Source organism: Leifsonia xyli subsp. cynodontis DSM 46306 (assembly GCF_000470775.1).
GTDB classification, from domain to species: domain Bacteria; phylum Actinomycetota; class Actinomycetes; order Actinomycetales; family Microbacteriaceae; genus Leifsonia; species Leifsonia cynodontis.
Window position 1 is genome coordinate 1,084,512 of record NC_022438.1, and the last position, 57,671, is coordinate 1,142,182.

The following is a 57,671-nucleotide window of genomic DNA, read 5'->3' on the forward strand; positions in this document are numbered from 1 at the left end:
TACGCGGCCGTGCCGTTCGCGGCGATCGGGCCGCTCGGGGACACCCTCCAGAACGAGTTCTCCGCGGTCGCGGCGCCGGTGGAGAACTCGACGGTCACCGGGGAGCCGCCGATGGCGACACCGTCGATCCGGCCGGAGACGGTGGCCTTTCCCGCGGCCGTGGAGGTCACGGTGATCCGGGCGATGCCGTCCGGTCCCGTGGTGGCCGTCGTCGCCGACGGGGTGGCCCGGGCGGAGACCGCGAAGTCGACGTTCACCCCGGAGACCGGGTTGCCGTTCGTGTCCGTCACGGTCGCGGTGACGGTCTGCGGGGTGGTTCCGTCGGCGGGGACGGCTCCCGCGGTGGCCGTCAGGGTCGAGGCGCCCGGATCGACGGCTCCGGCGGCGAAGAGCACCGTTCCGGCCCCGGGGACGGCAGCGCCGCCGATCGTGGCGCTGACGGTCTTGTCTCCGGCGGTGGTCGCCGTGATCGAGATGGAGGCGACGCCCGCGCCGTCGCTCACGACGATTCCGGACCCGCTCGCTCCGGTGACCGAGAAGGCCACGAGGGTCTCCGGGACCGGATTGCCGTGTGCGTCCCGTGTGACGACGGTGGCGGTGTGGGTCTCGGTGCCGTCCGCTCGCCGGTGGACAGGGCGAGCGCCGATCCCGCCGCCGATGCCGGGCCCGCGACGAAGGTGACATGCTGGGGGCTGGAGGCGACCTCGGCGCCGTCGACCATGCCGACGATCGCATAGCTGCTGGCCGCTGTCGAGGTCAGCGTGATCGTCGCGACCCCGTTCGCCGCCGTGACCGCCGTCGTCGACGACGCCGTCACTCCCTCGGGCACCGAGAACGAGACCGGAGCGCCCGCGACGATGTTGCCGTTCGCATCCTTCACGAACACCGAGGCCGTGTGCTGGTCGACGCCGTCGGCGATGCGGTCGCCGGGGGTGACGCTGAGCACCGACTGGGCGGAGGAGGGCGGGCCGGAGACGAATTCGACGGTGCGGGTGGCCGCAAGCACGCCGGTCGTGTCGTCCCCTTCGTACAGGGTCACGGTCTTGACACCAGAGGAGGTGGCGGTGATGGCGATCTGCGCCTTCCCCTCGCTGTCGGTCGTGAGCGCGCCGCTGCCGGTGACGGGGTTCCCGTTCTCGTCGTTCGCGGTCAGCGTCGCGGTGTGCTTGGCGACGCCGTCGGCCGGCTGGGTTCCAGGGCTGGTCTCGAAAGTCGATTTCGAGATGTCGATCGGCACGATCGAGAACATGATATTCTCGGGGTCGCCGATCTGCTTGTCGTCCTCTCCGACCGTCGCTGTGATCGGATAAGTGCCGGGGCGCTTCGACGTGAGAGGGATCGTCGCCACTCCGGACTCGTCGGTCGTCGCGGTCACCACCCGCGGTCCGGCCTGTCCACCGGAGGAGACGTCGGCGGGGAGGACGAACGACACGACCGCGTCCTTGACGCCCTGGTTCAGCTCGTTGCGCACGGTCGCGGTGGCGTTGTGCTCCGTGATGCCATCGGTCGGACGGGCGTTGGCGGTGACGCTGAAGGTCGAGTTGCCCGCGATGGGCGCGTCGTTGTCGTTCACTGTCACCGCGATCGAGGGCAGCACGAGGCCGTCGAACTCCGGGTCCGCCGAGCTGACGGTGGTGGCGAGGGTCACCGCTCTGGTTCCGTCGACGATCAGGTTGTCGACGGCCGAGACGGCACCGGTCACGGTGGCCGCCGTCGAGCTGAGCACGAGAGGGCTGGGGGTGAGGGCCGCATCTCCGCTCGGCGTGAAGGCCGGGGTCAGGGTCACGTCGCTGGCGGGCGCCTTGGTCGTGGCCACCGTGTAGGAGTCGACCTTGCCCCCCTCGGTCACGGTCAGGGAGGTGGGGGACGGGCTCAGCGGCGAGACGTAGGTCACCGAGTGGTCGATCTGCGGGCCGTCGAGGCCTTGGTCGCCATTGTCGGGATCGACGGCGAAGTTGGCGGGAGCCCGGGTGGAGTTGGACGCACGGTCTTGGACGTTGCCCGCTTTGTCGTCGATCGAGCCGGCCGGGATGCTCAGCATCACCGTTCCGGAGGAGTTCGCCTTCGTCACCACGGTCCAGCGAGTCGGCGTCTGCTGCGTGATCGAGACGATGGCGGGGGAGGCCGCGGTCGAGCCCGCGAAGGAGAAGTCGCTGCTCACCAGACCGTTCGACCCCAGCGGCTCGGAGGATTTGCACCTGGAAGGTGATGTTGCGGAAGGAGGTCGGGTCCTCCTGGCTGTCCGCCTCTTTGACCCAGGTTTGTGGCGGGCAGCGATCGGTTCCGGCGATCGCGGCCGTGCGCGAGTACTGGCTTGATTTCCCGAGCGCGTCCATCGTCTGAAGGCGGACCTGTCCCGCCCCGCCGGTGTAGGGGAGGGAGACGGTCTGGCCCCAGCCGGCGGCACTGGCGATGCGCACCCGTCCGAGGTACTGTTCGAGGCCGTTGCCGTCGCCATCGGGCTGGTTCTGTCCGGCGAAGACATCGACGGCCATGGGATAGTCCGTGGACGACCGCCCATTCGGTCCGCCGGTCGCCGGGTCGTTGATCTGCAACTGGAGGGTGCAGGCGGGGCTGTCCGGCACGAGGGCGTTGCTCGGCCAGGCCGTCTTGGGCACGTTGTTGGCGTAGTAGGTCTTCAGCGGGTTCTGGTCGTTGTCGTTCTCGGCGGACGCCGCTGTCGAACCGCCGGAGCGGAACATGGTGTTGTGGTAGACGGAGACGATGGTGCCAGCCTCGCGCCCCAGGTAGATCACACTGTTATTGCCACGGTTCCATCCCGTGAAGGTGTTGTCGGCGAAGGTGGTTCCCGTGCTGTTGGTGATCCGGAGATTGTTGACCGGGATGTTGTTGCCCCGCCACGCGCCGACGCCGGTCGGCACGCTCTGCGCGCCCGGGCCGACGATATAGCTGTCGTTGTTGAAGTCGGATCGGTCGACCGTCACGCCGTCGATCGCCAGGCTCGGCTGGTTGTTGTTGTCGAGGAAGCCGAGCTGGATCATCCAGATCGTGTTGAACCTGACGGCGGAGATCGTGGTGTTCTTGGTGCCGCCGACGATGGTCACCGCGCGCTCTGCGGGGGAGGAGTTCGGCGGATTGCCGATCGCGCCGTTCTGGATCGTGGTGTTCTCGGCCCGGGCCCCGATGTAGATCACGCCCTCGTTGGAACTGATCGAGCTGAAGTTGCGCAGCGATTCGTTCTTGCCGCTGAAGACGAACGCCACGGCCGAGGGGGAGCCGTCGGCGACGATGTAGGTGCCGAGCCGGTCCTGGAAGTCCAGGGTCACCTGCCCCTGCACGTCGAACCAGGCGGAGGTGTCGCCGTCGACATAGTTGCCGGCCTCGGCGACCATCCCCGTCCCGTTGGTGATCATCGGCTGCGTGTTGTCGGGGTTGTTCTGGGTGTTGGTCGACCCATCGGGCCCGTTCGGCACCCCGGACCGGGTGTGCAGCATGATGCTGCCGGTGGGGGCGAACGACCCGTTCGCCTGCCGGAGCGAGGCGGCGGGCGCGATCAGCACCTTCGTGTCCGGGTTCGCCCGGTTCAACGCGTTGGCCTCCTGGATCGCCGCGTAGAGGGTGCAGGTGCCCTCCCTCGTGGCGCAGGCGCCATCGCCCGGCGATGTGTCGGAGAGCATCCGGACATCGTCGATCAGGAAGGTGCTGTCGTACGTCGCCGTCACGGGCTGCGCTGTCTCGGCCTGCGCCGCACCGGGCGCCGTGGTCGCGGCCGAGAGGCCGGCGCCGAGCAGTGAGAAGGCGGCGATGGTCGCGAGAACGGCGCCCCGGGTCCCCCGGTCAGCGCGTGGATGCCGTCCACTGTGATCTCCTGGGGCTACTTCGCTCGCGGAGCGACCGCGTAATCGACGGTGTAGCCGTCGGCGGTCTTGCCGAATCCCAGCCGGATCGAATAGGTGTCGTTGGCGAGGGAATACACCCGGTCGCTGCTGGTCTTGCCGGAGGTGCCGATGATCGCGTAACCCTTGTCGGTGAGCTTGGTGAGGGCGCCCTGCTGCTCGTCTTCGCTCTTTACGCTGACCTTCGCCGTGCCATCGTGACGCGCGCACCGGCTTCACCGTCTGGTCGCTCTACGGCGAGACCCAGCGCCCCACCCCGCGGATGCTGAGCGAGGTGGATGTGCTGCTGTTCGACCTCCAGGATGTCGGCGTGCGCTTCTACACCTACATCTGGACGCTGTACCTCGCGATGGCGGCGGCGGGGGAGCGCGACGTCGAGGTGATCGTGCTGGATCGGCCCAATCCTCTCGGAGACCGCATGGACGGGCCGGTCCTCGAACCCGCTCTGGCGTCGTTCGTCGGACTGCGGGAGATTCCGCTGCGGCACGGCCTCACGGTGGGGGAGCTGGCGAGGCTGTTCGCCGGGGAGTTCCTCGCGCGTCCGCCCGCGCTGCACGTCGTGCGGATGTCCGGCTACGACCCGGCGCGCCATCTCGACGGCTACGGCCTGCCGTGGGTTCCTCCCTCGCCGAACCTCCCCACGCGGGAGAGCGCCTGGGCGTACCCCGGAACCGGCCTGATCGAAGCGCTCGACGCCTCGGAGGGGCGCGGTACCACCGTGCCGTTCCTGTGGGCGGGCCACTCCTGTCTCGACGAGGTGGCCGCGGTCGCGCTGGCGGACGAGCTGAACGCTCGCGAGCTCCCCGGCGTGCTCCTCCGGGCGATGATGACGACCCCGGCGGCGGGAAAGCAGTCCGGGCTGGTGTGCGGCGGCGTTCAGCTGCACGTCACCGCCCCCGACGCCTTCGACGGGCTCCGGACCGGACTGCGCCTGGTCCAGGCGCTCGCCGCGAGGCCGGGCGTCGGCTGGCGTGAGGAGACCGACCTGTTGCCGTCCGGTGGCGGGAAGGCGGAGACCGTTCCCTGGATCGACCGGCTCACCGGCACGGCGGACGTGCGACGGTCGCTGGCGGCGGGGATCGCGCCCGAGACGATCGCCGCGGGCTGGGGCGACGGGCTCGCAACGTTCCGCGAGCGTGCGCAGCCGCACCGGCTGTATGCCCTCCCGCCCCTGCCGTCCGCTGACCGGCCCGCCCGATCCGGGGGCGGAACCATTCCCGGCTAGAGTTGACGCATCCCTTTCGACATGACCTTCTAGGAGTGGATCAGGTGGCCGACGGCTTCGAGCTCTTCACCGACCGTTCCGTTGTCGCGATGCGCGTCAACGGTGAGCTGAAGGATCTCGTGACCGCCGTCACGACGACCGATGTCGTCGAACCGGTCACCATCGACTCTCCCGACGGCCTCGCCATCCTGCGCCATTCCACCGCGCATGTGCTCGCCCAGGCGGTGCAGGCGGTCAACCCGGAGGCGAAGCTCGGCATCGGCCCGCCCGTCGCGGACGGCTTCTACTACGACTTCGACGTCGCCGAGCCCTTCACGCCGGAGGATCTGAAGGCGCTCGACAAGGAGATGTCGCGCATCCAGCGTGCGGGCCAGCGGTTCGTCCGCCGGGTCGTCACCGACGATGAGGCGCGTGGGGAGCTCGCCGGCGAGCCCTACAAGCTGGAGCTGATCGGCTTGAAGGGGTCGAGCGCCGAGTCCTCCGACGTCGGTTCCGACGAGTCCGTCGAGGTCGGCTCGGGCGAGCTGACCATCTACGACAACGTCGACCCCAAGACCGGCGAGACTGTGTGGAAGGACCTCTGCCGCGGTCCGCACCTGCCGAACACCCGCATGATCGGCAACGGCTGGGCGCTCACCCGCGTGGCGGCCGCTTACTGGCGTGGGTCGGAGAAGAACCCGCAGCTCCAGCGCATCTACGGCACCGCGTGGCCGAGCAAGGACGAACTGCGCGCGTACCAGACCCGCATGGAGGAGGCCGCCAAACGCGACCACCGCAAGCTCGGCGTGGAGCTGGACCTGTTTAGCTTCCCCGACGAGATCGGCTCGGGCCTGGCGGTGTTCCATCCCCGGGGCGGCATAATCCGCAAGGAGATCGAGGACTATATGCGCGATCGGCTGATCGCGAACGGCTACGAGATGGTGAACACGCCGCATATCACCAAGGCGCACCTCTTCGAGACCAGCCAGCACCTCAACTGGTATCGGGAGGGGATGTTCCCGCCCATGCACCTCGACGAGGAGCGCGACGCCGAGGGCAACGTCACCCGTCAGGGCCAGGACTACTACCTGAAGCCGATGAACTGCCCCATGCACAACCTGATCTTCCGCTCGCGCGGGCGCAGCTACCGCGAGCTGCCGCTGCGGTTCAGCGAGTTCGGCACCGTGTACCGCTATGAGAAGTCCGGCACGCTGTCCGGGCTCACGCGCGTGCGCGGTCTGACCCAGGACGACGCGCACATCTACGTGACCGAGGAGCAGATCCGCGACGAGGTCGCCCGCCAGCTCCAGTTCGTGCTGGAGACCCTGCGCGGCTACGGCCTGACCGACTTCTACCTGGAGCTCTCCACCAAGGACCCGGAGAAGTACGTCGGCAGCGACGAGAGCTGGGAGACCGCCACCGAGACGCTGCGCGAGGTCGCGGTCGAGTCCGGGCTGGAGCTCGTGGACGACCCGGGCGGCGCGGCGTTCTACGGACCGAAGATCTCGGTGCAGGCGCGCGACGCGATCGGCCGCACCTGGCAGCTGTCGACGGTTCAGCTCGACTTCAACCAGCCGGAGCTGTTCGAGCTGGAGTACAGTGCGGCCGACGGCACCCGCAAACAGCCCGCGATGATCCACCGGGCTCTGCTCGGCTCGATCGAGCGGTTCTTCGCCATTCTGCTTGAGCACTACGCCGGGGCTTTCCCCGTGTGGCTCTCACCGGTTCAGGCGGTCGGCATCCCGGTCGCCGACGCCTACGGTCCATTCCTCGACGACGTGGTCGCGCGGCTCCGCGCCCGCGGCGTGCGCGCGGAGGTCGACCACTCCGACGACCGGATGCAGAAGAAGATCCGCACCCACACCAAGGCCAAGGTGCCCTTCCAGCTGATCGTCGGCGAGGAGGACGCGAACGCCGGGACCGTGAGCTTCCGCTTCCGCGACGGCACGCAGCTGAACGGCGTGGCGGTGGATGCCGCCATCGAGCGGATCGTGGCGAGCGTCCAGGCCCACGAGCTGGTCGACACCGCATGGCCCGCCTGAGCCTGGACGACTACGCCGGCCGCGCCGGCGAGGGCGACGAGACCCCGCGCACCGATTCCGTGCGCGTGGACGACCCGTCGTGCCTCGCCGGGGTTCCGGATGAGTTCCAGCGGTTGTGGACCCCGCACCGGATGGTCTACATCCAGCGCGGTCAGCAGCCCGGCGCGGACGACTGCCCGTTCTGCGTCGCGCCCAGCCTGAGCGACGAGGACGCCCTGATCGTCGCGCGTGGCGTGTACGCCTATGCTCTCCTCAACCTGTTCCCGTACAACAGCGGGCACCTGCTGGTCTGCCCCTACCGGCACATCGCGACCTACGACGAGGCGACGCCCGAGGAGGTCGCCGAGATCGGCAGCCTCACCCAGACGGCGATGCGCGTCATTCGGGAGGTCTCGCGCAACGACGGCTTCAACATCGGGATGAACCAGGGCGCCGTCGCCGGGGCGGGCATCGCGGCGCACCTGCACCAGCACATCGTGCCGCGCTGGGCGCAGGATGCGAACTTCCTCCCGATCATCGCCAAGACGAAGGCCCTGCCGCAGCTGCTCGGCGAGGTGCGCACGGCCATCGCGGACGCCTGGCCCGCGTAGCTCGCCGTGCCGCGCTCAGCGCACGCGGTGGACGGCGAACTGCTCGCGGGGGTTGGCGTAGAACTCCTGCGACTCGATGAGCCGGAGCTCGCGCTCGCCGGAGTCGAGGGTGCGGGCGAGCAGGTCGTAGACGCTCGACACCGTCTTCCGGAGCGCTCCCTCGGCATCGCCGCTGCGGACGTAGTGGGCCGTGAACAGGGCGGCGGTGACATCGCCGGAGCCGTTCGCCTTCAGCGGGAGACGCGGAGTCTGCACGATCCAGGCGCCGTCGTCGTCCACCGCGAGCATCTCGATGGTGTCCTCGGGACGGTCGGGGCGCTCGACGCTCGTCACCAGCACCGTGCGCGGGCCCCTCGCCCGCGCCGCATCCGCCGATGCCAGAGTCGATTCGAGGCTGTCGGGGGAGGTGCCGGTCAGGTATCCGAGCTCGAACTGGTTGGGCGTGATGATATCGGCGACCGGCACAACCCGGTCGCGCAGAAGGTCCGGGATGGCCGGGGCGACGAAGCAGCCGGATGTCGCGTTGCCCATGACGGGGTCGCAGGCGTAGACGGCGGAGGGGTTCGCGGCCTTCACCCGCGCGACCGCGTCCACGATCACCTCCCCGATTCCCTCGCTGCCCTGATACCCGGAGAGAACCGCGTCCACCTGGCCGAGCACGCCGCGCTCCTCGATGCCGGTGATCACGTCTCGGACGTCCGCCGGAGCGATGAGCGGGCCTCGCCACGCCCCGTACCCGGTGTGGTTCGAGAAGGTCACGGTGTACACGGGGAGGACCTCGACGCCGATGCGCTGGAGCGGGAACACGGCGGCGGAGTTGCCGACGTGGCCGTAGGCCACCGCCGACTGGATCGACAGGATCTTCATCCTCCGATCCTCTCATTTCGCGTCGCCGCCTCCGCGAGGTCGTCGAGCAGTCGCTCGCTCTCCTCCGGGCTGAGGTCGTGGACGGTCAGCCGCAGGTTGCGGGAGGGTCCGGAACGCTCTCGCAGCGCGAACTCCGCTCCGGTGCGCGCCAGCCAGCCCCGCCGCATCAGCCGCTCCGTCACCAGGGCGGCCTCCACCGGCAGCGCCACCCAGAGGTTCAGGCCGTCGCCCGCCTCGGCCGGGAGGCCGCGTTCGGTGAGCTGGGCCGCGAACGCGGCGTTCCGCTCGGCGTAGTGGCGTCCTGCGTCCGCGACCTCGCGCAGCGCTGCGTCGTCGGTGAGCTGGGCGAGCACGAGCCGCTGCAGGATGTGGCTGACCCAGGTCGTCCCGGGGCTCAGCCGGAAAGCCAGCCGCTCTGCCGTGTCCGGATCGGTCGCGGCGATGGCCAGGCACATGTCCGGTCCGAGGAACTTCGACACCGAGCGCACCAGGGCGTACCGGCGGTGGCCCGGGCCGATCAGCGTCTCGTAGGGGCGCTGGGAGAGCATCGAGAAGTGGTCGTCCTCGATGATGAGCGCGTACGGGTGGTCCGCGAGCACGGCCCGCAGCGCGGCGGCGCGGCCGGGCGAGAGCGTCGCTCCGGTCGGGTTCTGCGCGCGCGGGGTGCAGATGATCGCGCGCGCGCCGGCGTCGAGGGCGGCGCGGAGGCCGTTCACGGTCATTCCCTCGGCGTCCACCGGCACGGGGACCGCTCGATAGCCGCCCAGCCGGACGGTGTGGATGCTCGCGAGGAAGCACGGGTCTTCCAGTGCCACGGCGTCATCGCGGAGCAAGGCCTGGGCGAGCAGCCGCTCGACGGCGTCGGCCGCGCCGTTCGTGACGGTGATGCGCACCTCCGGATCGAGCAGGTCGCCGCGCACCCACTCAAGCGCCCGCTCTTCGAGAGCGGGATCGATCACCGGCTCGCCGTAGAGAACCGGGCGACCCACCGCGGCGGACAGTGCGGCGGAGAGGTCCGGGATGCGGCGCGGATCGGGGTTGCCCGTCCCGATGTCGCGAAGCACGCTGTCTGTCGCGTACCCCTCTTGCGCGACGGCCTCGATGCCCGCGATGACGGTTCCTGCGCGTCCGTGTGCGACGACGACCCCGGCCTGGGCGAGCAGGCGGTACGCAGCGATGGCCGTGTTGCGGTTGACGCCCAGGGCGGTCGCGAGTTGGCGGACCGGCGGGAGCGGGTCTCCGCGGCGCAGTGCGCCTCGTTCGTGGAGTCCGCGCACGCTCGCGGCGATCTCGGCTGCCGTCGATCCGGTGATGCTCAGCTCGCTCATCCCCCATGCTAATCATGCTATCTTTCGGCATAGGCCAAACAATTCTTTGTTCCAGACGAGAGGGCGACGATGACAGACAGAGAACAGGGCAGCGCGACGGGATCGAGCCGGGTCAAGCGCGGCCTGGCCGAGATGCTCAAGGGCGGCGTCATCATGGACGTCGTGACACCCGAGCAGGCCCGCATCGTCGAGGACGCCGGGGCCGTGGCCGTGATGGCGCTCGAGCGCGTCCCGGCGGACATCCGGGCACAGGGCGGTGTGGCCCGCATGAGCGACCCGGACCTCATCGAGGCGATCATCGCGGAAGTCTCCATCCCGGTCATGGCGAAGGCGCGCATCGGCCACTTCGTCGAAGCCCAGGTGCTCCAGGCGTTGGATGTCGACTACATCGACGAGTCCGAGGTGCTCTCGCCCGCCGACTATGTCAACCACATCGACAAGTGGCCGTTCACCGTTCCGTTCGTCTGCGGCGCCACCACCCTCGGCGAGGCGCTCCGCCGCATCAACGAGGGCGCGGCGATGATCCGCTCCAAGGGGGAGGCCGGCACCGGCGATGTCTCGGAGGCCACCAAGCACATCCGCACGATCACGGCGGAGATCAAAGCGCTCACCTCGATGACGCGCGATGAGCTGTATGTCGCGGCGAAAGATCTGCAGGCGCCGTATGAGCTGGTGCGGGAAGTCGCGGAGACCGGCAAGCTCCCGGTCGTGCTGTTCACCGCGGGCGGGGTCGCCACCCCGGCCGATGCGGCCCTGATGATGCAGCTCGGCGCGGACGGTGTCTTCGTCGGCTCCGGCATTTTCAAATCCGGCGATCCGCAGCAGCGCGCCGCCGCGATCGTCAAAGCCACCACCTTCCACGACGATCCCTCGGTCGTCGCGGAGGTGTCCCGCGGGCTCGGCGAGGCGATGGTCGGCATCTCCGTCTCTGACCTCGCCGCGCCGCACCGCCTGGCCGAGCGTGGCTGGTAGCCCGCGGATCGGCGTTCTCGCCCTCCAGGGCGATGTCCGCGAGCACATCGCCCTCCTGCGTGGGCTGGGAGCCCTTGCGGTTCCCGTCCGCCGGCCGGAGGAACTGGACGCGGTCGCCGGTCTGGTCATCCCGGGCGGCGAGTCGAGTGTGATGGACAAGCTTTCGCGCGCCTTCGGCCTCGCCCGGCCGCTGCAGGAGGCGATCGCCGCGGGCCTGCCGGTCTACGGCACCTGCGCCGGCCTCATCATGCTCGCGGACACGATCGTCGACGGCATCGCCGGCCAGCAGAGCCTCGGCGGGCTGGACATCGCGGTGCGCCGCAACGCCTTCGGCTCCCAGGCGGACTCCTTCGAGACTGACCTCGATGTCCCGGCCCTCGGCGTGGAGCCGGTGCGGGCCGTCTTCATCCGCGCGCCGATCGTGGAGAGCGTGGGGGAGCGGGCGAGTGTGCTCGCACGTCTCACGGACGGCCGAGCCGTCGCCGTCCAGCAGGGGAATCTGCTCGGCACCTCCTTCCATCCCGAGATCGCCGGCGACACCCGATTCCACGAGCACTTCCTCGCCGGGGTGCGGCAGCGCTGACCGGATCGGCGCGGACGGTGGCATTACTATGGACGGGTTCAGAACGTAACTCAAGGGAGCACCAGTGTCCGGGCATTCCAAGTGGGCAACGACCAAACACAAGAAGGCGGTCATCGACGCGCGTCGTGCGAAGTCGTTCGCCAAGCTCATCAAGAACATCGAGGTCGCCGCGAAGATCGGCGGCGCCGACCTGTCCGGTAACCCGACGCTCGTGGATGCCGTCCAGAAGGCGAAGAAGACCTCGGTCCCGAACGACAACATCGACCGCGCGATCAAACGCGGCGCGGGTCTCACTGGCGAGTCCATCGACTACACGACGATCATGTACGAGGGCTACGGCCCCGGCGGAGTCGCCCTCCTGATCGAGTGCCTCACCGAGAACAAGAACCGCGCCGCTGCCGAGGTGCGCACCGCGATGACCCGCAACGGTGGAACCATGGCCGACCCGGGCAGCGTGGCCTACAACTTCCACCGCAAGGGCGTCATCGTCGTTCCCCACGCGGACGGAGTGGACGAGGACGCAGTGCTCGGCGCGGTGCTCGAAGCGGGCGTCGAGGAGGTCACTGACCGCGGCGAGTCGTTCGAGGTGCTCACCGAGGCGACCGATCTGGTCGCAGCGCGCACAGCCCTGCAGTCGTCCGGCATCGACTACGACTCCGCCGACGCCGAGTTCGTGGCCACGGTCACGGTGCAGACGGATGCCGATGCCGCCCGCAAGGTCTTCCGCCTGATCGACGCCCTCGAGGACTCGGACGACGTGCAGAACGTCTACACCAACCTCGACCTCAGCGCCGATGTGCAGGCTGAGCTCGCCGACGACGAGTAGCGGCGGCCTCCCATGACGATCCGGGTGCTCGGCATCGACCCCGGTCTCACCCGGTGCGGTGTCGGGGTGGTGGATGTGCGTCGCGACCGCCGCGCCGCCCTGGTCGAGGTGACGGTCATCCGGACCCCGGCGGACATGCCTCTCGAACAGCGGCTGCTCGCCGTCGGGGACGGGATCGCCGCGCTCCTGGACGTGTACGGCCCGGCGGTGGTCGCCATCGAGCGTGTGTTCGCGCAGCACAACCTGCGGACGGTGATGGGTGTGGCGCAGGTGAGCGGCGTCGCGCTGCACACGGCCGCGCAGCGCGGCCTGCCCGTCGCCCTGCACACACCGAGCGAGATCAAGGCGGCGATCACGGGCTACGGCTCGGCGGACAAGAAGCAGGTGCAGGGGATGGTCGCCCGTATTCTCGGGCTTCCCGAGGCACCCAAGCCGGCGGACGCCGCCGACGCGCTCGCCATCGCGATCTGCCATGCGTGGCGGGGCGGGACGGCTCCCTCCCCGTCTTCGTCCCCGTCCGGAGCGGTCGACCCCGCCGCCTCGGCGGGAACGTCGCTCACGCCCGCGCAGGCCGCGTGGCGCGCCGCGGAGCGCTCCACCGCCCGGACGTCGGCCGCTCCCCGTAGGCTGGCCAGGTGATCTCCTCCCTCCGCGGCACCGTCCTCTCTGCCAGCGGCGGCACGGCCGTGATCGAGGTGGGGGGCGTCGGCTTCGCCGTCCAGCTCACCCCCGATCACGCCCTGTCCCTCCGCGTCGGCGACGAGGCGTTCGTCCACACCACGCTCATCGTCCGCGAGGACTCCCTGCAGCTCTTCGGCTTCTCCGACCTGGAGCAGTTGCAGGTGTTCGAACTGCTGAACGGCGTCTCCGGCGTCGGCCCGAAGTCCGCGATCGGCGTGCTCTCCGTCCTCAGCCCTGATCAGGTGGCGGATGCCGTCGCCGCCGACGACGACGCCCCGTTCCGAACGGTCTCCGGCATCGGTCCCAAAACCGCGAAGCTCATCGTCGTCTCGCTCACCGGCAAGCTCGCCGCTGGCCGCCGCCTGTCCGCTCCGTCCGCCCGGAGACCCAGCGCCCCGTCCTCCGTACACGACAGCGTCCTGGTCGCCCTCGTCGGTCTCGGCTGGCCGGAGAAAGTCGCCGGCGAGGCCGTCGCCGAGGTGGTCGCCAGCGCTGCCGAGAGCGAACGGGACAGTGTCCAGACCCTGCTGCGGCTGACCCTCGCCCGCCTCGGACCCGCGAACCAGGCGACCCGATGAGCGACGATCTGACCGCCCCTGAACTCGAGTCCGAGTCGGAGCTCGCCTTCGAGGGCGCCCTCCGCCCGCGGACGCTGGCCGAGTTCGTCGGCCAGGCCAAAGTCCGCGGCCAATTGCAGCTGCTGCTGACCGCCGCCCGCATGCAGGAACGCACCGCCGACCACATCCTGCTCGCCGGTCCGCCCGGCCTCGGCAAGACCACTCTCGCGATGATCGTGGCCCACGAGAGCGACCGGCCGCTGCGCCTCTCCAGCGGCCCTGCCATCCAGCACGCCGGGGACCTCGCCGCCCTGCTCTCCTCGCTCACCCCGGGCGAGGTGCTTTTCATCGACGAGATTCACCGGATGGCCCGCACCGCCGAAGAGATGCTCTATCTGGCGATGGAGGACTTCCGCATCGACATCATGGTCGGCAAGGGCGCGGGCGCGACGTCCATCCCCCTCGATCTGGCGCCGTTCACGCTCGTCGGCGCGACGACCCGTTCGGGGCTGCTCCCGAATCCGCTCCGGGACCGCTTCGGTTTCACCGCCCACCTCGAGTTCTACGACGAGGGCGAGCTCACGCAGGTCCTCGCGCGCGCGGCCGTCATGCTCGAGTTCGAGATCGACCGGGAGGCGCTCGCCGAGATCGCCGGCCGCTGCCGGGGCACCCCGCGCATCGCCAACCGCCTGCTTCGCCGCGTGCGCGACTACGCGCTCGTCCACGGCGGGCGGGCCGACATCGCCGCCGTCCGCGCCGCACTGGAGCTGTACGACGTGGACGAGCTCGGTCTCGACCGGCTCGACCGCGCTGTGCTGCACGCGATCCTGGAGCGTTTCGAGGGGGGACCGGTGGGCCTGAACACCCTGGCGGTCTCCGTCGGGGAGGAAGCGGAGACGATCGAATCGGTGGTCGAGCCCTTCCTGGTTCGCATCGGACTGCTCTCGCGGACGCCGCGCGGCCGCGTGGCGACCGCCGCCGCCTGGCGCCATTTCGGCCTCGCGACTCCCCGGCAAGTACACTCACAGCCTCCATCACTGATGGATGACTTATAATTCAAGCTGGCCATTCGGCCTACACCCAGACCCATCGGAAGGTTCGAGAGACTTCATGATTGACCCGTTGACCATTGTGATGGTCATCATCCTGGCCGCCCTCGTCTTCTTCATGTTCCGCAACAGCCGCAAGCGGAGCAAGGAGCAGGCGGAGACGCGATCGAAGATGGTGCCCGGAGTCGAGATCATGACCAACTTCGGGCTCTATGGGACGCTCCTGTCCGTAGATGAGGACGACAACACCGCGCTTATCGAGACCAGTCCCGGTCAGGCCGTGAAGGTCCACCGTCAGGTGCTCGCCCGTGTCATCGAGCCGAAGGATGCCGTCGTCGCCGAGGCCGCCGCCGCCCCCGAGGCCGAGCTCAACACGGACACCGCGATCCGTCACGACGCGCCCGAATTCGGCGAGCGGATCGAGGAATCGTCCCCGAAGCCCGGCGCCAAGAGCGACGACTGATAGCATCCGCCGTGTTCCGTCGCCCGGCAGGAGGGCGCGGAACGCTCGTAGAAAGCTGAGTTCCTAGGTGGCAAAGTCGATCCCGGTCAAAAAAGCCTGGCGTTCGCTGACATGGCTCGGTGTCATCGTGGTGGTCCTTCTCGGGACCCTCACGGCCGGCATCCTCTTCAGCAAAGCCACCTGGCTGCCGAAGCTCGCCCTCGACCTCGAGGGCGGCACCCAGATCATCCTGGCGCCGCAGGTGTCCAACGGCGAGGCGGTGCAGCAGCAGCAGCTCGACCAGGCGGTCTCGATCATCCGCCAGCGCATCGACGCTTCCGGTGTCTCGGAGGCGCAGATCTCCACCGAGGGCTTCCGGAACATCGTCGTCTCGCTCCCGGGCAAACCCGATGAGGCGACGCTGAACCGGGTGAAGTCCAGTGCCCGCCTCGACTTCCGCCCGGTGCTCGTCGCTGGAGGCCCGACCAACGAGGTCGTTGGCGCCGACGGCAAATCCACCCCTGCGCCGACGCCCGCCCCGGACCTGTCGTCGACGCCGACGGCCACGCCGAAGAACGGCAGCGACCTCGCCTGGGTCACGCCGAAGCTGCAGGCCGAATTCAACGCGTTCGAGTGCAAGTCCGCCGACCAGCAGGATCTGAGCTCCGCGCCGACCGACCAGCCGCTCATCACCTGCGACGATGGCGACACAGTTAAATATCTGCTCGGCCCGGTCGAGGTCAAAGGGCAGAACATCAAGGACGCGAACGCCGGCCTGGTGCAGAGTTCGCAGGGTGTGACCACCGGCCAGTGGGCTGTGAACATCGTCTTCGACGGCGACGGCACCAAACAGTTCGCGGATGTCACCACGCGCCTCGTCGGGCTCACCGGCTCGCAGAACCAGTTCGCGATCGTCCTGGACGGCAAGGTCATCTCCGCGCCGACCACCCAGTCGGCCATCACGGACGGCAAGCCGCAGATCACCGGCAACTTCACGGAGTCGAGCGCCAAGGCTCTGGCCGACCAGCTCAAATTCGGCGCTCTGCCGTTCAGCTTCAAGGTGCAGAGCCAGGACACGATCTCCGCCACACTCGGCTCGGCGCAGCTTCTCGCGGGTCTGATCGCGGGTCTGATCGGCCTCCTCCTGGTCGCGATCTACACGTTCTTCCAGTACCGCCTCCTGGGCTTTGTGACGATCTTCTCTCTGGTCGTCGCGGGTGTGCTCACCTGGCTCACCATTTCGCTGCTGTCCTGGCACTACGACTACCGTCTCTCGCTCGCCGGCGTCGCGGGGCTGATCGTGGCCATCGGCTTCACAGCGGACTCCTTCATCGTCTACTTCGAGCGAATACGCGACGAGCTGCGCGACGGCCGTTCCCTCGAGTCCGCCGTCGAGGCGGGCTGGGGCCGCGCCCGCCGCACCATCTACGCGTCCAAGGCGACCAACCTCCTGGCCGCGGTCGTGCTGTACATCCTCGCGGCGGCGAACGTGCGCGGCTTCGCGTTCACCCTCGGGATCACGACGATCATCGACGTGATCGTGGTGCTGCTCTTCACCCACCCGGCGCTGCAACTCCTCGCGAAGACGGCGTTCTTCTCCGAGGGCCACAGGCTCTCCGGCCTCGATCCGCAGGCGCTCGGCGTCGTGTACCGCGGGGCGGCGCAGTTCCGCGCACCGGCCCTGTCGGCCAACAGGGGTAAGGCCGCTCGCAGTTCCAATGAGGCGGCTCGCCGCCAGACGATCGCCGAACGGAAGGCCGCCGAACTCGCCGTGTCTTCGTCGTCCTCGGATCGATCGGCCGAGGGGAAGGACTCCTGATGGCAAGCCGTCTCACTCAGTTCGGCAACGACCTCTACACCGGAGCGCGCTCGTTCGCCTTCGTCAGCAACCGCAAGATCTGGTACACGATCGCGGCCATCATGGTCGTGCTCTCCATCCTCGTCCCGGTGCTCAAGGGCGGCTTCAACTTCTCGATCGAGTTCCGCGGCGGATCGCAGTTCCAGATCACCAGCGTCCAGAACACCGACACCCGCAAGGCGCAGTCGGCTCTCGCCGGCGTCGTGCTCAACGCCGTCTCCCATGTGAGCATCGTCGGCCGGGACGCCGTGCAGGTCCAGACGGATCAGCTTTCGGAGACGCAGACCAAGGCGGTCGCCGACGCGCTCGCCAAGGCGTACAGCGTGGACGACAGCGATGTCTCTTCGACGTTCATCGGCCCGTCGTGGGGCGCGGACGTGACGCAGCAGTCCATTCAGGGCCTGGTCGTCTTCCTGCTTCTCGCGTTCATCGCGATGGCGCTCTACTTCCGCACCTGGAAGATGTCGGCTTCGGCGATCGTCTCGCTGTTCCACGATCTGATCATCACCGCGGGTATCTACGCGCTCGTCGGTTTCGAGGTCTCGCCGGCCACCATGATCGGCTTCCTGACCATCCTCGGCTACTCGCTGTACGACACCGTGGTGGTGTTCGACAAGATCCGCGAGAACACGAAGGAGGAGATGGACCTCACCCGGCGCACCTTCGCGGAGTCTGTCAACCTCGCGGTCAATCAGACTCTCGTCCGCTCGATCAACACCGCTGTCGTCGCCGTGCTCCCGGTGGCCTCGATCCTCTTCATCGGAGCGTACGCCCTCGGCGCCGCGACCCTCCGCGATATCTCGCTGGCACTGCTGATCGGCATCGTGGTGGGCACCTACTCCACCATCTTCCTGGGGGCGCCGATGTACTCGCAGTTCCGCGAGCACGAGCCCGCTATCAGGAAGCACGACCAGAAGGTGCTCTCCGTGCGGCCCAAGGCCGCCAAGAGCGCCGTCCAGCCGGTCGCGGCGGAATAGGGCTCGGGTATGGCCGGTTACGACCTCTCCGAGACGGAGGTGAGTGCCACCCGTGCCAGAGAGCTGATCGAGGCGGGCGCGGCCTGGTTGCTCGACGTCCGCGAGCAGCACGAGTGGGAGGCGGGGCACGCCCCGGGCGCTCACCACATCGCCCTCTCCGAACTCGACGTCCGCCGGCACGAGCTGCCCGAGGGCGAACAGATCCTGGTCATCTGTCGCTCCGGAGGCCGCTCCCGGATGGTGACCGACGCCCTGCTCCGGGCTAGCTGTCCCGCCGTCAATGTCAGTGGCGGTATGGACGCTTGGGCATCGTCCGGCGGCGCTGTCACCCGCCCGGATGGTTCGCCCGGGACCGTGGTCTGACGATCGGGACCGTTCGCCGGAGCGCGCCTGGCCCCCACCCCGTACACGAGGGACCCTCCGCAGCGGTGATAATGGAGGACAGGAGGCGCGCACATGGTTGACACATCGACACCGCAGTCTGCGTCCTTGCGTCGCCTCGTGCCCCGCATCTTCTCGCGCGCCCAGCCCGCCGGCGCGGTCGACACCCTGATCCGCACGGTGCGCATGCACGATCCCAAGGCCGATCTCTCGCTGATCGAGCGCGCGTACGCTGTCGCCGAGAGCGCGCACTCCGGCCAGAAGCGTCGTTCCGGCGAGCCGTACATCACGCACCCGGTCGCCGTCGCGCAGATCATCGCCGACCTTGGAATCGGGGCGAAGACGATCGCCGCGGCTCTGCTGCACGACACGCTGGAGGACACCGACTACACCCTCGACGAAGTCCGTGACCAGTTCGGCGATGAGATCGCGATGCTGGTGGACGGGGTCACCAAGCTCGACAAGGTCAAGTACGGTGACAGCGCCCAAGCGGAGACCGTCCGCAAGATGATCGTCGCGATGTCGAAGGACATTCGCGTTCTGATCGTCAAACTCGCGGACCGGCTGCACAACGCCCGCACTTGGGGCTTCGTGCCGGCCGCGAACGCCGCGCGCAAGGCGACGGAGACGTTGGAGATCTACGCTCCGCTCGCACACCGCCTCGGTATCCAGGCGATCAAGTGGGAACTCGAAGACCTGTCGTTCGCCGTCCTGTACCCGAAGCTCTACGTCGAGATCGAGAGTCTCGTCAAGCAGCGCACACCGGAACGGGAGCGGCTCGTCCAGCAGATGATCGACGCGATCAACGACGATCTGAAGTCGGCACGGATACGCGGCAAGGTCGTCGGCAGGCCGAAACAGTACTACTCGATCTATCAGAAGATGGTCGTGCGCGGCCGGGAGTTCGACGATATCTACGATCTCGTCGGCATCCGCGTCCTCGTGACGACCGTGCGCGATTGCTATGCGGTCCTCGGCCAGATCCACGCCCGCTGGACGCCGATGCCGGGCCGTTTCAAGGACTACATCGCGACGCCGAAGTTCAACCTGTACCAGTCGCTCCACACGACGGTCATCGGACCGCAGGGCCGGCCTGTCGAGATCCAGATCCGCACCGAGGAGATGCACCAGCGAGCCGAGTTCGGCGTCGCGGCCCACTGGAAGTACAAGGAGCAGACCACGGGCAAGAGTTCCGGCGGTCCGGGCAGGGACGGCACGGATCTCGCGTGGCTCGCGCACATCTCCGACTGGCAGGCCGAGACCGCCGACCCGGGCGAGTTCCTCGATTCGCTGCGCTTCGAGATCGGGGCGAAGGAGGTCTATGTCTTCACGCCGAAGGGGCGCGTGATCGGCCTCCCCACCGGCGCGACGCCCGTGGACTTCGCTTACGCCGTCCACACTGAAGTCGGGCACCGGACGATGGGCGCGAAGGTCAACGGCCGCCTCGTCCCCTTGGAGAGCAGCCTCACGACCGGCGACGTGGTGGAGATCTTCACCTCCAAAAACCCGGACTCCGGCCCGAGCCAGGACTGGCTCACTTTCGTCAAAAGCCCACGGGCGCGCAACAAGATCCGCCAGTGGTTCACGAAAGAACGCCGAGACGAGGCGATCGAGCAGGGCAAGGACGCGATCGCGCGCGCGATGCGCAAGCAGAACCTTCCGTTGCAGAAGCTCATGACGCAGGACGCGCTGGTGGAGGTCGCCTCGTCGCTGAAGCACGCGGATGTCTCGTCGCTGTACGCGGCGGTCGGCGAGGGCCACATCTCGACGCAGTCCGTCATCGAGAAGATCGTCGCTTCCCTGCAGAGCGAGGTCGAGTCCGACGGCGAGCTCGAGATTCCGGTCAAAGGCCGTGCCAAACAGCTGCGGAACAGCGATTCCGGCGTGCTGGTGCGGGGTGCTCCCGACATCCTGGTCAAACTCGCGAAGTGCTGCACGCCGGTGCCGGGCGACCCGATCGTCGGCTTCATCACCCGCGGCCAGGGCGTTTCTGTGCATCAGGCGAACTGCCACAACGTGCAGTCTCTCTTGCAGGAGCCCGAGCGGATGATCGAGGTCGAGTGGGCGCCGAGTTCGAAGAGCGTCTTCCTGGTGCAGATCCAAGTGGAGGCTCTGGACCGTTCCGGGCTGCTCTTCGATGTGACGCGAGTGCTCTCGGAGCATCATGTGAACATCCTTTCCGCGACGGTCACGACATCGAGCGACCGGCTGGCGCTCAGCCGGTTCGTGTTCGAAATGGGGGACACCACCCACCTCGACCGCGTGCTCAATGCCGTCCGCCGCATCGACACCGTCTACGACGTGTATCGCGTCAGCGCGGGCTGAGCGCTGGCCAGGGCGCAGGGATCGGCAGGCGAGCGTGCCGGACGGCCGCGATTCTGTCCGTCGCACGGGAGACTCCGCTTCGGCGGGAGCGTTCGAGACAAAGGCGCAGCTGTTCCGTGCTGGCGCCTGCGAGAATCAGCAGGTGCCGTGTCTCCAGCGCGTCGGCAGCCCGGAACACGGGAAGCGTCAGCAGGAGATCGGCGGCCGTGCGCAGTGGCGTCGTGACCCGCACGCCTTCGAAGGCGACCGTGTCATCCTCGTCGAGAGCGCGCTGCTGCGCGTCGAAGGCCGGGGAGAGGCGGCTGCGGCGCGCCGGATCGACGCACACCTGCGGCCGTGCCGGCGGGGAGCTCCGTGAGCCGTGTATCCACGCGCCGTTCCCCGGTCGGCGACGGCGATGCCGGGACGGTGCCCCGAGAAGACGCGGGCGCGGAGGACGGCGGTGTCCGGGATGTCGGGCGGCGCGAACGCATCGCCGACGCGGTAGAGCTGCCCGTCGAGCACGAGGGAGAGAAGCTCGCTGAGCGGAAGGATGCTGCGGTCGAGGAGCGAGGGACATGCTTTCGTCATGCCCCCAGCATTCCGGGGCACGGGGCGAGGCCGGCCCGGTTCGGAGAATCGGCGGGAAACTCGTCGCCGTCGGCTGCTGTCTGTGGAGGAGCGCTGCCTCCTCGCTCAGCGGCGTGCGCTCAGCCCAGCGCGTTCAACCAGATGCGGCGGGCGTCGAGCGCCTCCTGGGAGGCCTTCACCTTGTCGGCGTCGCCGCCGGCCTTCGCCTCGTCGAGCTCGTGCTCCAGCTTGGCGATCGCCGTGTTGAGCTGGCTGGCGAGTCCCTCCGAGCGTGCCTTCTTCTCCGGGTCGTTGCGCTGCCAGTGCTCCTCGTCCAGGCGGCGGACAGAGGCCTCGACCTTGCGCAGACGGTCCTCGACGGTCCGGACGTGGTCGCGCGGAACGCGGCCGATCGCATCCCAGCGCTCCTGGATGGCGAGCAGCGTGGCGCGCGCTGTCTCGCGGTCTTTCTCGTTCAGAAGCGGCTCTGCCTCTTCGAGGAGGGCGAGTTTGAGCTGGAGGTTGGCCTCGTACTCCTCGTTGTCGCGTGCGTCGACCTCGGCCTTGGCCGAGTAGATCGCGTCGCCGGCTGCTTTGAAGCGCGCCCAGAGGGCATCGTCGTTCTTCTTGCCGGCTCGCCCGGCGAGCTTCCACTGGTCGAGCAGCCGACGGTACTCCGGGACGCCGTCGGCGCCGAGCGGGATGAGGCGTTCTGCGCTCTCGATGAGCGCGTTCTTGCGGGTGCGCACATCGCGGTGCTGGTTGTCGAGTTCCGCGAAGAAAGCCTTGCGGTTGTGCTCGATGCTCGAGCGGGCGCTGCGGAATCGCTTCCAGAGCTCGTTCGCCTCACCCTTGGGGAGTCGCGGGCCCTCATGCTGGTGCGTCTGCCAGCGCGCGAAGAGCGCGTCCAGGGTAGCGGTGGTCTGTTTCCACTGCGTGTGGGCCGGGTCTTGCGCGGCCAGCGCCTCCGCCTCCTCGACGATGGCGGTGCGGTCGGTGACCGCTTGGTCGAGCGCGGCCTTCGCCTCGGCGCTCTGCTGTTCGGTCAGCTCCTCCACCACGCCGCTCAGAGCGTTCAGACGGGTGGAGAGACCGGCGAGGTCGCCGACGGCGTTCGCGCCGTCGACGGCGGCGCGCAGCGTGGAGACCGACTTGGCGATGCCGGTGGCGGGGGCGCCGCGCCGCGCGCGCTGCTCCAGCAGGCCGACCTGCCCGGCGAGATCGAGGTACTTGTGTTCGAAGTACGCGATCGCTTCCTCCGGCGTGCCGTCCGGGTACTGGCCGACGGCGCGTTCGCCGTCGCCCTCTCGGACATACACGGTGCCGGTCTCGTCGACGCGACCCCAGGGGTGCTGTTCAGAAGTAGCCAAGAGCCTCACCTTGCTTGCAGTGCCACGATGGAATCAGCCTATTGCACTCGCTGGCGTCACTGCAGCGAGAAGCTGTCGATCGTGGTCGTCACAGCAGGCTTGCCATCGGTGCCGCCGCCCTGGACACCCTTGTCGGTCACTGCGCTGATCAGCTTGTCGAGGCCGCTGGTGACGCTGCCGATGACGGTGTAGCCGCCGGCGCTGTCGTGCGGGATCGTCGTCGTCTTGTAGACGATGAAGAACTGGCTGCCCTGGCTCTCGGCTTTGTTTCCCTGCCGCGCCATCGCGATGGTTCCGGCCGGGTAGACATCGTTGGCGGGCGCGTTCTCGATCGGGCCGTACTCGTAGCCGGGACCACCGTTGCCGGTGCCATCGGGGTCGCCACACTGCAAGACGTAGAACCCGCCGTCGGTCAGCCGGTGGCAGCTGAGACCGTCGTAGAACTTCCGTTGTGTCAGGGAGATGGTGGAGGAGACGGCCTGCGGTGCGGAGGCGCCGTTGAGCGAGACGCCGAGCGGGATGCCGTTGATGGTCATCGTGCCCGCCCAGGTCCGTCCCCCGGCCAGGGTCGAGGACGGAAGCGTGAGAGCCGCCTTGGACGCGGTAGGCGATCGCGATGCGGAGGGGCTCGTGGCCCCCGATGGAGTGAAATACAGCACCTGCGTCCCGACCGCGAGCGCCACGATCGCGATGCCGGCGATCCCGGCGATCCAGTTGTCCCGTCGCCGCCGCTTGGATTTCTCCTCGTATACGGTCTGACGAGCCTGGTATGCGCGGAGCCGTTCGCGGGCCTGACGGGCGTCGCGGTCGTTCTGCTTGGGGGCCACAGTGATTCCTCCGAGTGCGCTGACGGGCGGATGGACGCTGGAGGAACCCTATCCGGAGCGGCTGTGCCCTCTCAAACCGGGAATCGCAATGTCGGTGACTGCGACTAGCCTGGATACGTGGTCGACGTGCAACCGGGGCTCCGCACAGGAGCGACGCCTCTCGCTGTGCGGATGCGGCCGACGTCGCTCGATGAGGTCGCCGGTCAGCGGCACCTGCTGCGCCCGGGGTCGCCGCTCGTGGCGCTCGCCTCCGACAAGGAGGGGCAGTCGGGGTCGGTCTCCGTCATTCTGTGGGGGCCGCCGGGCACCGGCAAGACCACTCTGGCGCAGGCCATCGCCCACTCCTCCGGCCGGCGTTTCGTGGAGCTGTCCGCGGTGACAGCGGGCGTCAAGGATGTCCGGCTTGTGATGGACGAAGCGCTTTCGACCCGCGATCTGTACGGCGTGTCCACCGTGCTCTTCCTGGACGAGATCCACCGCTTCACCAAAGCCCAGCAGGACGCACTGCTGCCGGGCGTGGAGAACGGCTGGGTGATCCTGGTCGCCGCGACGACCGAGAATCCGTCGTTCTCGGTCATCTCGCCGCTGCTCTCGCGCTCGCTGCTGCTGACGCTCGAGACGCTGGGCGATGACGACCTGGGCCTGGTGATCGACCGGGCCGTGGCCGACGACCGCGGCCTCGCCGGTCAGTTCTCTCTGGACGACGACGGCCGGGCGGCGCTCGTCCGTCTGGCGTCGGGGGACGCGCGGCGCGCGCTGACAGCGCTGGAGGCGGCCTCCGTCGCCGCTGCGGCGCTGACCCCGGCCACGTCCACGGAGAGACCGGCGATCACGGCCGAGCTGGTCGCGCAGGCGGTCGACCGGGCGCTGCTGCGCTACGATCGCAATGGCGATGAGCACTATGATGTGATCAGCGCGTTCATCAAGTCCATCCGCGGATCGGATGTGGACGCCGCGCTGCACTATCTCGCCCGGATGCTGGAGGCGGGGGAGGACCCCCGGTTCATCGCCCGGCGGATCGTCATCTCGGCCTCGGAGGATATCGGGATGGCCGATCCGCAGGCCCTCGTCGTGGCGATCGCCGCTGCCGACGCAGTGCAGTTCCTCGGGCTGCCGGAGGGTCGCATCCCGCTCGCTCAGGCGGTGGTCCACCTGGCGACGGCTCCCAAGTCGAACGCCGCCTACACGGCCTTCGACGCTGCCATCGCGGATGTCAGGGCCGGCCGGATCGGCCGCGTGCCGAAGCACCTGCGCGACGGGCACTATCCCGGCGCCAAGCGGCTCGGGCATGGCAAGGGCTACCGGTATCCGCACGACGACGCGCTCGGCGTGCTCGAACAGCAGTACCTTCCGGATGAGCTGTCGGACACCGCCTACTACCATCCGACCGAGCACGGAAACGAGCGGGAGGTGTCGGCACGGCTGGCCAAGCTGCGGCGCATTGTGCGCGGGACGTGAGCACGGCGTCGATCTGCTAGAATCGACGGGCCTAGATGCGTGTTCCCGGTGCGGCTGCTAGGGGCACGGATTCGACGGAATGGCCCTTTAGCCGGGCGTCCACGGCGACAATCCCTCTCTCTGCGGGCTTTTACGTGTGCCCGCATCCCTTGAACCTATAGAGAGAAAACCGAAAGGAAACCGTGTCTTCACGTTCCCGCAGCAAGACCCGTGAGTCTCGCGCCCTGGGCATCGCCCTCACCCCGAAGGCCGCCCGCTACATGGAGAAGCGCCCGTACGCCCCGGGCGAGCACGGCCGCAGCAAGCGCAAGGCCGACTCCGACTACGCTGTCCGTCTGCGCGAGAAGCAGCGCCTTCGCGCCCAGTACGGCATCCTCGAGAAGCAGCTGCGCATCGCCTTCGAGGAAGCCCGCCGCACCCAGGGTCTGACCGGTGAGAACCTGGTCGAGATCCTCGAGATGCGCCTGGACGCCCTCGTGCTCCGCGCCGGTTTCGCCCGCACCATCTCGCAGGCCCGTCAGTTCGTGGTCCACCGTCACATCCTGGTCGACGGCAAGCTCGTGGACCGTCCATCGTTCCGCGTCAAGCCGGGTCAGACTATCGGCGTCAAAGCCCGCTCCGAGGGCACCGAGCCGTTCCAGGTCGCGGCGGCCGGCGGTCACGTCGATGTCCTGCCGAAGACCCCGGCCTATCTCTCGGTCGAGCTCGACAAGCTGCAGGCCCGCCTCGAGCGCCGCCCCAAGCGTACCGAGGTGCCCGTCACCTGTGACGTCCAGCTGGTCGTCGAGTACTACGCGGCCCGCTAAGGCTCCGCGAGACTCCCCGCAGACGGGGCCGTGGCTTCGGCCACGGCCCCGTCTTTCGTTGCGACGGCTACGCTTGACGAGTATGCCCGTGACGGAATGAAAGGGGCCGATGTGTCCGGAGGCGACATCGCAGGACTGATCGCGGCGGCGGTGTTCGCTGTGCTGGTGGGTTTCATCGCCGTTCCGCTGCTGAAGCTCGGGCGCGTGCTCGACTCGATGCGGGATGCGATCAAGGAGGCCAGCGACGGCATCGCGCCGATTCTCGACGAGACGGCGACGACGCTGCAGGAGACGAACAAGCAGCTGGCGCGGGTGGACGTCATCACGGGGAACGTCGCGGACGTGACGGGCAATGTCTCCGCCCTCGTCGCGCTCTTCGCTGCGACGGTCGGCGGTCCGCTGATCAAGCTGGCCGGTTTCAGCGCGGCTGTCCGCGCGGCGTTCCGCGGCGCTGGCGGAACCCGGGGGACTCGCCGCAAGGCGGGCTAGACTTGCGCAGGTGCGTCCGCGCACGCCGACGCGCACACATCCAGAAGAGGGAAGAGACACCATGAAGAGTTTCCTGTGGCTCCTCGTCGGGGTCGCCATCGGCTTCGTCGTCGCCCACAAGGTGAACGAGACCCCGAGCGGTCGCGAGTTCTTCAGCTCGCTCGACAAGAAGGCGCGCGATTTCGGCGAGGCCGTTTCGGACGGCTACCGCCAGCGCGAGGCCGAGATCCGCTCGGCCATCGACGGCGACTGACGTCCGCCGCCTTCTCCTCGCACGCTTCGACACGACCGGAACTCATGCAGACTGCCGAAATCCACCGCCGCTGGCTCGACTTCTTCGCCCGGCGCGGCCACACCGTCGTCCCGTCCGCCTCGCTGGTGAGCGATGACCCCTCGCTGTTGTTCACGGTGGCGGGGATGGTGCCCTTCGTCCCGTACCTGACCGGTGTCGTGCCCGCGCCGTTCCCGCGGGCGACGAGTGTGCAGAAGTGCATCCGCACGCTCGACATCGAGGAGGTCGGCAAGACGCCGCGGCACGGCACGTTCTTCCAGATGTGCGGCAACTTCTCCTTCGGCGACTACTTCAAGGAACAGGCGATCACCTTCGCCTGGGATCTGCTCACGACGGCGGAGGCCGAGGGCGGCCTCGGCTTCGCCCCGGAGGACCTCTGGGTCACGGTGTACGAGGAGGACGACGAGGCGCGCGAGATCTGGCGGCGTGTCTCGGGGCTGCCCGATGAGCGCATCCAGGGTCTCGGCAAGGACACGAACTACTGGTCCACCGGGCAGCCGGGGCCCGCTGGGCCGTGCTCGGAGATCTTCTTCGACCGCGGTCCGGCGTACGGGATCGATGGCGGTCCCGCGACGGACGACGACCGCTACGTGGAGATCTGGAACCTTGTCTTCATGCAGTATCTACGGGGCGAGGGCACCGGCAAGAACGATTTCGAGATCCTCGGCGATCTGCCGAAGAAGAACATCGACACCGGGCTGGGGCTGGAGCGCGTCGCGTTCCTCAAACAGGGCGTCGACAACATGTACGAGATCGACCAGGTGCGCCCGGTGCTCGACCGCGCGGCGGAGCTGGCGGGCAAGCCCTATGGGCACGAGGCCCACGAGGACGATGTGCGCCTCCGCGTGGTGGCCGACCATGTCCGCAGCGCGCTGATGCTCATGACAGACGGGGTCACGCCCTCCAACGAGGGCCGCGGCTATGTGCTGCGGCGCCTGCTGCGGCGCACGGTGCGCGCGATGCGTCTGCTCGGCGTAGAGACGGCGACCTTCCCCGAGCTGTTCCCGGTCTCGCGCGACGCGATGAAGGCCGCGTATCCCGAGGTGGAGACCGAGTTCGCGCGCACCTCCCAGCTGGCCTACGCGGAGGAGGAGACCTTCCTGCGCACGCTCGCGTCGGGCACCAGCATCCTGGACATCGCGGTCGCGAACACGCAGAAGGCCGGCAAGAAGGAGCTCGCGGGCGACACCGCGTTCCTGCTGCACGACACCTACGGCTTCCCGATCGACCTGACGCTGGAGATGGCGGAGGAGGCAGGGCTCAGCGTGGATCGCGGTGCGTTCGACACGCTCATGGCCGACCAGCGCGCCCGCGCGAAGGCGGACGCGAAGGCGAAGAAGACGGCGCTGGCCGATCTCTCCGTCTACTCCGGCTTCCGTGCGCTCGGCGAGACCGTCTTCACCGGCTACACCGAGCTGGAGACCGAGTCGAGCGTGCTCGGGCTCATCGTCGACGGGCGCTCCGTGACCAAGGCGGGCGAGGGCCAGGTGGCCGAGATCGTCCTGGGCGCGACCGCGCTGTACGCCGAGTCGGGTGGTCAGGACGCCGACGCCGGCACGATCGTCGGCCCGGGCTACGAACTCGACGTGCTCGATGTGCAGAAGCCGGTCAAGGGGCTCATCAGCCACAAGGTGCTCGTGCGAAGCGGCGAAGTCGGTGTGGGCGCCCCGGCGACGAGCCTGGTGGATGCGGACTACCGCCGCGGTGCGAAGCAGGCGCACTCGGGCACCCACATCATCCACGCTGCCCTCCGCCAGGTGCTCGGCTCCAACGCGCATCAATCCGGTTCGTACAACAAAGCGGGCTACCTGCGGCTCGACTTCTCGTGGAACCAGGCCCTCTCGCCGGAGACCCGGAGCGAGATCGAGGAGATCTCGAACAGCGCGATCCGCCAGAACCTCGAGGTGACCACCCGCGAGCTGCCGCTCGCGGAAGCCAAAGCGCTCGGGGCGATGGCGCTGTTCGGCGAGAAATACGGCGACACGGTTCGCGTCGTCGACATCGGCGGACCCTGGTCGCGCGAACTCTGCGCGGGCACGCATGTCGCGCGCAGCACCGAGATCGGCATGATCAACCTCGTCAGCGAGTCGTCGGTGGGTTCGACCAACCGCCGTGTGGAGTCGCTGGTCGGACTCGAAGCCTTCAAGGATCTCGCCCTCGAGCGCACGATCGTCTCGCAGCTGTCCAGCTCGCTGAAGACGCCGCGGGAGCAGCTGCCCGAGAAGATCGCCGACCTCATGGCGAGTCTGAAAGCGGCGGAGAAGCGCATCCAGGCGTTCGAGGCCCGCGCGGTGCTCGACCGGGTGCCGGGCCTGCTCGAAGCGGTGTCGCGTCGTGGCGCGGTGCAGGTGGTCGCGGCCGATGCGGGCACGCTGAGCACAGCGGACGATCTGCGCCTGCTCGCCATCACGGTGCGTGACCGGCTCGGCTCCGATCCGGCGACGGTCGCCCTGGCGGCGATCGCGGATGGCAAGCCGGTCGTGATCGTGGCGACGAACCAGGCCGCACGGGACGCCGGCGTCACCGCGGGCGCGCTCGCCAAGACCGCCGCGGGCGTCCTGGGCGGCGGCGGCGGCGGCAAGGCCGATCTGGCGCAGGGCGGTGGCACGGACGCGACCGCGATTCCGGCCGCACTCGCCGCCGTCAGTGTGGCGATCGGATAGCTCGTGCGCAGCGGTGTTCGGCTCGGCATCGACGTGGGTACGGTGCGGATCGGCGTGAGCCGCTCCGACCCGCACGGGATGCTGGCGACGCCGTACGAAACGATCGCTCGCTCCGAGGACGCGGCGGATCGGCGCAGGATCGCCGAGATCGTGACGGATCTCGGCGTCGTCGAGATCGTCGTCGGGCTGCCCCTGGCCCTCTCGGGCGCGCGCACCGCCTCCACAGCCGATGCCGTCGCGTTCGCGGAAGCGCTCGTCGCCGAGGTGGGCGCTCCAGTGCGTCTCGTGGACGAACGGCTCTCGACCGTCTCGGCCCATTCGGCGCTCCGGTCTTCCGGAAAGAATGCGAAAAGTTCTCGTCCTGTTGTCGATCAGGCCGCCGCCGCGATAATTTTGCAGCACGCGCTCGACGCGGAGCGCGCCACCACCCGTCCGCCAGGCTATTCCGTCGAACCCAGGATTGGACCTTAGTTTGCCGCAGAACCCGCAGGAGAGACCGGACCTGCCTGTCTTCCCCGCTGTCACCGGGCAGCCGCTGACCCGTCGCGAGGCGAGGGAAGCGCGTGCGGCGGAGCAGACGCGGGACGGGGCTGCCAGCGGGGACGAGGCCGAGGGTTCGGGAACGGGTCAGCGCAATCCGCGCGCATCTGGGCCGTGGACGACGTCGTCGGCGCAATCGCCCGCCCGATCCGCCGGTTTCCCCGGGCTGGACTTCGACGCCGTCATCACCGGACCGGTCGCGACCTCCGGAGGCGGGAACGCCGAGGGGTTTCCGCCCGGTCAGCGCGACCCGGTCCCTGCCGCCTCCCGTCACGGCTCGGACCACTTCGCAGCGGAGAGAGACGAGTACGGGAATCGCCCCCTGCAGCAGGTCGGGCGCGACGGGGCGGGTCCGGACGAGTCGCCCCTGGGCTGGTGGCAGCAGGACACGCTTTCGCGCGAAGAGCCGAAGCGGAGACGGCGTTGGGTGCGTCGCCTCGTCGTGTTCGTCGTGATCGTCGCGGTGCTGGGCGGTCTGGCCGCTGGAGCGTACGTGTTCTTCCAGCCGCAGGCCGAGCGGGTCCTCGCCGCGATCCTGCCGAAGGACGACGATTACAAGGGGAACGGCGCCGGGCAGGTGATGTTCACGATCAAGTCGGGTGACACCGGCGACACGATCGCGACCAATCTGCACAAGGCAGGCGTGACCAAGAGCCACGATGCCTTCTACATGCTGCTGCTGCGGCAGAAGCCGGAGCCCGAGTTCCAGCCGGGGGTCTTCAAGCTCGCCAAGCAGATGAGCGCGCTGGCAGCCCTCATCGCCCTCCAGGACCCCGCTTCCCGGGTGGCCTCCTCCGTCACTATCCCGGAGGGGACGGCCGAAGCCGATGCTCTGAAGACGGTCAGCGAGAGGACCGGCATCCCGCTCGCGCAGCTGCAACAGGCTGCCACCGCGCCGGCCGACTTCGGGCTGCCGGCGGAGGCAAAGACGCTCGAGGGCTTCCTGTTCCCGGCGACCTACACGTTCGCGCCCGGCGTGAGCGCGCACGACGCGATCAAGATGATGGTGGACCGCATGTTCCAGTCGCTGGACGCTGCGAAGGTCGCCCCGGCGGACCGGTGGAAGACGATCGTGCTCGCCTCGATCGTGCAGCGAGAGGCCGGACTGAAGGACGACTATCCGAAGGTGGCGCGTGTGTTCCTCAACCGGCTAGCACAGGGCTGGGACCTCCAATCCGACGCGACCGTCGCCTACGGCAATGGAAACACGCATCGGGTGGAGACGACGGACGCCGAGCGCGCCGACGCCGGCAACCCCTATAACACCTATGTGCATTCTGGACTGCCGGTTGGCCCGATCTCCAACCCAGGGGATCTCGCGATCAACGCTGTCATGCATCCCGCAGACGGACCGTGGATGTTCTTCGTGACGTGGAACTTGCAGACCGGTGAGACGATCTTTTCGACGACTACGGCGGAGCATGACGCCGCTGTAGCGAAATGGCGGCAGTGGATGAAGGACAACCCCGGGTATGAGTAGAACCAGCAAGGCTTCCTCTCGCAAAGCGACCGGCGTCGACGCGGCAGCGCAGATCGCTGCTCTGTTCGAGACGCAACGCCAGGACGAAGCCGAGGAGACCGCGAAGGCGGCTGAGGAGAGCGAGAAGCCGGCGCCGGATGAGCCGTCGCCGGAGAGACCGGCGCCTGAGGTGTCGCCGGAGAACCCGGCGCTGGCGAGGCCGGTTGCTGAGCCGTCGCCGGAGAGACCGGCGCCTGAGGTGTCGCCGGAGAAGCCTGTATCGGATGAGCCGTCGCCCGAGTCGGTCTGGGTCCCTGAGCTGTTGCCGGAGAGACAGGCGACGGATGAGCCGTCGCCCGAGTCGGTCTGGGTCCCTGAGCTGTTGCCGGAGAGACAGGCGACGGATGAGCCGTCGCCCGAGCCGGTCTGGGCCCCTGAACCCGTGCCCGTGCAGACGGCTCCGCCCGCGATCCTGCCTGGGAAGCCGGTGGTCTCGCAGCGTCCGCGCCTGGCGGTGCTCGGTTCGCCGATCGGGCACTCCAAATCCCCCGACCTCCACCGCGCCGCCTACGAGGTGCTGGGGCTCGACTGGGAGTACGGCCGCGAAGAGGTCGTCGAAGCCGCCTTGCCCGCCTACCTCGACGGGCTCGGAGAGGAGTGGCGTGGACTCTCGCTGACGATGCCGCTCAAGAAGGCGGTCATCCCGCTGCTCACGGATATCGACAGGGTGGCCGCGGAGACCGGTGCTGCGAACACGGTGCTGTTCGACGGCGAAGAGGTCCGCGGGTTCAACACCGATGTCGGCGGCATCGTGCGCGCGCTGTCGGCCGCGGGGCTCGAACGCGTCCGCTACGTCCACATCCTGGGTGGAGGGGCAACGGCCGCCTCCGCCCTCGTGGCGGCCGCCGAACTCGGGGCCGAGCGGGTCGACCTGCACGTCCGTGACCTGGAGAAGAGCCTGTCGCTCGAGCCGCCGGCTCACGGGCTGGGGCTGCGCATTCGCATCCGGTCCTTCCTGCAGGCCGACCGCTCGCTCGACATCCCCGAACTCGTGATCAGCACCCTGCCGGGCGACGTCTCCATTCCGGTGCTCTACACAGACTCGACGCGGCGCAGAGCCGTGCTGCTCGATGTGGCCTACGAGCCGTGGCCGACGCCCCTGGCGAGGGCATGGCAGTCCGTCGGCGGCACCGTGGTGTCGGGGCTCGGCATGCTGGTGCATCAGGCGCTGCTCCAGGTGCGCGTGTTCGTCTCCGGCGACCCGCTGGAGCCGCTGCCCGACGAAGAGGCTGTGCTCCGGGCGATGCTCGCTGTTGCGGGGGTGGACGCTGCGGGGGCGCCGCTGGAGGCGGCGGCGGACACACCCGGAACGTCGCTGGACGGCGCGGCGGTGGACGCCGCGGCGGCGTCGCTGGACGGTGTGGGCGTGGACGCCGTGGGAACGCTCCCCGAGGAGGCAGCGGCGGGAGCGTAGTGCGGGCGGGGAGGCCCCTGCCGCTGTGCCAGAATCGAATCATGCTTCGTTGGCTCACGGCCGGGGAATCCCACGGCCCGGAACTCATCGCCGTCCTCGAGGGGCTCCCCGCGGGGGTCCCGGTCTCGCTCGACGCCATCCGCGCCGACCTAGCCCGCCGGAAGCTCGGCTACGGGCGCGGAGCGCGGATGAAGTTCGAGCAGGATGCGCTCGAGGTCTCGGGCGGTGTCCGGCACGGGCTGAGCCTCGGCAGCCCGGTCGCCCTGCGCATCGGCAACTCCGAGTGGCCCAAGTGGGTGGACCTCATGAGCCCGGAGCCGGTCGCGGCGGAGAAGCTGGCGGGCGCCCGCGGCGCCCCGCTCACGCGTCCGCGTCCGGGCCACGCCGACCTGGCCGGGATGCAGAAGTACGGTTTCGACGAGGCCCGTCCGGTCCTGGAACGCGCCAGCGCCCGTGAGACGGCCGCGCGGGTGGCCCTCGGCGCGGTGGCGCGCTCCTTCCTCGGCGAACTCGGCATCACACTCGTCAGCCACACGCTTTCCATCGGTCCGGTGCGCGTCCCCGAGGACGCCGTTTGGCCGACGCCGGCGGATGTCGCCGCGCTCGACGCCGACCCGCTGCGCTGCTTCGACCCCGCGACCTCCGAGTGGATGGTCGCGGAGGTGGATGCCGCGCACAAGGACGGCGACACGCTCGGTGGCGTGGTCGAGGTGCTCGCCTACGGGCTTCCGCCGGGGCTCGGTTCGTATGCTCACTGGGACCGCCGGCTCGATGCGCAGCTCGCGGCGGCTCTCATGGGCATCCAGGCGATCAAGGGCGTCGAAGTCGGCGACGGTTTCCTGACGACGACCCGCCGCGGTTCGCAGGCCCACGATGAGCTGGTGGCGGAGGACGGCGCGATCGTCCGTCAGAGCGATCGGGCCGGCGGTACCGAGGGCGGGATGAGCACCGGCGGCGTGCTGCGCGTGCGCGCGGGCATGAAGCCGATCGCGACGGTTCCGCGCGCTCTGCGCACGATCGACGTCGCCACCAGTGAGCCCGCGCCCGCGCACCACCAGCGTTCCGATGTCTGCGCTGTGCCCGCCGCGGGCATCGTCGCGGAGGCGATGGTCGCCCTCGTGCTCGCGAACGCGGTCCTGGAGAAGTTCGGTGGAGACTCGATCGGCGAGACGGCGCGCAACCTGCGCGGCTATCTGGACGCCATCCCGCAGAACCTGGTGACCGAGCGTGTCAGCGCACCGTATGCCTGAGCGCGAGGCGATCTCTGGACGAACGCCATCGCCGACAGTCGTGCTGATCGGACCGCCGGCGGCCGGGAAGACGCGCGTCGGCAAGCGGCTCGCGAAGCGGCTCGGAGCATCGTTCACCGATTCAGACGCCGTGATCGTCGCGCGGCACGGCGCTATCGCCGACATCTTCGCGGAGCACGGCGAGCCGCATTTCCGCGCTGTGGAGCGTGCGGTCGTGGCCGAGGCGGTGCAGCGGCCGGGCGTGGTCTCCCTCGGCGGCGGCGCCATTCTCGATCCCGCCACCCGCGCCGATCTGGCGGGCAAACGCGTCGTTCTGCTGGCGGTGCTGCCGGAGGCGATCGCGAAACGGATACAGAACGGCAAACGGCCGCTGGTCTCCGACCTGGAGGGCTGGAAGCGGCTGGTCGCCTCGCGGCAGGACCTCTACACGGCGCTCGCGGACTTCACCGCGGACACGTCGAGCCGGCCGATGGAGACCATCGTGGAGGAGATCGCCCGCTGGGTCGAGCAGGCCGGCGTCGCGGAAGAGGAGAATCGATGACCGACGAGACCACCGAGATCCTGGTGGCCGGAGCGAACCCGTACGCGATCGTCATCGGCCGCGGCCTGCGGTTCGATCTCGCGCGCCATCTCGGCTCCGCGGTCAGCAAGGTGCTCGTGGTCCACCCGCCGACGCTCGGGGCGGCCGCGGCGGAGCTCCGGGAGTCGCTCGCCGGGCAGTACGAGGTGCTCCTCGCCGAAGTGCCGGACGCGGAGGCGGCGAAGCGCATCGAGGTCGCCTCCTTCCTCTGGGGCATCATGGGCCAGGCCGACTTCACGCGCTCGGACGCCGTGGTCGGCTTCGGCGGCGGCGCCGTCACCGATCTGGCCGGCTTCGCCGCGGCGACGTGGCTGCGCGGCGTGAAGCTGGTTCAGGTGCCGACGACGCTGCTGGGGATGGTGGACGCCGCGGTCGGCGGCAAGACCGGCATCAATACGGCGGAAGGCAAGAATCTCGTCGGGGCGTTCTATGCGCCGGCCGCCGTCGTCTGCGATCTGGACACGCTGAGCTCCCTGGGGCGGAACGAACTGCTCGCGGGCTTCGCCGAGGTCGTCAAGTACGGCTTCATCGCCGAGCCGGAGATCCTCGACATCATCGAGCGGGATGTGGACGTCGCCACCGATCCGGAGTCTGCGGAGTTCCGGCGACTGGTCGAACTGTCGATCGGCGTCAAAGCGCGCGTGGTCGGCGAGGACTTCACCGAGCAGGGCCTCCGTGAGATCCTCAACTACGGGCACACCCTCGGGCACGCGATCGAGCACGCCGAGCGCTACCAGTGGCGGCACGGCGCCGCGATCGCGGTCGGCATGGTGTTCGCGGCCGAGCTCGGTCGCCTCAGCGGGCGGCTGAGCGAGGCGGCCGTGGAGCGGCATCGCCGCATCCTGACCTCCCTCACGCTGCCGACGAGCTACCCCCTTGGCCGCTGGCAGACGCTGCTGGCCGCTATGCAGCGCGACAAGAAGGCGCGCGGGAGCCTGTTGCGCTTCATCGTGCTCGACGAGGTGGCGCGGCCGACGGTGCTCGCCGGTCCGGATCAGAGTCTGCTGTTCGCCGCCTACCAGGAGATCGCATCCTGATGACCGCCAAGACCGTCGCGCACAAGCTGCTCATCAGGCCGGGCGACGCTCTGAGCGTCGTCGGGGGGACGCCGGAGGCCCGCGCGCTCCTCGGCCCGCTGCCGGAGGCCGTGACGGAGGTGGAGCCGGGGCGAGCCGCTGTGGCCGTCACCTTCGTCGCCTCCCGCGCCGAGCTGCTCGAACGCTTCGCCTCCGAGTTGCCCGTGCTGGGCGCGGCCCGCGCCGTGTGGTTCGTATACCCGAAGGGCGGGCGCGCCGATGTGAACCGGGATGCGATCATCGCCGAGTCGGGCGCGTTCGGCTGGCGGCCGGTCGCCAATGTCGCCGTGGACGAGAGGTGTGGTCGGCCGTGCGCGTCCGTCCGCTCGCGGCGGGGGAGACGCCGGTAGGGTGACCGGTATGAGCAGCATCCTGGTCCTGAACGGTCCGAACCTCGGCCGCCTCGGCACGCGCGAACCCGATGTCTACGGCTCGGGCACGCTCGAGGATCTGCGCGCGACGCTGCAGGAGGACGCGGGCGGCCTCAGCGTCGAGCTGCGGCAGACCGACGCCGAAGGCGAACTGCTCGGCTGGCTGCACGAGGCCGCCGACACGGGTGCGCCGGTCATCCTGAACGCCGGGGCGTGGACGCACTACTCGCTCGCGCTGCGGGATGCGGTTGCGCTCGTCACGACGGCGGGTGGCACGGTGATCGAGGTTCACCTGTCCAATCCGCACGCCCGGGAGGAGTTCCGGCGCACCTCGGTGATCAGCGCTGTGTCGACGGGCGTCATCGCCGGATTCGGCTTCGAGTCGTACCGGCTGGCGCTCGCGTTCATTCGCCGAAACGTCCGCTGACGTCTAGAATCTTCTGGGGTCGCCGCTCGCTGGCACCTGCCGTGGACGGCGCGGTGCGCCGCATCCACCCGAATCTTCCCGCATATCGAATGGAATTCGCGCATGGCTTCGACTGCTGACATCAAGAACGGCATCGTCCTCAATATCGACGGACAGCTCTGGAGCGTGATCGAGTTCCAGCACGTCAAGCCGGGCAAGGGCGGGGCGTTCGTGCGCACCAAGCTCAAGAACGTCACGACCGGCAAGACCGTGGACCGCACCTACAACGCGGGCGCGAAGATCGACATCACCAATGTGGACCGCCGCGACTACCAGTACCTCTACCAGGACGGCGCCGACTTCGTGTTCATGGACACGAGCGACTACGACCAGATCACCATTTCCGGGCCGATCGTCGGCGACGCCGCCAACTTCATGCTCGAGAACCAGAACGTCACCGTCGCGCTGCACGAGGGCTCGCCGCTGTACGTCGAGCTCCCCGCTTCGGTCGTGCTGGAGATCACCTACACCGAGCCCGGTCTGCAGGGCGACCGCTCCACGGGTGGCACCAAGCCGGCGACGGTGCAGACCGGCTACCAGATCCAGGTCCCGCTGTTCCTGGAGACCGGCACCAAGGTCAAGGTCGACACCCGCACCGGCGACTACCTCGGCCGCGTCAACGACTAGTGAGCGCTCGCACCAAGGCGCGCAAGCGCGCCCTCGATCTGTTGTTCAGCGCCGATGTGCGCCAGCTTTCGCTGGCGCACGCCCTGGCTGTCGAAGCGGAGCGAGCGGCGAACGAGCCGGCGCGTGAGGCGTCGTGGCTCTACGCTCGCGAGATCGTGGACGGCGTGATCGACAACCAGGAGGAGATCGACGAGCAGATCGAGACCTACGCGCAGGGGTGGACGTTCGCGCGCATGCCCGCCGTCGACCGCGCCATCCTGCGCATCGGCGTGTGGGAGCTCCTGTTCAACGACCAGGTTCCGGACGGCGTCGCCATCGCGGAGGCCGTCGAGGCCGCCACGGTGCTGTCGACCGACGACTCGGCGGGATTCGTGAACGGCCTGCTGGCGAAAATCGCGCAGAACAAGCCCCAGGGCGGAGAGGCAGACCGATGAAGCGGACACTGCGCATCCTGATCGCTGCCGCGCTCGCGGCCGCTGTGACCACCGGGGCCGCGGCGTGCTCCCTGCTCGGTGGCAGCGCGAATGTGCCGCTCGCGACGGCCAAACCGCCGACGGGCGCCGATGGGGCCGTGAACTTCGACGGACGTTTCATCAGCGCCGGGTCGGGTGTGAAGAAAGTCGATGTGTGGTTCGATCCGATGTGCCCGGTGTGTGGCGCCTTCGAGAAGTCGAACGGCGAGACGCTCGCGAACGCGGTCAAAGACGGTTCGATCACGCTCCGGCTGCACCCGCTGACTTTTCTCGACGCCCTCTCCAACGGCACCGGATACTCGACGCGTGCGGCCGCGGCGCTGACCTGCGTCGGGGTCCACGACTCCGACAAGGCGCTCGACTACTACCAGGCGCTCTTCACCGACCAGCCCGAGGAGAACTCCAACGGTCTGACGGACGCTGAGCTCGCCAAGCGCGCGACCGATCGCGGGATCGCCGATATCTCCGGTTGCGTCGACCGCAGCGGACCGTACCGGGCGTGGGCACAGGCGAACACCGCGCACTCGCAGTCCGGGCCGATCGAGGTGGATGGCAAGAAGGTCCTCGACTCGATCGAGGGCACGCCGACTGTCCTGGTGAATGGGAAGCAGTTCACCGGCTCTATCACGGACGCGAAGGCGTTCGAGACGTTCCTGGGGAACTGACCACGGCGGCCCGCTTTTCTCCCTACCCGAAGGTGGGCCGGGGCGATGGGGTCAGTTGTGTCGGCGGTTGCGCCGACGCACCTAGATGGTCAGCGCGGTAATCCCGCCGACGATGACGACCAGGCCGACGGCGTTCCAAAAGTTCCACCAGAAGAGTGCCCCATGATCTTTCTCCTTATCTCAAGGTGGACCAGCTCGCGTTAGATTGGGACGACCAGCTTACAGATCAGGTTCCCGCTGAGTACAAGTCAGCCCTGAGGAAGGCGGCAACCTACTCCGACACTATGCACATGAGCATGGCTGGTATCTACGACCAGCTGACCAGCGAGTACGGCGAGAAGTTCAGCGCCGAAGCTGCCCAGTATGCGGTCGACAACGTGCAGGCCGACTGGAATGCAAACGCCCTCGCGAAAGCCAAGAGCTACCAGGAGACCATGAGCATGTCACCCGAGGCGATCCGTGACCAGCTCGTCAGCGAGCACGGCGAGAAGTTCACTGCAGAACAGGCTGACTACGCCATTCAGAACCTCAACTGATACGACGGTACCCATCGCGCAACGACAGACGAGCCCCGGCCCATCCGAAGGTGTGCCGGGGCGACAGGGACGCCTGAGACGCTGTTAGCGCGTACTGGACTGGTGGCCGTTTCGGTTTCGGCGGCGCACCCAGACCACCGCGGCGACCACGGCCGTCACAACGATCACCGCACCCACCACCACAAGCGTGTTCCAGAGGATCATGATGGCAACTCCTTAGTGGTCGTTCCAGCTGACTCGCGCCGACTCGCCGCTCACAGTGAGCTGCAACCAGAAGACGGTGCTATAGGGGCATGGCGCACATCTGCGCGTTGATGCTGAGGCGGGCGATGTTGCCCGCGGGTCTGGCGAGGCTCGGGGATGCGCCGCATGCGCCGATGATCGTGTATTCGTAGCCGTATGCGTTGGTGACCTGGTTTGTGCCCAGGTTGTAGGAGGCGCGGAACGCCAGCTGCACAACACCGACCCACGTGTCGATCTTGCAGTTGCTGTATGTTCTTCCGCTGACGCTGCATCCGCTGATCCCCCGACCTGCTCGAGGTCCCTCGGCCGTCGGGGTCTCCAACCGGGTCACCGCGATCGAACCATCCTCGTAGGTGCTGACCGTGTATTCGCCGTCCGCCGCCGAGCGCTCATCCACGGTTACGGGCTTCGAACTGCTCGACAGCGAATCCCAGGTCTCACCAGCGAGATAAGTTTCAATCAGCCGGTCTTGCGTCGCCTGCGAGGCGCCGTACTCGGAGAGGAAACCGCGTGCCGACGCAAGGGCGGGGTCCTCGCTCGCAGCTGCCGGTGCTGAGGGCAGTGCTGTCAGTGATGCCGCTGTCGCCAACCCGGCCAGAGCAGCCATTGTCTTCGTCATCGTGAACATGCTGTCCTTCCATCCGAGGCTCCATTGGCTCAGATGAAAAACAGGATGTCAGAGATTCCATACCTTATCGAGGGGCGCATCGACCCCAAGCGCAATTCCCCAGGATCTCCAAAGAAACCGCGGCGCGTGGACATCCTCGTCCTCTCCCGTCCGAATGACGTCCGAACCGGCCCGTCGTGTGGATCCGAGTCGATTCCAAGGCGTGGGTCCGGCCGGATCTGCACTGGCTGCCTGCTAAGCTGCTCTCTCGGTAGACATCCTTTAACGAGCCGTCCTGTGAGGCGGGGAAGGAGGTCGGCGTGACAGTGCGCACTGTGCTGCAGCAGGCTGACATCTCCCGGGCATTGACTCGGATCTCGCACGAGGTCCTGGAGTCCAACCGGGGCACCGACGATCTGGCGATCCTGGGCATCCCGACGCGCGGCGTCGTGCTCGCCCGGAGGATCGCCGAGAGCATCCAGCGGATCGAGCCGGAGGCGGTCGGGGCGTCCGCTGACATCGTGGGGGCGCTCGATGTGACCATGTATCGAGACGATCTGGCACGGAACCCCACGCGAGCGCCGCAGCCGACCTCGCTGCCGGGGCCGATCGACGGCAAGACCGTGGTGCTGGTGGATGACGTGCTCTTCTCCGGGCGTACCATCCGGGCCGCTTTGGATGCGCTCAGCGATCTGGGGCGGCCGCGGGCGGTCCGGCTGGCGGTGCTGGTCGATCGCGGGCATCGGGAGTTGCCGATCCGGGCCGACTTCGTGGGCAAGAACCTGCCCTCCGCCGCGTCGGAGCGGATCTTCGTGCGGTTGGCCGAGGTGGACGGCGAGGAGGCCGTGACGATCGAGGAGGGCGGCGCATGAGGCACCTGCTGTCGACCAAGACGCTGGGGCGCGAGGACGCGATCCGGCTGCTGGATGTGGCCGAGGACATGGCGGACGTGCAGGAGCGGGAGGTGAAGAAGCTGCCGACGCTGCGGGGGAAGACGGTGGTGAACCTCTTCTTCGAGGACTCGACGCGCACTCGGATCTCGTTCGAGGCGGCGGCGAAGCGGCTCTCGGCGGATGTCATCACTTTCTCGGCGAAAGGGTCGAGCGTGTCCAAGGGCGAGAGCCTGAAGGACACCGCCCAGACGCTCGCGGCGATGGGGGCCGACGCCGTCGTCGTCCGGCACCACTCGTCCGGCGCGCCGCAGACGCTCGCGGCGAGCGGCTGGATCGACGCGGGCATCGTCAACGCGGGCGACGGCACGCACGAGCACCCGACGCAGGCGCTGCTCGACGCGTTCACGATGCGCAGACGGCTGCACGGGGCCGGCTCGCGCGGCCGCGACCTCGACGGGGTCGCCGTGACGATCGTGGGCGACATACTGCACTCCCGCGTGGCGCGCTCGAATGTCTGGCTGCTGCGCACGCTCGGCGCCGAGGTGACGCTGGTCGCCCCGCCGACGCTGCTGCCGGTGGAGGTGTCGGGCTGGTCGGCGACGATCGGCTACGACCTGGACGCGGTGCTGGCCGACGGCCCGGATGTCGTGATGATGCTGCGCATCCAGGCGGAGCGGATGAACGCGGCGTTCTTCCCGACCACGCGGGAGTACTCGCGGCGCTGGGGCCTCGACGACGAACGGCTGGCCCGGCTCGGGGCGGATAGCATTGTGATGCACCCGGGGCCGATGAACCGCGGGCTGGAGATCTCGGCGGCGGCGGCCGACTCGCCGCGCTCGACGGTGAGGGAGCAGGTCGCGAGCGGCGTGTCCGTGCGGATGGCCGCCCTCTACCTTCTGCTGTCCGGCGACCGAGAAGTGTGAATGAGGCGAGCGAGAAGATGAGCGACGAAACATTTGTGATCACAGGCGCGACGCTGGCCGACGGCTCCCGCACCGACCTGCTCCTCTCCCAGGGCCGCATCCAGGAGACCGGAGTCGGTCTCTCCGCGGCGGGCGCGACCGTGGTGGACGCGGACGGGCTGCTGGCGCTGCCCGGGCTCGTCGACCTGCACACGCACCTCCGCGAGCCGGGCTATGAGCAGAGCGAGACCGTCTTGACCGGAACGCGCGCGGCGGCGGCCGGCGGGTTCACCGCGGTGTTCGCGATGGCGAACACCTCGCCGGTGGCCGACACGGCCGGGGTCGTCGAGCAGGTGCTGAGCCTGGGGGAGGCGGCCGGGTACGCGACCGTGCGCCCGATCGGCGCGGTGACGGTGGGGCTGGAGGGCGAGCGGCTGGCGGAACTCGGCGCGATGGCCGACTCCCGCGCCCGCGTGCGGGTGTTCTCCGACGACGGCAGATGCGTCTCCGACCCGCTGCTGATGCGCCGGGCGCTGGAGTACGTCAAGGCGTTCGACGGCGTGATCGCCCAGCACGCGCAGGAGCCGAGGCTGACGGCCGGGGCGCAGATGAACGAGGGGGCCCTCTCCGGCGAACTCGGGCTGGCCGGCTGGCCGGCGGTGGCCGAGGAGTCCATCATCGCGCGGGATGTGCTGCTCGCCGAACACGTCGGCTCCCGCCTGCACGTCTGCCACGTCTCCACCGCGGGCTCGGTGGATGTCATCCGCTGCGCGAAGGCGCGCGGGATCGAGGTGACCGCCGAGGTCACTCCCCACCATCTGCTGCTGACCGAGGAGCTCGCGAGCGGGTACGACGCCCGCTACAAGGTCAACCCGCCGCTGCGCCGCTCCGAGGACGTCGAGGCGCTGCGCGCGGGGCTCGCGGACGGCACGATCGACATCGTCGCGACCGATCACGCGCCGCATCCCGTCGAGGCGAAGGACTGCGAGTGGGACGCCGCGGCGTTCGGGATGGTCGGGCTGGAGTCCGCGCTCTCGGTCGTGCAGTCGTCGGTGGTCGACACGGGGATGCTCGACTGGGCGGACATCGCCCGGGTGCTCTCGGCGGTCCCCGCGCGCATCGGCCGGCTGGCCGGGCACGGCACGCCGATCGAGGCGGGCGCGCCCGCCGAGCTGTTTCTCTACGACCCGGCGGTCTCGCGAGAGTTCTCCGTCGGCGACCTGGCCGGCAAGGGCGTCAACTCACCGTACCTCTCGATGGCGCTGCCCGGCCGGGTGGTCGCGACTTTCCACCGTGGGTACGCCACGGTGCTGGACGGGAGGGTCGTCGACGGCCTGGGGGCGACGCGTGGATAAGCTCCTGCCCGTTCTCGGGACACTGGCGGTCGTCGCCCTCGCGTTCGCGCTCGCGCTCGCCGGCTGGCGCCGCCGGGTGCGCCGCGATGCGCTCGCCGGCGGCGGCTACCCCGCTCCGGAGACACCCGCGGCGTCGGCCGCGACGGCCGATGTCCTCTATGTCGCCACCACGAGGGCCGGTGAGCATCTGGAGCGCCTGGCGCTGCCCGGGCTCGCCTACCGGGGCAAGGGCACGGTCGACGTCTCCTCCGACGGGTTGTGCCTCGTCGTCGCGGGGGAGCAGCCGGTGTTCATCCCGGCCTCCGCCCTGACCGGCACCGGTCCGGCGTCGGTCGCGATCGACCGGGCGGTGGAGCCCGGCGGTCTCCTCCGCGTCGGCTGGACGACCTCCGGCGGCGTTCCCTCCGACAGCTACTTCCGGGTCGTGGACCCGGCGCTCCGCGGTTCCCTGACCGTGGCGATCGACAGAATCCTCCCCGGCTCGGCGAGCCCGGCGGACACGAGTGAAAGTGAGGAGTGACATGGGCGCATTCGACCCAGCGGTCCTGGTCCTCGAAGACGGCAGACGCTATCCGGGACGGGCCTACGGCGCCCGTGGGCGGACGTTCGGCGAGGCCGTGTTCGCGACCGGGATGACCGGCTACCAGGAGACCGTGACGGACCCGTCCTATGCGGGCCAGATCGTGCTGATGACGGCCCCGCACATCGGGAACACCGGCGCGAACGACGAGGATATGGAGTCCCGCCGGATCTGGGTCGCCGGTTTCGTGGTGCGCGAGCCCAGCCGCGTCGTCTCGAACTTCCGCGCGCAGCGCAGCCTCGACGACGACCTGATCGATGAGGGCGTCGTCGGCATCAGCGGCATCGACACGCGCGCTGTGACGCGCCACATCCGTTCGGCCGGCGCCATGCGCGCCGGCATCTTCTCGGGTGAGGACGCCGAGCTGAGCGAGGGGGAGCAGCTCGACCTCGTGCTCGAGGGAGCCCGGATGACCGGGCGGAGCCTCTCGGCGGAGGTCTCCACGGTCGAGCCCTACACGGTGCCCGCGGTGGGCGAGCGGATCGGCTCGGTCGCCGTGCTCGACCTCGGCGTCAAGAAGTCGACGCTGGAGAACCTCGCGGGCCGCGGCCTCGACGTCCACGTCCTGCCGCAGCAGGTCTCGGCGCGCGATGTGCTGAGTCTGAGTCCGGCCGCGCTGTTCTTCTCGAACGGCCCCGGCGACCCGCAGGCGTCCGATCGGCACGTTGCCCTGCTCCAGGAGACGCTGCGCGCGGGTCTGCCGTACTTCGGCATCTGCTTCGGCAACCAGCTGCTCGGCCGCGCGCTCGGCCTCGGCACGTACAAGCTGCCGTTCGGGCACCGCGGGATCAATCAGCCGGTGCTCGACAAGCGCACGGGCCGCGTGGAGATCACCGCGCAGAACCACGGGTTCGCGGTCGAGGCGCCGATCGAAGGCACCTTCGACTCGCCCGCCGGCTTCGGGCGGGTCGAGGTGAGCCACTTCAGCCTCAACGACAACGTCGTGGAGGGGCTCAACTGCCTCGATCTCCCGGCGTTCAGCGTGCAATACCACCCAGAGGCGGCGGCGGGACCGCACGACGCCAACTACCTGTTCGACCGGTTCCTCACCATGATCAAGGATCGCACCGCAACCCAGGAAGGCGCCGACTGATGCCCAAGCGCACCGACATCCACTCCGTCCTGGTCATCGGCTCAGGCCCCATCGTCATCGGCCAGGCCTGCGAGTTCGACTACTCCGGCACGCAAGCCTGCCGCGTGCTCAAACAGGAGGGCGTTCGCGTCATCCTGGTGAACTCCAACCCGGCGACCATCATGACCGACCCCGACTTCGCCGATGCGACCTACGTCGAGCCGATCACCTGGGAGGTCATCGAGACGATCATCGCCAAGGAGAGGCCCGACGCGATCCTGCCGACCCTCGGCGGTCAGACCGCCCTCAACGCCGCTATGCAGCTGCACGAGCACGGCGTGCTGGAGAAGTACGGCGTCGAGCTGATCGGCGCGAAGTTCGAGGCGATCCAGAAGGGCGAGGACCGCCAGATCTTCAAGGACCTGGTCATCGCCGCGGGGGCCGATGTCGCGCGCTCGCACATCGCGCACACCGTGGAGGAGGCGCTGGCGTTCGCTGAGGACCTCGGCTATCCGCTGGTCGTGCGCCCGTCGTTCACGATGGGCGGCCTCGGCTCCGGCTTCGCCCACACCCCGGAGGAGCTGCGCCGGATCGCCGGCGACGGCATCCACCAGAGCCCGACCAGCGAGGTGCTGCTGGAGGAGTCCATCCTCGGCTGGAAGGAGTACGAGCTGGAGCTGATGCGCGACACCGCGGACAACACGGTGGTCGTCTGCTCCATCGAGAACGTGGACCCGGTGGGCGTCCACACCGGCGACTCCATCACGGTCGCGCCCGCGCTCACACTGACCGACCGCGAGTACCAGAAGCTGCGCGATATCGGCATCGACATCATCCGCGCCGTGGGCGTCGACACCGGCGGTTGCAACATCCAGTTCGCTGTGGACCCGGCCGACGGGCGCGTGATCGTCATCGAGATGAATCCGCGCGTCTCCCGCTCGTCCGCGCTCGCCTCCAAGGCCACCGGCTTCCCGATCGCCAAGATCGCGGCCAAGCTCGCGATCGGCTACCGCCTGGACGAGATCCCGAACGACATTACCGGCGTCACCCCGGCGAGCTTCGAGCCGACGCTGGACTACGTGGTCGTCAAAGTCCCGCGCTTCGCCTTCGAGAAGTTCCCGGCCGCCGACCCCACGCTGACCACCACGATGAAGTCTGTCGGCGAGGCGATGGCGATCGGCCGCACCTACACGAGTGCGCTCCAGAAGGCGCTGCGGTCGCTGGAGAAGCGCGGCTCGTCGTTCCACTGGGGCGCCGAGGACCGCACCGTCGAGGAGCTGCTGGAGACCATCGCGACGCCGACCGATGGCCGGATCGTGGATGTGCAGCAGGCGCTGCGGCTCGGCGCGACGCCCGAGCAGGTCTTCGAGGCCACCAAGATCGACCCGTGGTTCATCGACCAGATCGTGCTCCTCAACGAGGTCGCCGAGCAGATCCGCGCGGCGGAGACGCTCGACACCGGCACGCTGCGCGTTGCGAAGGACCACGGCTTCTCCGACGCGCAGATCGGGGCGCTGCGCGGATTCGGCGAGTCCGATGTGCGCGAGGTGCGGCACATCCTGGGCGTGCGGCCGGTCTACAAGACCGTGGACACTTGCGCGGGCGAGTTCCCGGCGCTCACGCCCTACCACTACTCGTCCTACGACGAGGAGACGGAGGTCGAGCCGCGCGAGAAGCGCAAGGTCGTCATCCTGGGCTCGGGCCCCAACCGCATCGGCCAGGGCGTCGAGTTCGACTACTCCTGTGTGCATGCGTCGTTCGCGCTGCACGACGCCGGGTACGAGACGATCATGATCAACTGCAACCCGGAGACGGTCTCCACGGACTACGACACCTCCGACCGCCTCTACTTCGAGCCGCTCACGCTCGAGGATGTGCTGGAGGTCATCCACGCGGAGTCGCAGTCCGGCGAGCTGGTCGGCGTGGTGGTGCAGCTGGGCGGCCAGACCGCGCTCGGGCTCGCGAAGGGCCTGGAGGAGGCGGGCGTCCGCGTCCTCGGCACCACCCCGAGCGCGATCGATCTGGCGGAGGAACGCGGCCTGTTCGCGGACATCCTCGAGAACGCGGGCCTGGTCGCCCCGCGCAACGGCACAGCGGTCGACTACGCGAGCGCGCTGCACGCCGCGGAGCAGATCGGTTACCCGGTGCTGGTGCGTCCGAGCTTCGTGCTCGGCGGACGCGGGATGGAGATCGTCTACGACAGCGACTCGCTCGCGTCCTACTTCGACCGCGTCGCCGGTGAGGGGATCGTGGGACCTGCGCACCCGCTGCTGGTCGACCGCTTCCTGGACGATGCGATCGAGATCGACGTCGACGCCCTGTTTGATGGAGAGCGGCTCTACATCGGCGGAGTGATGGAGCACATCGAAGAAGCGGGCGTCCACTCCGGAGACTCGAGCTGCACGCTGCCCCCGATCACGCTCGGCCGCCGTGAGATCGACCGCGTGCGCGAGGCCACGCGGAAGATCGCCGAGGGGATCGGTGTGCGCGGGCTGCTCAATGTGCAGTTCGCGATCAGTGCGGGCGTGCTCTACGTGCTCGAGGCGAACCCGCGCGCATCGCGGACGGTCCCCTTCGTGTCCAAGGCGCTCGGCATCCCGCTCGCCAAGGCGGCCTCCCGGATCATGGTCGGGGACACGGTCGACGGACTCGTGGCGGAGGGTCTGCTCCCGGCGCAGGACGGCTCGATCATCCCGATGGACTCGCCGGTGGCGGTCAAGGAGGCGGTGCTGCCGTTCAAGCGGTTCCGCACGCGCGAGGGCAAGATCGTGGACTCGGTTCTCGGTCCGGAGATGCGTTCGACCGGCGAGGTCATGGGCATCGACAAAGACTTCCCGACCGCGTTCGCCAAGAGCCAGGCGGCGGCCTACGGCGGGATGCCGCTGAAGGGCACCGTGTTCGTCTCGGTCGCCGACGGCGACAAGCGCGCGATCGTGCTCCCGGTGCTGCGCCTGCAGCAGCTCGGCTACGCCATCCTCGCGACAGAGGGCACCGCCGAGGTGCTGAACCGCAACGGGATCGCGGCGCGCGTCGTCCGCAAGCACAGCGAGACAACGGACGGCGACTCGATCGTCGACCTCATCACGCGAGACAAAGTGGATGTGGTGATCAACACTCCGAGCGGCCGCCCTGCGCGCGCCGACGGCTACGAGATCCGGGCCGCGGCCGTCGCGGGCGACAAGCCGCTGTTCACGACCCTCGCCGAGCTGAGCGCGGCTGTCGCCTCGCTCGACGCGGTGCGGCACGGCTTCGCGGTGACCTCGCTGCAGGAGTACGCGGCGCAGAGGGCAGCGCGGCGGTGACGGAGGGCGCCCGGGGCGTCGTCCCCTTCGGCGACCGGCTGGCCGCGGTGTTCGATGCGCGCGGACGGCTGTGCGTCGGGATCGATCCGCACGCCCATCTGCTCGCAGCGTGGGGCCTGCCGGACTCGGCCTCGGGCGTACGCGAGTTCGGATTGCGGGTGGTGGACGCTGCCGCTGGCCGTGCCGGGACAGTGAAGCCGCAGGTGGCGTTCTTCGAGCGGTTCGGCGCCGCCGGATACGCTGCTCTGGAGGAGGTGCTCTCCGCCGCCCGGGCCGCCGGCCTGCTCGTGATCGCCGACGCGAAGCGCGGCGACATCGGCACGAGTGTGGCCGCATACGCCGAATCGTGGCTGACCCCAGGCTCCCCGCTGGAGGCGGACGCGCTCACCATCGCCGCTTTCCAGGGCGTCGGCTCGATCGACGCGCCCATGCGCCTCGCCGAGGCGACCGGAAAGGGCCTGTTCGTGCTGGCGGCGACCTCGAATCCGGAGGCCGCCACACTCCAGCAGGCGGTCGTGGCCTCGGGTCCGAATACCGGGTACACCGTGGCGCGTGCCATCATCGAAGACGTGCAGGTCTTCACCCAGGGGCAGCCCCCACATCCCTTCGCCTCCGTGGGCCTCGTGCTCGGCGCGACCCTCGATCTCCCCGCGTTCGGAATCGACACCGAACGGGTCTACGCGCCGGCGTTCCCGGTGCTCGCACCGGGCTTCGGCCACCAGGGCGCGCTGGTCGCAGACGCCCCTCGCCTGTTCGGCTCGCTGGCCCCCGGGGTCATCGTGAGCGAGTCCCGCGGGCTCCTGGCCACCGGTCCCGACGGTATCGCCGCAGCGATCGCCGGCCGCTCCGAGGAGGTGCGCGCCGCGCATGCCTGACCCCGTCGCCGAGGCAGCCACCGGGTCCGCGGACCGGCGTCGTCCCGCTCCGCCCGAGGTGGATCGGAAGGCCGCCAGCGCCGCCGCCGTCGCGGCCCGCCGCGCCCGCGCGAGCGTCAAAGCCGCCATCGCCGCCCGCGAGCTCTCGCCGCTGATCGTCCTCGACCACGCCACGGCCGACCCTGGGGGCGTGGAGGGACGCATCCGGGTCACCGAGTTCCTGCTCAGCGTCCCGGCCATCGGAACGACCAAGATGCAGGACGCCCTGCGCCGGCTCGGCATCGCCCCCTCCAAGCGGCTCGGCGGGCTCGGCCGGCACCAGCGGCTCCGGCTTCGCGACTTCCTCATCGAGCGCGAGGAGCGACCGGTCCGGCGGCGCAATCGCCTCGTGGTGCTGGCGGGCCCCACCGCTGTCGGCAAGGGCACGGTCTCGGCCTACATCCGGGAGAACTATCCCGAGGTGCTGCTCTCGGTCTCCGCGACCACCCGCTCGCCGCGTCCCGGCGAGATCGACGGCGTCAATTACTACTTCGTCGACGATGCCGCGTTCGATCGGATGATCGCGGCCGGCGACCTCCTCGAGCACGCGACCGTACACAACGCCTACCGCTACGGAACGCCGCGGGCGCCGATCGAGAAGGCGCTGGACGAGGGCAGGAGCGTCCTCCTCGAGATCGACCTCCAGGGCGCGCGCCAGGTGCGTGCGTCGATGCCGGAGGCCCGCCTGATCTTCCTGCTGCCCCCGACCTGGGAGGAGCTGGTTCGCCGGCTCGTCGGCCGGGGCACCGAAGGCGCCGTCGAACAGCAGCGCCGTCTGGAGACCGCGAAGGTCGAACTGGCCGCCCAGAACGAGTTCGACCACCGCGTTGTGAACCACACGGTCGCCGATGCCGCCCGGGAGGTCGTAGACTTGATGATGCTTCGCCCGGCGCCGGTACGTCCGTCAACCGCCTAGGCTGTCCGCCCTCGTCGTGCCGCATCCCGGCGGCGCCGCTTTCGTTCCGCGCAGCGCACGTTCTGCCTCAAGCAAGGAGACCTTCCGCATGGCCACCAGCACCAACGGCATCATCGACCCGCCCATCGACGACCTCCTCTCCAAAGTCGAGTCCAAGTACGCGCTCGTGATCTTCGCCTCGAAACGCGCTCGGCAGATCAACGATTACTACGCAGACCTGCACGAGGGCAGCCTGTTCGACAACGTCGGACCGCTTGTGGACTCGTCGGTGGACGACAAGCCCCTCTCGGTGGCCATGCACGAGATCAACGAGGACAGACTCGTTCTCAAACCGATCGCCGCCGCCGAATAAGACAAGCACCGGGGCTTCCGCCGGGCACGGCCTGGCCGTCGCGGCCGATGGCCGCGGAAGGACCCTGCCGTTGAGGGGGTGACGCCGTGAGCGCGCGCTTGACCATCGTCGTCGGAGTGACCGGCGGCATCGCCGCCTACAAAGCCGTGGGCGTGATCCGGGCGCTCGTGCTCGAGGGCCACTCCGTCCACGTCGTCGCGACGGAGGCCGCGCTGCGGTTCGTTGGCCGGCCGACGTTGGAGGCGATCAGCAGGAACCCCGTCGCGACCGATCTGTACGAGGGCGTCGCGGAGGTGCGGCATGTGGCCATCGGCCAGTCCGCCGACCTCATCGTGATCGCTCCGGCGACGGCCAACACCATCGCCAAGCTCGCCGCGGGGCTCGCCGACGATCTGCTCGGCAACACCGTCCTCGCCTCCACCGCCCCCCTCGTGATCGCCCCGGCGATGCACACCGAGATGTGGCAGAACCCGGCGACGGCGGCCAACATCGCGACGCTCACCGACCGCGGTGTGATCGTCGTCGGTCCCGCGTCCGGTCCGCTGACGGGCAGCGAGAGCGGACCGGGCCGTCTCGAGGAGACCGAGACCATCGTCCGGACGGCGTTGCGCGCCGTCGGCATCGCGCCGCGCCCGGTCGTCTCGGCGGTCCCCGAGCTCGCGGCCGACATCGTCGTGCTCTCGGAGCGCCGGCGTGCGAACGAGGCCGCGCGGCGGCCGCGCGGCGGGGTGGACCTCCGCGGCAAGCGTGTCGTGATCACCGCCGGCGGGACCCGCGAGCCGTTGGACCCGGTGCGCTTCTTCGGCAACCGCTCCAGCGGCCGGCAGGGCGTCGCGCTCGCCTGGGCGGCGCAGGCGCGGGGAGCGGAGGTCGTGCTGATCGCGGCGTATCTGGAGATCGAGCCGCCGGACGGTGTCGAGTTCGTTCCGGTGCGGACCGCGCTGGAATTGCAGGAGGCCGTGACCGAGTCCGCCCGTGCCGCCGACATCGTGGTGATGGCGGCCGCCGTGGCCGACTACCGTCCGGCATCGAGTCGCGACAGCAAGATCAAGAAATCCGAGACAGGGGAGACCCTGACGCTGGAGCTCGTCGCCAATCCCGACATCCTCGCCGGGCTCACCCGCGAGAAGCGTCACGGGCAGGTGATCGTCGGCTTCGCGGCCGAGACGGAGCCCGACCCGTCGGCTCTCATCGAACGGGGCCGCGGCAAGCTGGCGGCCAAGGGCGCGGACTTCCTCGTGCTCAACCAGGTGGCCTGGGATCAGGGCTTCCAGACGGAGAACAACGCGGTCGTCGTTCTGCGCAGGGGCGGAGATATAGTGATGGAGGCCTCCGGGAGCAAACTGTCGGTGGCCGATCGTATTCTCGACGTCATCGTCTGAGACCCGGCAGCGAACAGAGGCCGGCACCGAACAGGAGCACTATGGCCGATCTGCGTCTCTTCACGTCCGAGTCTGTGACCGAGGGCCACCCGGACAAGATCTGCGATCAGATCTCCGACAGCATCCTCGATGCCCTGCTCGCCGTCGACGAGCACAGCCGTGTCGCCGTCGAGACGCTCGTGACCACCGGTCTCGTGCATGTGGCCGGTGAGGTCACCACCAAGGGCTATGTCGAGATCCCGGCGCTCGTGCGGGACACCATCGTAGAGATCGGCTACGACTCCTCCGATGTCAGCTTCGACGGCACGCAGTGCGGTGTCTCCGTCTCGATCGGCGCCCAGTCGCCGGACATCGCACAGGGCGTCGACAATGCGCTGGAGACGCGATCCGAGCAGAGCCGGGACGACCTCGACCGGCAGGGCGCGGGCGACCAGGGCATCATGTTCGGCTTCGCCACCACCGAGACCCCGCAGTACATGCCGCTGCCGATCTGGCTGGCTCATCGGCTCGCCGAACGTCTTGCGGCGGTGCGCAAGGACGGCACGCTCGGCTATCTGCGCCCGGATGGCAAGACCCAGGTCACGATCGGCTACGAGGGCTATGTGCCGAAGAGCGTGCAGACCGTCGTGCTGTCCACCCAGCACGCGTGGGACATCCCCAGCGAGCGCCTGCGAGCGGAGGTGATCGAGCAGGTCATCGAGCCTGTCATGCATGCCGCGGGAGTGGAGACCTCGCACATCCGCACTCTGATCAACCCCACCGGCCGCTTCGAGATCGGTGGGCCGAAGGGGGACGCCGGTCTCACCGGCCGCAAGATCATCGTCGACACCTATGGCGGCGCGAGCCGTCACGGCGGCGGCGCGTTCTCCGGCAAAGACCCGTCGAAGGTGGACCGCTCGGCCGCGTACGCTCTGCGCTGGGTGGCGAAGAACGCGGTCGCCGCGGGGCTCGCGGACCGGCTCGAGGTGCAGATCGCCTACGCGATTGGCAAGGCCGCCCCGGTCGGGCTCTACGTCGAGACCTTCGGCACCGCTCACGTTCCGGACGAACGCATCATCCACGCCATCCGTGAGGTCTTCGATCTGCGACCGGCCGCCATCGCGCGCGACCTCGACCTGCTCCGTCCGATCTACGCGCGCACGGCGACGTACGGCCACTTCGGCCGCGAGCTCCCGGACTTCACCTGGGAGCGGCTCGACCGCGTCGACGACCTGCGCTCGGCCGCGGGGCTGTAGCCGTGCCGGCGGCCGCCCGGGTCGCTCGCGTCGTCCTCGATTCGCCGCTCCCGCAGCTCGACCACTTCTTCGACTATCTCGTCCCCGAGGAACTGGCCGCCCAGGCGTTCCCCGGCGTCCGTGTGCGCGTTCCGCTTCGCACCGCGGGACGGGTCGCCGACGGCTACCTCGTGGAATGGGCCGGGCCCGAGGGCGCCTATGAGGGTCGGCTCAGCCTGATCGAGTCGGTCGTCTCGCCGGTGCCGGTGCTCACGCCCGGGGTGTGGCGGCTGGCGCGGCGGCTGGCCGACCGCAGCGCCGGGACGGCCAGCGACATCCTGCGCCTGGCGATTCCCGGGCGGATGGTGCGCGTCGAGAAGCAGTGGCTTGCCCAGCCGGAGAGCGAGCGCAACCCGGCAGCGTCCCCCCCGGCGATCGGCGTGCGCGGGTACGGCGAGTGTACGCTGGAGACCGCCGTCGCGCGCGGCGAACGCCTAGCCCTCCGCGCCCTGCCCCGGCTCAGCCCGCTGCCGGACGGCACCTGGGTGGGCGAGTGGGCGATCACCCTCGCTGCGCTCGCGGCCGCGACCTGGAGCACAGGGCGTTCGGCGATCCTGGCTGTGCCCGATCACCGCGATCTGGAGCAGCTGTCGGCAGCCCTGGCTGCGATCGTGCCGGCCACGGCGGTGGTCCGCACCGATGCGTCACAGGCCAACGCCGACCGCTACCGCGGTTTCTTGGCGGCGCTGGCCGGGCCGCGCATCCTGATCGGCAACCGCTCGGTGGTGTACGCTCCCGCGGACGACCTGGGACTGATCGCGGTCTGGGAGGACAGCGACCCCCTGCACGCGGAACCGCTCGCGCCCTATGTCCACACGCGGGACGCGGCCCTCGTCCGGCAGGAGCTGACCGGCTGCGGGCTCGTCGTGAGCGGGCTCGTCCGCAGCGTCGAGGCTCAGCGGCTGGTCGAGCTGGGCTGGCTTCGGGACACGGCTCCCGAACGGGCGTCTGCGCCGAAAGTCGTTCTGACCTCGGCGCAGCAGGCGGACGAGCCCGCCGCCCGCGCGGCGCGCATCCCCTCGGGAGCCTGGCGGGCGGCCCGGAAAGCCCTGGATCACGGCCCCGTGCTCGTGCAGGTGGCGCGCCCCGGTTACGCCCCGCTGCTAGCTTGCGCGAGCTGTGGCCAGGCCGCGCGCTGCACCCGCTGCACCGGGCCGCTCGGCCAGAGACAGGCGGGGGCGAGGCCCTCGTGCCAGTGGTGCGGCGCGCTCGCGACCGACTGGAGCTGCTCGCGCTGCGAGCACACGGCGTTCCGGATGGTCACGCCCGGTTCGGGACGCACAGCGGAGGAGCTGGGCCGGGCCTTCCCCGGTACGCGCATCGTCCTGGCGGACGGCGACCATCCGGTGCGGCGTATCGGGCCGGCCCCAGCGCTCGTGGTCGCCACCCGCGGGGCCGAGCCGATCGCGGACGGCGGCTACCGCGCTGTCCTGCTGCTCGACGGAGAGCGGATGCTCGCCCGGGAGAGCCTGCGCGTGGCCGAGGACTGCCTTCGCTGGTGGACCAGCGCCGCCGTCCTCGCCGCGCCCGGCGCGCCCACCGTGCTCGTCGGGGTGTCCGGCGCTCTCGCGCGGGCCTTCGCGACCGGCCGGCTGGTGGACTTCGCCCGCGAAGAGCTCGCCGACCGGCGCGGACTCCGTTTTCCGCCCGCGGTGCGGCTCGCCTCGATCACGGGCGCTCCGGCGGCCGTGGACGCGGTCGTCGCCGCGGTGGGTCCCGGTCTGCTCATCGACGTGCTCGGTCCGGTGGAGGTGGGCGAGAAGACGGTGCGCAGCATCCTGCGCTTCGAGTACGCGCGTGGAGCCGAGATCGCGGCAGCTGTGCGGGGCCAGGTGGTGCGGAACGCGACGCAGCGCCGGAAGGCGCCGGCCGGACGCGGCGGCTACCGCCCCGCTCCGTCGCTGCGCGTGCGCTTCGACGATCCGGAGATCCTCTGACCCTCCGAATGGTGGCTTGCTGCCGTTGCTTCCGCGGAATGACGGGCCGGTTGACCTCGTTTGGGGTCGGTTGGAATCGGTTGGTCTCGGGGTGTTTGTGGGCAAAGTGTGGGCAGGGTGGACCGGGGTACACGCGAGTGGGGGTACCCAGTAGTTCTTGTGTGTGCGATGCTGTGCAGTACACAAACCCGCTGCTCAGGAAAGGGCAATAGGCTTGCATCATGACGAACCTAGCGATGACCACACTTCGGGGGGTCGCGCATGGAGCGATCATCGGAGTGACGGGGAACACGAGCCGAGCGACAGCAATGCGGGAGAGCTTGCAGGCATTCCAGGCGCAGAAGTCGAACAGCCAGATGCAGGCGGCGAAGCGGAAGGGTCGCAAGGGCTCCAAATAGCCCTCTCTCACACGGGTCCCCTTCCTTCACCGGCAACTCTCGCCGGTTACGACCAGCTTGTTCCGGGCACTGCTCAGCGGATGATCGAGCAGCAGCTATACAACGAGTCCGTGACGAGTGAGGCTATTCGACGTCTCACGAAGGCAGAGGCTTTCGGAGTTGTCACCGGTGCTGTTGGGGCGCAGCTCCTGACGATTGGTGGTCTGGTTGCGGCCGTGACGTTGATCGTTCTGGGCTATCCGGCCGCATCGATCGCTGGCATCATCCCTGCGATCCTGGGTGCCAGCACGCAGGTTGTTACCGCTTGGCGGAGTAATCGCCCGCCCGACGAGGACTAGCGCTCGCCGAGGAAGCCGTCCGCACGGGTGTAGCACAGCTGATCATCGAGCGAGATGAATCCCTCGAAAGCGCCGATGAGCGGAATAGGTTATTAGAGGTTCGGTTCCCTTTATCCGAGGTGGCAGCCTTGTCGGGTGTGGGCAGGGGGGTGTTTGTGGGCAGAGTGTGGGCAAGGGTGTGGCTTCTGAAGAACGCCTGTGCGGTCACCCGGCGGCACGTCATGTGATGTAGGGCCTAATGTCTGGGTAGACGATGGTGTAGCCTGTAGATGCGCGGGTGATCGTCAGCAACTGTCAAGTTGCACCCGCTGAGCGGTTCATGCCGGTCGACGCGCATCACAAGGCCGCGATCCACGGATACGCGGCCTTCGTGCTGTCACTCCACGGATGCATCTTGAGGCCATAGGAAGTCAGTGGACTCCGCCGTCGCCGATATAGCCGCGGCGCAAGTGTCGATAGATAGCGCGGCTCCGAGTTGCCCCAGTGATCGGAATGAAACGCAGCTGCAGTTGCTGAGGTAACTAAGTCCGCGAGCTGCAGTTCTTCCAGTCGCTGAGGCTGTTCGATCGTTCCTCCGCCGGCTGCGAGAGCGGGCCAGTAGATCTCGCAGCCAGGAAGACGACGCAGTATGTTTTCGTACTTGCGTAAGTCGGATAGCTTCACATTGGATCTGCGCCATCGTATAGTCCAGGATTTCTCCGGCGTCGCGCGCCAACCATGATAAGCGCTCAAGCAAGAACCTCAGCTGGTATAGATACACCTGGCTCTGGTTCAAGGTGGCCGGCGGCAGATGTCGTTTGCATGCGACGACACTGATCACCCGGAGCCACTGTTGTCCGGCTATGACTTGCGCTATCCGCATCCGATCCGTGTGAGAGCGGATGTTTTTCCACGTGAGGTAGTTCCCGGAGGGCTTCCGAAGATCCGCCCGAAGACCCTCAAGCAGCCCGTTGATTTTGTCACTGTTCGAGTCGCGCACGACAACCGCGGAGAGAATGAAATGGTCACTCGCCTTCGGGGTGTGGCCCCGGTCTCCTGACTCGTCGATGTAAGCGTGAAGCACGGACATCAAACTGCCACCGAATGCCGCGCGCGCGCAAACCCGAGCACTACTGCAATATCTAAGCGCGGAAATGAAACGCCGAAACGGCCCCGGCCTACCGCCTCAATTGAGGGGTAGGCCGGGGCGTGGTGGGTGTTAGGGGTTGGCGGGCGCGCTGATTCTCGACTTCCTGGGCGTGTTGTGGTATTTTCCACGTATGGCGGGCCTTGTAGGAACGTCATCCGCCTGGGGCCTCGCTGAGCGAGGCCCTCAGTGCTTTACGGGGTCCAGGCTTTAAGGTGTCCACACGTAATACGAGTGGAGGAAGGGGCGCGCGAGGTCACTGAGCTTCGCCACTTCCCGCGTCGGTCGCGGATGGGCGTTCTGGACGAACCTCTTGCGGAGGTAGACGTAGGTGAGCATGTCGACTGCTTGGAGCGCCCGATGTGCCCGCGAGTCCTCCCACCTGAAGTCGGGCAGTATCGTTGAGAGATCCCGAGGGTTGTAGCCGGGCGTGCGACCCCTGGCCTGGAACTGGTTGATTCGAGCCTGATGATGCGCCGCGTCTGGCACCTGATCTGCCGTGATGACGACTTTCTCGTCCTGCGAAGATGCGTAGTCATGAACGCGCTCGAGGGCGTACTGCAGTGCGATCTCGTGCGGAGGCGTCGGGTTAGTGTACCGCTGGGCGAGCCGATCAATGCGTCGGACTCCGCCGACGATCCACACACCTCCGGAGGCGCAGATCTTGCCGACCGCGGCCCGGTAGATGCTGAAGGCCACCTGAGGCGTCTGTCTGAGACATGCCCACTCTCCGCTGCGCTGAAAGAGCTGCTGGCCGTGGAACTCGATGCCCATCGGCACATGGGAGTGCCGCTTGTTGGTCTCGAAAACGATTTTATCAAGAGCGAGGCCCAGCATCCGATTCTGGTGCGCGGTTAGCACAAGCACACCGATGAGATAAACGTCTCCCTCGATGTATGACTCATCGACATAGGCATAAAGCACAGCCGCTATTTTCCCGTACAACGCGACGCTGACGCTAACATCGAACGCTACCGATACGAGACCGCCCCGGCCCACCCGTAAGGGGGTGGGCCGGGGCGTGGCGGCATCCAGCGCTATCCGGTAAATGTTGCGGAGTGTGAGTTGGGGTTGCCTGGGGTAGGTGGTTGTTTTGTCGGTGGTCGAATCGTTGTGGGTGGTAAGCGCCCGGGTTTCGGTGAAACGCCGCAGATAGTACGCAAAAGTCCCGAGAATGCGTGCATTCTATGCTGTAAGTAAGCATTCGGGATGAAAAGAGCGGAGCGCCGACATGACGGAAACCAGCCCCACCGGCCGCGCAAAAGGCGGCGCCGCAAGAGCAGCCAATGGGAGTACACGTAGACCATGTTGATAAAAAGTGATGTTATGGCTCGTGTAAAAGACGGCACTCATGCCATCCCTTTTCTCGGGTGGTGGTTTCTGGCCTTAGGCCGAAGGGACCGGTCGAAGCGGAGGGGAATCCGTTCTCTTGCTGTCGTGACCTCGGTCGTAGCGGGTCTGACGTTCTCGCTCGTCGGCGTTCAGTCGGCGTCCGCCGGTGTGGGTTCTGTGTCATCGGGGCAACGTGTGGTGAGCCCATCTGGGCATGGTCTCGTGAGTATCGGGGACT

General features: G+C 68.7%; 55 protein-coding genes and 2 pseudogenes (1 of these 57 only partly in view). 48 read left to right on the forward strand and 9 right to left on the reverse strand.

Translation table 11 applies throughout. The features are described 5' to 3' along the window. Nucleotides 1-140: 140 nt before the first annotated feature. Nucleotides 141-563, reverse strand: a pseudogene (locus tag O159_RS16770) (Ig-like domain-containing protein); the annotation flags it as partial. Beyond that, nucleotides 500-2,521 carry an Ig-like domain-containing protein gene (locus tag O159_RS05135; protein ID WP_081689819.1) on the reverse strand — a complete coding sequence of 674 codons (2,022 nt, stop codon included), beginning with the start codon at nt 2,519-2,521 and terminating at the stop codon, nt 500-502. The gene O159_RS05135 and the pseudogene O159_RS16770, both read right to left, overlap by 64 nt. A 395-nt stretch (nt 2,522-2,916) precedes the next feature. On the opposite strand from O159_RS05135, the gene O159_RS05140 reads away from it, so the two are divergent. The 5 genes and pseudogenes from O159_RS05140 to O159_RS05160 all read left to right on the forward strand — a co-directional run bounded on the left by O159_RS05140 (nt 2,917) and on the right by O159_RS05160 (nt 7,693). Then, nucleotides 2,917-3,150: a hypothetical protein gene (locus tag O159_RS05140; protein ID WP_021754682.1), complete on the forward strand. Its 234-nt coding sequence runs from the start codon at nt 2,917-2,919 to the stop codon at nt 3,148-3,150. 213 nt (nt 3,151-3,363) lie between these two features. After that, the gene (locus O159_RS05145) at nt 3,364-3,576 is read left to right on the forward strand and encodes a hypothetical protein (RefSeq protein WP_144267573.1); all 213 of its coding nucleotides are present in this window, start codon (nt 3,364-3,366) and stop codon (nt 3,574-3,576) included. A 486-nt stretch (nt 3,577-4,062) separates the two neighbouring features. Then, nucleotides 4,063-5,082 (forward strand): annotated as a pseudogene (locus O159_RS16775) (DUF1343 domain-containing protein); the annotation flags it as partial. A gap of 44 nt (nt 5,083-5,126) precedes the next feature. Continuing rightward, complete coding sequence (thrS, locus tag O159_RS05155; RefSeq protein WP_021754685.1) at nt 5,127-7,103, forward strand: threonine--tRNA ligase; 1,977 nt, start codon at nt 5,127-5,129, stop codon at nt 7,101-7,103. Next, nucleotides 7,091-7,693, forward strand: coding sequence for an HIT family protein (locus tag O159_RS05160; protein ID WP_021754686.1), 603 nt, complete (start codon nt 7,091-7,093; stop codon nt 7,691-7,693). Before thrS ends, O159_RS05160 begins: the two co-directional genes overlap by 13 nt. A 15-nt stretch (nt 7,694-7,708) precedes the next feature. Here the strand turns inward: O159_RS05160 and pdxY are convergent, their stop codons facing one another. Together pdxY and O159_RS05170 are read right to left on the reverse strand one after the other, a co-directional pair. Further along, a complete protein-coding gene (gene pdxY, locus O159_RS05165) occupies nt 7,709-8,560 on the reverse strand; it encodes a pyridoxal kinase PdxY (protein WP_021754687.1) in 852 nt (283 codons plus the stop codon). Beyond that, the gene (locus tag O159_RS05170) at nt 8,557-9,888 is read right to left on the reverse strand and encodes an aminotransferase class I/II-fold pyridoxal phosphate-dependent enzyme (protein WP_021754688.1); all 1,332 of its coding nucleotides are present in this window, start codon (nt 9,886-9,888) and stop codon (nt 8,557-8,559) included. The genes pdxY and O159_RS05170 overlap by 4 nt, the downstream gene beginning before the upstream one ends. A gap of 69 nt (nt 9,889-9,957) precedes the next feature. On the opposite strand from O159_RS05170, the gene pdxS reads away from it, so the two are divergent. From pdxS to O159_RS14980, 12 genes are all read left to right on the forward strand, one after another. After that, nucleotides 9,958-10,860 carry a pyridoxal 5'-phosphate synthase lyase subunit PdxS gene (gene pdxS / locus O159_RS05175; protein WP_021754689.1) on the forward strand — a complete coding sequence of 301 codons (903 nt, stop codon included), beginning with the start codon at nt 9,958-9,960 and terminating at the stop codon, nt 10,858-10,860. Next, nucleotides 10,850-11,443, forward strand: coding sequence for a pyridoxal 5'-phosphate synthase glutaminase subunit PdxT (pdxT, locus tag O159_RS05180; RefSeq protein WP_021754690.1), 594 nt, complete (start codon nt 10,850-10,852; stop codon nt 11,441-11,443). Before pdxS ends, pdxT begins: the two co-directional genes overlap by 11 nt. Nucleotides 11,444-11,507: 64 nt before the next feature. Next, nucleotides 11,508-12,269, forward strand: coding sequence for a YebC/PmpR family DNA-binding transcriptional regulator (locus O159_RS05185; RefSeq protein WP_021754691.1), 762 nt, complete (start codon nt 11,508-11,510; stop codon nt 12,267-12,269). Nucleotides 12,270-12,287: 18 nt separating this feature from the next. Beyond that, entirely contained in the window at nt 12,288-12,908 is a 621-nt protein-coding gene (ruvC, locus tag O159_RS05190; RefSeq protein ID WP_201766248.1) for a crossover junction endodeoxyribonuclease RuvC, read from the forward strand. After that, complete coding sequence (ruvA, locus tag O159_RS05195; RefSeq protein WP_021754693.1) at nt 12,905-13,528, forward strand: Holliday junction branch migration protein RuvA; 624 nt, start codon at nt 12,905-12,907, stop codon at nt 13,526-13,528. The genes ruvC and ruvA overlap by 4 nt, the downstream gene beginning before the upstream one ends. Next, complete coding sequence (gene ruvB / locus O159_RS05200) at nt 13,525-14,562, forward strand: Holliday junction branch migration DNA helicase RuvB (protein ID WP_021754694.1); 1,038 nt, start codon at nt 13,525-13,527, stop codon at nt 14,560-14,562. The genes ruvA and ruvB overlap by 4 nt, the downstream gene beginning before the upstream one ends. A gap of 55 nt (nt 14,563-14,617) precedes the next feature. Then, nucleotides 14,618-15,019, forward strand: a complete 402-nt coding sequence (locus tag O159_RS05205; protein ID WP_043993536.1) for a preprotein translocase subunit YajC — start codon at nt 14,618-14,620, stop codon at nt 15,017-15,019. A 67-nt stretch (nt 15,020-15,086) separates the two neighbouring features. Beyond that, nucleotides 15,087-16,817, forward strand: coding sequence for a protein translocase subunit SecD (secD, locus tag O159_RS05210; protein WP_021754696.1), 1,731 nt, complete (start codon nt 15,087-15,089; stop codon nt 16,815-16,817). Then, on the forward strand, nt 16,817-17,833 hold the full coding sequence (gene secF, locus O159_RS05215; RefSeq protein WP_021754697.1) for a protein translocase subunit SecF: 1,017 nt from the start codon (nt 16,817-16,819) through the stop codon (nt 17,831-17,833). The genes secD and secF overlap by 1 nt, the downstream gene beginning before the upstream one ends. 9 nt (nt 17,834-17,842) lie before the next feature. Next, entirely contained in the window at nt 17,843-18,196 is a 354-nt protein-coding gene (locus tag O159_RS05220; protein ID WP_021754698.1) for a rhodanese-like domain-containing protein, read from the forward strand. Between the two features lie 93 nt (nt 18,197-18,289). Then, nucleotides 18,290-20,539 (forward strand): RelA/SpoT family protein, encoded by a 2,250-nt coding sequence (locus tag O159_RS05225; protein ID WP_021754699.1) that lies wholly within the window; start codon nt 18,290-18,292, stop codon nt 20,537-20,539. Between the two features lie 142 nt (nt 20,540-20,681). Next, complete coding sequence (locus O159_RS14980) at nt 20,682-20,897, forward strand: hypothetical protein (RefSeq protein ID WP_169725663.1); 216 nt, start codon at nt 20,682-20,684, stop codon at nt 20,895-20,897. 331 nt (nt 20,898-21,228) lie between these two features. Here O159_RS14980 and O159_RS05235 read toward each other — a convergent pair whose 3' ends face one another. After that, nucleotides 21,229-22,458, reverse strand: coding sequence for a DUF349 domain-containing protein (locus tag O159_RS05235; protein ID WP_043993538.1), 1,230 nt, complete (start codon nt 22,456-22,458; stop codon nt 21,229-21,231). Between the two features lie 56 nt (nt 22,459-22,514). Further along, nucleotides 22,515-23,285 carry a peptidylprolyl isomerase gene (locus tag O159_RS05240; RefSeq protein ID WP_021754705.1) on the reverse strand — a complete coding sequence of 257 codons (771 nt, stop codon included), beginning with the start codon at nt 23,283-23,285 and terminating at the stop codon, nt 22,515-22,517. 117 nt (nt 23,286-23,402) lie between these two features. Here O159_RS05240 and O159_RS05245 point away from each other — a divergent pair, with 117 nt between their 5' ends. The 17 genes from O159_RS05245 (at nt 23,403) to O159_RS05325 (ending at nt 38,510) form a co-directional block, all read left to right on the forward strand. Beyond that, nucleotides 23,403-24,743: a replication-associated recombination protein A gene (locus O159_RS05245; RefSeq protein WP_081689820.1), complete on the forward strand. Its 1,341-nt coding sequence runs from the start codon at nt 23,403-23,405 to the stop codon at nt 24,741-24,743. A gap of 182 nt (nt 24,744-24,925) precedes the next feature. Continuing rightward, nucleotides 24,926-25,549, forward strand: a complete 624-nt coding sequence (gene rpsD / locus O159_RS05250) for a 30S ribosomal protein S4 (protein ID WP_021754709.1) — start codon at nt 24,926-24,928, stop codon at nt 25,547-25,549. Nucleotides 25,550-25,660: 111 nt separating this feature from the next. Then, complete coding sequence (locus O159_RS05255) at nt 25,661-26,038, forward strand: DUF948 domain-containing protein (protein WP_043994042.1); 378 nt, start codon at nt 25,661-25,663, stop codon at nt 26,036-26,038. A 61-nt stretch (nt 26,039-26,099) separates the two neighbouring features. Then, the gene (locus O159_RS05260) at nt 26,100-26,291 is read left to right on the forward strand and encodes a hypothetical protein (RefSeq protein ID WP_021754711.1); all 192 of its coding nucleotides are present in this window, start codon (nt 26,100-26,102) and stop codon (nt 26,289-26,291) included. A 44-nt stretch (nt 26,292-26,335) separates the two neighbouring features. Then, nucleotides 26,336-28,993: an alanine--tRNA ligase gene (gene alaS, locus O159_RS05265; RefSeq protein WP_021754712.1), complete on the forward strand. Its 2,658-nt coding sequence runs from the start codon at nt 26,336-26,338 to the stop codon at nt 28,991-28,993. Between the two features lie 3 nt (nt 28,994-28,996). Next, nucleotides 28,997-29,464, forward strand: a complete 468-nt coding sequence (ruvX, locus tag O159_RS05270) for a Holliday junction resolvase RuvX (protein ID WP_021754713.1) — start codon at nt 28,997-28,999, stop codon at nt 29,462-29,464. A 1-nt stretch (nt 29,465) separates the two neighbouring features. Then, nucleotides 29,466-31,013, forward strand: a complete 1,548-nt coding sequence (mltG, locus tag O159_RS05275; protein ID WP_021754714.1) for an endolytic transglycosylase MltG — start codon at nt 29,466-29,468, stop codon at nt 31,011-31,013. After that, on the forward strand, nt 31,006-32,466 hold the full coding sequence (locus O159_RS13880) for a shikimate dehydrogenase (RefSeq protein ID WP_021754715.1): 1,461 nt from the start codon (nt 31,006-31,008) through the stop codon (nt 32,464-32,466). The genes mltG and O159_RS13880 overlap by 8 nt, the downstream gene beginning before the upstream one ends. 41 nt (nt 32,467-32,507) lie before the next feature. Beyond that, nucleotides 32,508-33,716: a chorismate synthase gene (aroC, locus tag O159_RS05285; RefSeq protein ID WP_021754716.1), complete on the forward strand. Its 1,209-nt coding sequence runs from the start codon at nt 32,508-32,510 to the stop codon at nt 33,714-33,716. Next, nucleotides 33,709-34,257 (forward strand): shikimate kinase, encoded by a 549-nt coding sequence (locus O159_RS05290; RefSeq protein ID WP_043993540.1) that lies wholly within the window; start codon nt 33,709-33,711, stop codon nt 34,255-34,257. Before aroC ends, O159_RS05290 begins: the two co-directional genes overlap by 8 nt. Then, nucleotides 34,254-35,333 (forward strand): 3-dehydroquinate synthase, encoded by a 1,080-nt coding sequence (aroB, locus tag O159_RS05295; protein WP_021754718.1) that lies wholly within the window; start codon nt 34,254-34,256, stop codon nt 35,331-35,333. The genes O159_RS05290 and aroB overlap by 4 nt, the downstream gene beginning before the upstream one ends. Then, complete coding sequence (locus O159_RS05300; RefSeq protein ID WP_021754719.1) at nt 35,333-35,722, forward strand: hypothetical protein; 390 nt, start codon at nt 35,333-35,335, stop codon at nt 35,720-35,722. Before aroB ends, O159_RS05300 begins: the two co-directional genes overlap by 1 nt. A 10-nt stretch (nt 35,723-35,732) precedes the next feature. Continuing rightward, nucleotides 35,733-36,170 carry a type II 3-dehydroquinate dehydratase gene (locus O159_RS05305; protein WP_021754720.1) on the forward strand — a complete coding sequence of 146 codons (438 nt, stop codon included), beginning with the start codon at nt 35,733-35,735 and terminating at the stop codon, nt 36,168-36,170. 102 nt (nt 36,171-36,272) lie between these two features. Next, the gene (gene efp / locus O159_RS05310) at nt 36,273-36,836 is read left to right on the forward strand and encodes an elongation factor P (RefSeq protein WP_021754721.1); all 564 of its coding nucleotides are present in this window, start codon (nt 36,273-36,275) and stop codon (nt 36,834-36,836) included. Further along, the gene (gene nusB, locus O159_RS05315) at nt 36,836-37,270 is read left to right on the forward strand and encodes a transcription antitermination factor NusB (RefSeq protein WP_021754722.1); all 435 of its coding nucleotides are present in this window, start codon (nt 36,836-36,838) and stop codon (nt 37,268-37,270) included. Before efp ends, nusB begins: the two co-directional genes overlap by 1 nt. Beyond that, nucleotides 37,267-37,974 carry a DsbA family protein gene (locus O159_RS05320; protein WP_021754723.1) on the forward strand — a complete coding sequence of 236 codons (708 nt, stop codon included), beginning with the start codon at nt 37,267-37,269 and terminating at the stop codon, nt 37,972-37,974. The genes nusB and O159_RS05320 overlap by 4 nt, the downstream gene beginning before the upstream one ends. Nucleotides 37,975-38,159: 185 nt before the next feature. After that, on the forward strand, nt 38,160-38,510 hold the full coding sequence (locus tag O159_RS05325) for an Ltp family lipoprotein (protein WP_021754724.1): 351 nt from the start codon (nt 38,160-38,162) through the stop codon (nt 38,508-38,510). A 283-nt stretch (nt 38,511-38,793) separates the two neighbouring features. Here O159_RS05325 and O159_RS14460 read toward each other — a convergent pair whose 3' ends face one another. Beyond that, nucleotides 38,794-39,381, reverse strand: a complete 588-nt coding sequence (locus O159_RS14460; protein WP_021754725.1) for a hypothetical protein — start codon at nt 39,379-39,381, stop codon at nt 38,794-38,796. Between the two features lie 299 nt (nt 39,382-39,680). On the opposite strand from O159_RS14460, the gene pyrR reads away from it, so the two are divergent. From pyrR to O159_RS05395, 13 genes are all read left to right on the forward strand, one after another. After that, nucleotides 39,681-40,232: a bifunctional pyr operon transcriptional regulator/uracil phosphoribosyltransferase PyrR gene (gene pyrR, locus O159_RS05335; protein ID WP_021754726.1), complete on the forward strand. Its 552-nt coding sequence runs from the start codon at nt 39,681-39,683 to the stop codon at nt 40,230-40,232. Next, a complete protein-coding gene (locus O159_RS05340; protein WP_021754727.1) occupies nt 40,229-41,176 on the forward strand; it encodes an aspartate carbamoyltransferase catalytic subunit in 948 nt (315 codons plus the stop codon). Before pyrR ends, O159_RS05340 begins: the two co-directional genes overlap by 4 nt. Before the next feature lie 17 nt (nt 41,177-41,193). Continuing rightward, complete coding sequence (locus O159_RS05345; protein WP_043994049.1) at nt 41,194-42,510, forward strand: dihydroorotase; 1,317 nt, start codon at nt 41,194-41,196, stop codon at nt 42,508-42,510. Then, nucleotides 42,503-43,030 carry a PH-like domain-containing protein gene (locus O159_RS05350; protein ID WP_021754729.1) on the forward strand — a complete coding sequence of 176 codons (528 nt, stop codon included), beginning with the start codon at nt 42,503-42,505 and terminating at the stop codon, nt 43,028-43,030. The genes O159_RS05345 and O159_RS05350 overlap by 8 nt, the downstream gene beginning before the upstream one ends. Before the next feature lies 1 nt (nt 43,031). Further along, nucleotides 43,032-44,183, forward strand: a complete 1,152-nt coding sequence (gene carA / locus O159_RS05355; RefSeq protein ID WP_021754730.1) for a glutamine-hydrolyzing carbamoyl-phosphate synthase small subunit — start codon at nt 43,032-43,034, stop codon at nt 44,181-44,183. After that, nucleotides 44,183-47,464: a carbamoyl-phosphate synthase large subunit gene (gene carB, locus O159_RS05360; RefSeq protein ID WP_021754731.1), complete on the forward strand. Its 3,282-nt coding sequence runs from the start codon at nt 44,183-44,185 to the stop codon at nt 47,462-47,464. Before carA ends, carB begins: the two co-directional genes overlap by 1 nt. Next, the gene (pyrF, locus tag O159_RS05365) at nt 47,461-48,339 is read left to right on the forward strand and encodes an orotidine-5'-phosphate decarboxylase (protein WP_021754732.1); all 879 of its coding nucleotides are present in this window, start codon (nt 47,461-47,463) and stop codon (nt 48,337-48,339) included. The genes carB and pyrF overlap by 4 nt, the downstream gene beginning before the upstream one ends. Then, nucleotides 48,332-49,294, forward strand: coding sequence for a guanylate kinase (gmk, locus tag O159_RS05370; protein WP_021754733.1), 963 nt, complete (start codon nt 48,332-48,334; stop codon nt 49,292-49,294). Before pyrF ends, gmk begins: the two co-directional genes overlap by 8 nt. An 88-nt stretch (nt 49,295-49,382) precedes the next feature. Then, nucleotides 49,383-49,646 carry a DNA-directed RNA polymerase subunit omega gene (gene rpoZ / locus O159_RS05375; RefSeq protein ID WP_011185960.1) on the forward strand — a complete coding sequence of 88 codons (264 nt, stop codon included), beginning with the start codon at nt 49,383-49,385 and terminating at the stop codon, nt 49,644-49,646. Nucleotides 49,647-49,744: 98 nt separating this feature from the next. Further along, nucleotides 49,745-51,028, forward strand: coding sequence for a bifunctional phosphopantothenoylcysteine decarboxylase/phosphopantothenate synthase (locus O159_RS05380; protein WP_043994053.1), 1,284 nt, complete (start codon nt 49,745-49,747; stop codon nt 51,026-51,028). A 41-nt stretch (nt 51,029-51,069) separates the two neighbouring features. Beyond that, nucleotides 51,070-52,263, forward strand: coding sequence for a methionine adenosyltransferase (gene metK / locus O159_RS05385; RefSeq protein ID WP_021754735.1), 1,194 nt, complete (start codon nt 51,070-51,072; stop codon nt 52,261-52,263). Nucleotides 52,264-52,265: 2 nt separating this feature from the next. Then, entirely contained in the window at nt 52,266-54,239 is a 1,974-nt protein-coding gene (locus tag O159_RS05390) for a primosomal protein N' (RefSeq protein ID WP_021754736.1), read from the forward strand. 478 nt (nt 54,240-54,717) lie between these two features. Next, complete coding sequence (locus O159_RS05395) at nt 54,718-54,975, forward strand: hypothetical protein (protein WP_021754738.1); 258 nt, start codon at nt 54,718-54,720, stop codon at nt 54,973-54,975. A gap of 376 nt (nt 54,976-55,351) precedes the next feature. On the opposite strand, the gene O159_RS16780 is transcribed toward O159_RS05395, so the two are convergent. Together O159_RS16780 and O159_RS05400 are read right to left on the reverse strand one after the other, a co-directional pair. Next, nucleotides 55,352-56,044, reverse strand: a complete 693-nt coding sequence (locus O159_RS16780; RefSeq protein WP_081689823.1) for a DUF3800 domain-containing protein — start codon at nt 56,042-56,044, stop codon at nt 55,352-55,354. 267 nt (nt 56,045-56,311) lie between these two features. Then, nucleotides 56,312-57,100, reverse strand: a complete 789-nt coding sequence (locus tag O159_RS05400; RefSeq protein WP_021754739.1) for a DUF3800 domain-containing protein — start codon at nt 57,098-57,100, stop codon at nt 56,312-56,314. Nucleotides 57,101-57,427: 327 nt separating this feature from the next. Between O159_RS05400 and O159_RS13890 the strand changes: the two genes are divergently transcribed. After that, nucleotides 57,428-57,671 carry the beginning of an SGNH/GDSL hydrolase family protein gene (locus O159_RS13890; protein WP_236609549.1) on the forward strand. Its footprint extends 845 nt past the window's final position, so 244 of the gene's 1,089 nt are visible here — the first part of the coding sequence; its start codon is at nt 57,428-57,430; its stop codon lies beyond the right edge, outside the window.

Bases quoted from the DNA above. Each gene is read 5' to 3' on its own strand.
- O159_RS05220 (WP_021754698.1), top strand. From the start codon at position 17,843: ATGGCCGGTTACGACCTCTCCGAGACGGAGGTGAGTGCCACCCGTGCC.
- O159_RS05135 (WP_081689819.1), bottom strand. From the start codon at position 2,521: ATGGGCGGTCGTCCACGGACTATCCCATGGCCGTCGATGTCTTCGCCG.
- O159_RS05170 (WP_021754688.1), bottom strand. From the start codon at position 9,888: ATGAGCGAGCTGAGCATCACCGGATCGACGGCAGCCGAGATCGCCGCG.
- aroB (WP_021754718.1), top strand. From the start codon at position 34,254: ATGACCGACGAGACCACCGAGATCCTGGTGGCCGGAGCGAACCCGTAC.
- O159_RS14460 (WP_021754725.1), bottom strand. From the start codon at position 39,381: ATGTTCACGATGACGAAGACAATGGCTGCTCTGGCCGGGTTGGCGACA.
- gmk (WP_021754733.1), top strand. From the start codon at position 48,332: ATGCCTGACCCCGTCGCCGAGGCAGCCACCGGGTCCGCGGACCGGCGT.
- metK (WP_021754735.1), top strand. From the start codon at position 51,070: ATGGCCGATCTGCGTCTCTTCACGTCCGAGTCTGTGACCGAGGGCCAC.
- secF (WP_021754697.1), top strand. From the start codon at position 16,817: ATGGCAAGCCGTCTCACTCAGTTCGGCAACGACCTCTACACCGGAGCG.
- efp (WP_021754721.1), top strand. From the start codon at position 36,273: ATGGCTTCGACTGCTGACATCAAGAACGGCATCGTCCTCAATATCGAC.
- O159_RS05260 (WP_021754711.1), top strand. From the start codon at position 26,100: ATGAAGAGTTTCCTGTGGCTCCTCGTCGGGGTCGCCATCGGCTTCGTC.
- carB (WP_021754731.1), top strand. From the start codon at position 44,183: ATGCCCAAGCGCACCGACATCCACTCCGTCCTGGTCATCGGCTCAGGC.
- O159_RS05205 (WP_043993536.1), top strand. From the start codon at position 14,618: ATGATTGACCCGTTGACCATTGTGATGGTCATCATCCTGGCCGCCCTC.
- O159_RS13880 (WP_021754715.1), top strand. From the start codon at position 31,006: ATGAGTAGAACCAGCAAGGCTTCCTCTCGCAAAGCGACCGGCGTCGAC.
- O159_RS16780 (WP_081689823.1), bottom strand. From the start codon at position 56,044: ATGTCCGTGCTTCACGCTTACATCGACGAGTCAGGAGACCGGGGCCAC.
- O159_RS05395 (WP_021754738.1), top strand. From the start codon at position 54,718: ATGATCGAGCAGCAGCTATACAACGAGTCCGTGACGAGTGAGGCTATT.
- O159_RS05345 (WP_043994049.1), top strand. From the start codon at position 41,194: ATGAGCGACGAAACATTTGTGATCACAGGCGCGACGCTGGCCGACGGC.
- O159_RS05290 (WP_043993540.1), top strand. From the start codon at position 33,709: ATGCCTGAGCGCGAGGCGATCTCTGGACGAACGCCATCGCCGACAGTC.
- O159_RS05305 (WP_021754720.1), top strand. From the start codon at position 35,733: ATGAGCAGCATCCTGGTCCTGAACGGTCCGAACCTCGGCCGCCTCGGC.
- pdxY (WP_021754687.1), bottom strand. From the start codon at position 8,560: ATGAAGATCCTGTCGATCCAGTCGGCGGTGGCCTACGGCCACGTCGGC.
- rpoZ (WP_011185960.1), top strand. From the start codon at position 49,383: ATGGCCACCAGCACCAACGGCATCATCGACCCGCCCATCGACGACCTC.
- aroC (WP_021754716.1), top strand. From the start codon at position 32,508: ATGCTTCGTTGGCTCACGGCCGGGGAATCCCACGGCCCGGAACTCATC.
- carA (WP_021754730.1), top strand. From the start codon at position 43,032: ATGGGCGCATTCGACCCAGCGGTCCTGGTCCTCGAAGACGGCAGACGC.
- O159_RS05160 (WP_021754686.1), top strand. From the start codon at position 7,091: ATGGCCCGCCTGAGCCTGGACGACTACGCCGGCCGCGCCGGCGAGGGC.
- alaS (WP_021754712.1), top strand. From the start codon at position 26,336: ATGCAGACTGCCGAAATCCACCGCCGCTGGCTCGACTTCTTCGCCCGG.
- O159_RS05225 (WP_021754699.1), top strand. From the start codon at position 18,290: ATGGTTGACACATCGACACCGCAGTCTGCGTCCTTGCGTCGCCTCGTG.
- O159_RS05340 (WP_021754727.1), top strand. From the start codon at position 40,229: ATGAGGCACCTGCTGTCGACCAAGACGCTGGGGCGCGAGGACGCGATC.
- O159_RS05320 (WP_021754723.1), top strand. From the start codon at position 37,267: ATGAAGCGGACACTGCGCATCCTGATCGCTGCCGCGCTCGCGGCCGCT.
- pdxS (WP_021754689.1), top strand. From the start codon at position 9,958: ATGACAGACAGAGAACAGGGCAGCGCGACGGGATCGAGCCGGGTCAAG.
- ruvB (WP_021754694.1), top strand. From the start codon at position 13,525: ATGAGCGACGATCTGACCGCCCCTGAACTCGAGTCCGAGTCGGAGCTC.
- O159_RS05300 (WP_021754719.1), top strand. From the start codon at position 35,333: ATGACCGCCAAGACCGTCGCGCACAAGCTGCTCATCAGGCCGGGCGAC.